Below are 40,837 nucleotides of genomic sequence, written 5' to 3'. Positions count from 1 at the left end.
GTGGGTCCCCCCCCGCGCGGGGGGGGACAGGGGGGCGGGCGGGGGGGGGGGGGCCCCGCCCCCCCCCCCCCCCCCGGGGGGCGCGCCCCGGGGGGGCGCCCCCCCCCCGGGGCCCCCGCGACGGGCCGGCGGCCGGCGGCGCTCAGATCTCGTCGTCCAGGCCCTGCTCGATCGCGTACCTGACCAGTTCCACCCGGTTGTGCAACTGGAGCTTGCCCAGGGTGTTCTGCACGTGGTTCTGCACCGTCCGGTGCGACAGCACCAGCCGGTCGGCTATCTGCCGGTAGGACAGCCCCTTGGCCACCAGCCGCAGCACCTCGGTCTCCCTGGCGGTCAGCCGCGGGGCGGCCGGCGCCGAGGCCGGGGCCGGCTCGGCGGCCAGCCGGCGGAACTCGCCGAGCACCAGGCCGGCCAGGCCCGGGGTGAACACCGCGTCGCCGACGGCCGTACGGCGCACCGCGTCCAGCAGCTCCTCCCGCCCGGCCGACTTCACCAGGTACCCGGTCGCGCCGGACTTCACCGCCTCCAGCACGTCCTGGTGCTCGCCGCTGGCGGACAGCACCAGCACCCGGACCGCCGGGTCCTGCGCGACCACCTGACGGCACGCCTCGGCTCCGGACAGGCCGGGCAGGTTGAGGTCCATCACGACCACCTGCGGCGAGCAGGCGCGGGCCCGGCGGACGGCCTCCTCGCCGTCGCCCGCGGTGGCCACCACGTCCAGCCCGGCCTCGGCGAGGTCACGCGAGACGGCGTCCCGCCACATCGGGTGGTCGTCCACCACCATCACCCGCACCGGCCGGTCGGTGGTCGGCTGATCGGTCATCGGCTGGCTGGTCATGGAGTGGCCTTCCTCGGGACGCGCAGTTCGACCTCGACGCCCTCCCCGGGCACCGAGTACAGCTCGGCCGTGCCGCCGAGGTCCAGCAGCCGGCCGCGGATGGACTGGGAGACACCGAGCCGCCCGGCCCGCTCCGCCTCGCCGAGCCGCCCGGGGGCGAAGCCCGGGCCGTCGTCGCGGATGCTGACCGTGACGGCCTCCGGCTCGTCCTCGACCAGGATCCAGGCCCCGGCCCGCTCCCCCGCGTGCCTGCGCACGTTGTCGACGGCGGCGCCGACCGCCGCCGCGAGCTCGCCGGCCGCCGGCCCCGGCAGCAGCACCGGGGTGCCGGGGGCGGAGAGCGTGATCCGCTCGTCCGCGTACGGGCGCAGCAGCGCGGTGAGGTCGCACGGCTCGTCCGGGTCCCGCGGGTCGGCCGCGTCGGGCCGCGCCGCGCGTTGCCCGGGCAGCGGACCGGCCGTCATCAGGGCCCGCAGCGCGCGTTCCTGCTCGCCGGCCAGCCGTCCCAGCTCGGCGAAGTCCGCGCCGCCTGCCGTCCCCCCGCCCAGCTCGGCGCCGCGCCGCTGGACCAGGGCGAGCACCTGGAGCACGCCGTCGTGGATGTCCCGGGAGAGCCGCTCGCGCTCCCGGGTGGCCGCCTCGACCTGGAGCGCCCGGGTGAGCGTGGCCTCGCTGGCCCTGGCCAGTTCGATCACGTAGCCGATCGCGCAGCCCGCCACCATCAGCAGCACGATGTTGTGGATGTTGTCACCGGTCGGCCCGCCGTGGCCGAGGATGTTGGCGACGCCGATCAGCGAGCCCGAGGCCGCCGCCGGGCGCCAGCCGCCCTTCGCCGCGAAGCCGAGCACCGTCCCGGCCGCCCAGATGGTCGGCAGGGTGGGCGCGCCGTGGCTGATCCGGGCCGGGGAGTCGGTCAGGCCGCTCATCACGATGCCGGTGACGGCGAGGGTGAGGTCGGTGCCCAGGACGTACCAGGTGCAGCGCTGCGGATTGGCGAAGGCCCGGGTGCTGGCCAGGGTCCAGAGGGTCAGCGCGCCGAGGAAGATCCAGCCGGCCACCGGGTGCAGGAAGTGCAGGTACGAGTTGAAGTACCGCAGCAGGGCGTAGCACAGGGCCAGCACCCGGAAGTAGGAGATCGCCTTCCACAGCGGCAGCTCGACGGACATGCCGCCGACCGCCACCGTGCCGCCGACCGCGCCGGCTCTGCCACCGTCGTCCGTCATCCGCCCCGCCCCTCCCCGGGCCCGTCGGGACCGCCGGAGCGGCCCCGGCGCCTACTCCGGCTTGCCCGGCTCGGCGGCCTTCTCCGCCTCCGCCGCCTTCTCCGCCCGCTCGGCCTCGGCAGCCTTCTCGGCCTTCTCCGCCTCGGCGGCCTCCGCCTTCTCGGCCTTGGCGGCGGCCCGGCGCTCGGCGTCGGCCTTCTTCTTGTCGTCGGCGATCTGCCGCTTGGCGGCGGTCGCGTAGATGTCCACGTACTCCTGGCCGGAGAGCCGCATGATCTCGTACATCACCTCGTCCGTCACCGAACGGAGGATGAAGCGGTCGTTCTCCATGCCGTGGTAGCGGGAGAAGTCCAGCGGGCGGCCGATCCGGATGCCGGGGCGGATGCCGAAGTTCGGGACCACCTGGCCGGGCGGCTGCACCTTCTCGGTGTCGATCATGGCGACCGGGATCACCGGGGCACCGGTGGCCAGCGCGACGCGGGCCAGGCCGCCGACCTTGCCGCGGTACAGCTTTCCGTCGGGCGACCGGGTGCCCTCGGGGTAGACGCCGAACAGCTCGCCCTGGTCCAGCACCGCGATGGCGCTGCGGATCGCGGCCTCACCGGCCCCGCGCACGCCCGAGCGGTCCACCGGCAGCTGGCCGACGCCCTTGAAGAACGCCGCGGTCAGCCGGCCCTTGAGCCCCGGGGTGTTGAAGTACTCGGCCTTCGCGATGAAGGTGACCCGGCGCCTGATCAGCGCGGGGAAGAAGAACGAGTCCGAGAAGGACAGGTGGTTGCTCGCGATGATCGCCGCACCCTCGGCGGGAATGTTCTCCTCGCCCTCGATCCACGGCCGGAAGAAGAGCCGAAGCAGTGGCGCGACGATCATCTTCATCAGTCGGTAGAACAACCCGGGCCTCCTGTTATGCGGACCGGTCGATCCTAATGCCCCGCGACCGCCCGCTGCGCCCGCCCCCGCCGAAGGGAGGCCGCCCGAGCCCCTCGGAGGGGGTGTACGGCCCGGCGCGGAGCGTGGGACGATGCGGATTCGCAGCACTCCCCCTCCAGCGTCCCCTCCCCCAGCGCCGTCCGCCCGCGAAGGAGTCCGCCATGCCGTTGCTGCCCGGTGCCGAGCCGTACCGCCACCGCGGCGGGCCGGTGGGGGTGCTGTTCTGCCACGGTTTCACCGGCTCGCCGCAGTCGCTGCGGCCGTGGGCCGGGGAACTGGCGGCGGCCGGGTTCACCGTCTCGCTGCCGCTGCTGCCCGGGCACGGCACCCGCTGGCAGGACATGCAGCTCACCCGCTGGGAGGACTGGTACGCCGAGGTGGAGCGCGAGCTGCTGGCGCTCGCCGAGGAGTGCGAGCAGGTCTTCGTCTGCGCGCTGTCGATGGGCGGCGCGCTGGCCCTGCGGCTCGCCGCGCTGCACGGGCCGACGGTGTCCGGGCTGGTGCTGGTCAACCCGTCGGTGCGGCCGGACACCCCCGCGAGTGTGCTGCTGCCGGTGCTGCGCCACCTGGTCCCCAGCGTGCCCGGGGTCGCCGGCGACATCGCCAGGGCCGGTGCCACCGAGGTCGGCTACGACCGGACCCCGCTGCACGCCGCCTGGTCGCTGAGCCGGCTCTGGCGGGAGGTCGGGCGGCTGCTGCCGGAGGTGACCCAGCCGGTGCTGCTCTTCCACAGCCCGCGGGACCACGTCGTCTCGCCGGCCAACTCGGAACTGGTACTGGCCCGGATATCCTCGACGGACGTGACGGAGCGGCTGTGCCGGCGCAGTTTCCACGTCGCGACGCTGGACCACGACGCGGCGGAAATATTCGCGGCGAGCCAGGACTTCATCCGACGGCTGGCTCCCGCGCACGCGGCGGGCGTCACCCGGGTCGAATCCGACGATCACCATGGCTGAAGGGCCGGAAGTGCACGAGAGCAGCACGGCGGGCGGGGACGAGGCTCCCCGCGAGGACGGCGCGACGAAGGACGGCGGAGCGAAGGACCGCGGGACGGACGCCGCCGTCCCGGGCGGTGCGCCGACGGACCGTACCGGCCAGGACGGCGCCGCGACGCCCCCGCCCCTCAGGGACCCGGTCAAGGGGTCGGTCAAGGAGCCCGCCGGGGAGGCCGCCGAGCCGCAGGCCCCCGTCGACCGCCGGGCGCGCCGCACGCCCGAGCGCAGCCAGGCCGAGCAGGACGAGATCTTCGCCGCCCTGGTCGCCCAGTTCGACGACCCCGTCGACCTCAACAACCCCAACTGGCCCGAGGTCGAGAACCTCCGGGCGCAGAACGAGCTCAAGGGTGGCCACAAGAGCGGCCCCGACGGCCGCGGCGAGCAGGACGACCTCTCCGACCTCGCCCCGCAGCCCCGCCCCCGCTCCGGCCGGCCGGTGATGCCGGCCGGCGGCTCGGGCCCGCGCGACTTCGAGCTGGCCGAGGAGACCGACGAGGGCCACTTCGTCCCGCCGGAGCCCCCGCCGCTGCCCGCTGCCGACGTGACCGCCAAGTTCGCCTGGCTGGCGGTGCTCGGCGGCCCGGCCCTGCTGCTGGTCGACGCGGTGGTCTGGCGGGAGGTCTCCGGCTGGCCCGCCTGGGTCGGGATCACCGCCTTCCTCGGTGGCTTCGTCACCCTGGTCGCGCGGATGAAGGACCGCGACGAGGACGAACCGGAGGACCCGGACAACGGCGCGGTGGTCTAGTCCCTAGGGCCTCGGGATCTCCAGGACGGCGAGCACCGGCAGGTGGTCGGTGGCGGCCCGCAGGTCGGCCTCGGTGACGCCGGGCAGCCCGTGCGGCACCCCGCAGCCGAGGACGGTGATCCCGGGCGTGGCGAACACGGCGTCGATCCGCTGGTAGGGGCGCTCGGGTACCGAGGTGAACTCGCCGCCCCAGGGCGCGGTCGAGTGCCCGTCCTGGAGCCGGGAAGCCAGCAGCTGCCAGCCGGGCCCGTCCGGGTGCTCGTTGAAGTCCCCCGCCACGACGCCGAGTTCGGCGATCGCCAGCTGGTCGAGCAGCAGCTCGAACTGCCCGTACCGCTCCTCCTGGTCCAGACTGAGGTGGCAGCTGGTGACGGTGAACGGCGCCGAGCCCGGCAACCGCAGCAGCGCGGTGGCGAAGCCCCTGGCGTGCAGGCCGCGGGTCTTGGGTAGCAGCCGGTCGTGCACCCCGAGCAGTTCCACCGCGCCGGGCCGGCCGAGCAGCAGCGGACCGGCGGCGGTCCGGCCGCCGCCGGCCAGCACGGTGGTGCCGGTGTTCCCGGCCAGCCAGGCGGCCTGGCCCTCGGGCCGCCAGTAGCGCGGGGACTCCTGGACGCAGACCAGGTCCGGCTCGCAGGCCCTGATCACCCGGGCCAGTGCCCGCCGGTCGTCGCGCAGCGAGCGGATGTTGTAGCTGAGCAGGCGCAGCCGGCCGGGGCCGGACGGTGGCAGCGGTCCGACGGCCACGGCGGTCCCGGCCTCGGTCTCGCTCTCGGTCACAGCGGCGGTCTCGGTCACGGCAGCGGTCGTCTTCGCGGCGCTCAATGGTCCTCCCCTGGGCATCGTCACCGGATCGCTCCGACCGTACGCGGCCGGCCCCGGACGTGCGACGGCGGCGGCGCGTCCGGGATCGGTCGGGACCCGGTCGCACCGCCGCCGGCGGGCTGGAGAGGGTGTCAGGCGGTGCGGGCGAGGTCCGCCGCGCCGACGATGCCGGCCGCGGAGCCCATCGAGGCCAGCACGATGTCGGCACGCGGGCGGTGCACCCCGCCGGTCAGGTAGTGCTCGAACGCCTTGGCGACCGGGTCGAGCAGCAGGCGGCCGGAGTCGGAGACGCCACCGCCGAGCACGAAGACGCCCGGGTCGAACAGCGAGGCGAGGTCGACCATGCCGCGGCCCAGCCAGTCGGAGAGTTCGGCGTAGCACTCCAGGGCGAGCGGGTCGCCCTCCTCGGCGGCCTGGGTGATGTGGATGCCGCGGATGGTCTCGGCGACGCCGTCGTTGAGTTCCAGCATCCGGCGGCCGCGCACCTGGTCGGCCGCCGCCTTCTCCCGGCCGTAGCGGCGCAGCGCGCGCCCGGAGCCGTACTGCTCCCAGCAGCCCTTGCCGCCGCAGCCGCAGGGCAGGCCGTCGGGGATCATGTTGAGGTGGCCGATCTCGCCGGCCACGCCGAAGCGGCCGCGGTGCAGCCGGCTGTCCAGGACGATGCCGCCGCCGATGCCGGTACCGACGGTGATCAGCACCATGTCGCGGTGGTCGGCGGCCGCACCGAAACGGAACTCGGCCCAGGCGGCGCAGTTGGCGTCGTTCTCGACGACGACGGACAGGCCGGTGAGCTCCTCGATCCGCCCGCGCAGCGGCTCGTTCTCCCAGTCGATGTTGGGGGCGAAGATCACCGTGGAGCGGTTGCTGTCGACGAATCCGGGGGCTCCGACACCCACCGCCGCCACGTCGGGGTGCTGCTCCTTGAGCTCGCGCACGACCTGCGCGATGGCGTCCACCGCCCACTGCGGGTCGGCCGGGGTGGGCACCCTGGTCCGGGCCAGGATGGCGCCCGCCTCGTCGACCACGCCTGCCGCGATCTTGGTCCCGCCGACATCGACGCCGATGGTCAGAGCCATGTGTCCCTCAGCTATTCACTCGTTCCCGCTGGACGGAACGCTACCGCCCAACCCTGCCTCCGTACACAACCTCGCATACATTATCCGAAGACAATCTTGGGAGAACCGAGCCGCGACGCTTCAAAAGTCGTATCTAATCTCCATCTTCGTGACGCAAGTGAGCAGCGTGATCACGCTCCGAAATTAACGGTTTCACTGCTTGGCGGACGGCTCGTCACTCTCGTCAAGATCGGCTTCGGCGTCCGCGTCGAGGTCGAGGTCGAGGTCGATCTTCTCGGCCGACGCGCCCTGCCCCGCGGTCCAGCGGCTCTCGTGCCCGGCCACGGCGGCGCGGTAGGCGGCCAGCAGTTCGGTGCCCGCGGCGGCGAGCCCGGTACCGGCGGCGGAGAGGTGGGAGTAGACCTCCGGCTGCTGGTCGCGCAGCTTGTCGGCCAGCCCGGACAGGGTGATCAGGGTGGTGGCGCCGGCCTCCTGGGCCTTCTCGCCCAGCGCGCCGGCGAACCGGCGCACCTCGTCCACCAGCGGGCCCAGCTCCGGCCCGAACGGGTGGGACTGCCCGCCGTCCTGCCCGCCGTCCTGCCCGGCGCGATCGCCGGAGCCGCCCGAGGACTCGGCACGATCGCCGGAGGGCTCCGTACGGTCGTCGCCGGGCTCGGTACGGTCGTCGGTGCTGGTCATCGCGGGCGCCTCCTCAGCCGTGGCCGCACCCCGCGGCCCTCCGGCCCGACGCTACCCGACCGGCCGCGCGGCCAGGAAAGGCCCGAGTGCCCGTCAGCCCCGCGGCCAGAGCGCCGGGTCCGGCGCGAACCGCACCGAGAGCACCCCGTCGTGCAGCCCCGCCCCGGCCACCGTGCAGCGGCGCAGCGCGGAGGGCAGGACGAGCACCCGGCGGTGGGTGCCGAGCCCGAGCACCAGTTCGTCGCCCCGGCGGACCAGGTCCAGCTCGGTGCGGTCGGCGCCGGGCAGGTCGAGGTGCCAGACCAGCAGGCCCTCCTCGGCGAGCCGGTCCTCGACCGGCCAGGGCGCGGGGGCGAGCCGCTCCGGCCCCCCGCCGTCCCCGTAGAGCCGGTCGGCGACCGCTTCCAGGGTGGCGTCGGCCAGGCCCGCGACCAGCACGGGGGCGTCGGTCTCGGCGGCGAGCCCGGTCAGCTCCTCCTGCCGGCGGCGGGCCAGCGCGGCCAGCCACGGGTCGGGAGAGGAGACGGCCGCCTCCGGGAGCGCGCCGTGCACCACCACGGCGTCCGGCCGGTGCCCGTGCAGCGCGAGCCCCGCCCTGATCCGGCGCAGCTCCCGGTACGGGTGGCCGTCGGCACGGACGACCAGCCGGACGCTGGTGCCGGGTCCGGTGATCGCGTCGCGGGACTCGGCGAGCGCCGCGGTGGCCTTGGTGCGCCCCTCGTACAGCCAGTCGGCGGGCATCGGGACGCCGGCCAGCCCGGCGAGCAGCGGGCGCAGCGCCCGGGCGGCCTGCCGCTGCTCGGGGACGAGGCGGTCCAGGTAGCGGGCGAGCTGCTCGGGCAGGGCGAGGGTGGCGATCAGTTCGGCGGGCGCCGGGGCGAGCACGACCAGGACGTCGTGGTCGGCGGCGGGCAGGGCGCGCAGCAGGGCGAGCCGGGCGATACCGGGGAGGGCGGTGAGTTCCTCGGGGTCGAGCTGTTCGGCGCCGAGCAGGTCGAGGGCGGGCTTGAGCCGGCCGGCGAGCTCGCCGACGGCGTAGCGGAAGGCCGCCTGCTCGTCGATCCGGGAGACGGTCAGGCCCGGTGCGTACAGGAGCGGTTCGGGCTCCAGCCGGGTGCCGAGGACGGAGTCCAGGGTGTGGTGCGGATCGTCGGCGGCCAGCAGCCAGGTGCGGTGTCCGCGCCGGGCGGCGTGCAGCGCGGTGGCGGCGGCCACCGTGGGCGCGCCCGCGTCGCCGCTGACCAGGATGGTGCGTGTCGCCGTCATGCCGTCAGCCCCCGTTCGGTGTGTCAGCCCTGGGCGGGCTTCTTGCCGCCGGCGTCCTCGACGCGCTTCTTCAGGCCGGCCAGGGCGCGGTCGATGATGACCTTCTCGGCCTTGCGCTTGATCATGCCGAGCATCGGGATCTTGACGTCCACGGCGAGCTGGTAGGTCACCTCGGTGCGGCCGCCGGCCAGCGGGGCGAGGGTGTAGGAGCCGTCCAGCGAGCGGAGCATCTGGCTGCGGACGAGGGTCCAGGAGACCTCGCGGTCGCCGTCCCAGGTGTAGGCGAGGACGTGCTCGTCCCGGATGGCGCCGGCGTCGAGCAGCAGCCGGACCCGGGCGGCGCGGCCGTCCCCTCCGGTCTCCAGGACCTCGACCTCCTTGACCTCTCCGGTCCAGGCCGGGTAGGCGGCGAAGTCGGCGATCACGGCCATGACCGTGGCCGGGGTCGCGTCGATGGTGATGCTCGACCTGGTGTGCTCCGCCATGGAATGGCCCTCCGCGTCGTCCCGCTGCTGACGGCCGGGGCGCGCTCGGCCCGGTCCGCCCGGAGCAGGCTATCGCGACCGGAGATCGGCTCGGCGGCGCGGGCCGCGGCGGACCGGCGGGCGCGGCCCGCCGCGGAGACGAACGGGCGGGTCAGAGCCGTCGGAGGGCCCGGCATGTTACCGGCCGGTCGCTCTCCGCTGCCGTAGGGTGCCATTCGAACGACCCGGTCACGTCCAGGTCGGACCCGGCCGGGTGTGACACTTCGAACACCGGAGCCGACCCCTCTGGTCGAAGCTGCCTACCGGGCAGTAACGTCCTGCCGTCCCGCAGCGTCGCGAACGAGGAGCAGTCTTGCTCGACTTCAGCCTTCCGGCCCTCTACCAGGTACCCAGCGGTGGCAACCTCGCCGACCCGGTGCACCGGAACGCCGAGGAGCACCCGGACGTCGCCGTGCTCAGCCGGAAGGTGAACGGCCGGTGGCGGGAACTGACGTCGGTCCAGTTCCTGGCCGAGGTGCACGCCGCCGCCAAGGGCCTGATCGCCACGGGCATCCGGCCGGGCGACCGGGTGGGCGTCATGTCCCGCACCCGGTACGAGTGGACGCTGCTGGACTTCGCGATCTGGACGGCCGGCGCGATCACCGTGCCGGTGTACGAGACCTCCTCCGCCGAGCAGGTCGAGTGGATCCTCGGCGACTCGGGCGCGGTCGCCGTGATCACCGAGACCGAGCAGCACGTCCGGGTGGTCGGCGAGGTCCGCGACCGGCTGCCGGAGCTGGCGCACACCTGGCAGATCGACGGCGGGGCGATCGCCGCGCTGGCCGAGGCCGGGAAGGACGTCCCGGACGCGACGGTCCACGAGCGCCGCGGGATCGCCGGCCCCGACTCGATCGCCACCATCGTCTACACCTCGGGCACCACCGGCCGCCCGAAGGGCTGTCAGCTGACGCACGGCAACTTCCTGGCCGAGTGCGGCAACGTCGTCGAGCGCCTGGCCCCGCTGTTCCGCACCGGCGACAGCTCGGTCCTGCTGTTCCTGCCGCTGGCCCACGTGCTCGGCCGGATCGCCGAGATCGCCCCGGCGATGGCCCCGATCAAGCTCGGCCACGTCTCCGACGTCAAGGACGTCACCGCCGAGCTGGCCGCCTTCCGGCCGACCCTGATCCTGGGCGTGCCCAGGGTGTTCGAGAAGGTCTACAACACCGCCCGCGCCAAGGCCCAGGCCGACGGCAAGGGCAAGATCTTCGACAAGGCCGCCGACACCGCGATCGCGTACAGCCGCGCGCTGGACGCCGGTGGCGCGGGCCTGGTGCTGCGGCTCAAGCACGCGGTCTTCGACAAGCTCGTCTACAGCAAGCTGCGCGCCGCCCTCGGCGGCCGGGCCACCCACGCCATCTCCGGCGGCGCCCCGCTCGGCGAGCGCCTCGGCCACTTCTACCGCGGCATCGGCTTCACCGTCCTGGAGGGCTACGGCCTGACCGAGACCTGCGCGGCCACCGCCTTCAACCCGTGCGACAAGCCGAAGATCGGGACGGTCGGCCAGCCGGTGCCCGGCTCCTCCGTCCGGATCGCCGAGGACGGCGAGGTCCTCCTCAAGGGCCCGCACGTCTTCACCGGCTACTGGAACAACCCGAAGGCCACCGCCGAGACCCTCAGGGACGGCTGGATCGCCACCGGCGACCTCGGCTCGCTGGACTCCGAGGGCTACCTGACCATCACCGGCCGCAAGAAGGAGATCATCGTCACCGCCGGCGGCAAGAACGTCGCCCCGGCCGTGATCGAGGACCGGATCCGGGCCCACGCCCTGGTCGGCGAGGTCATGGTGGTCGGCGACCGCAAGCCCTTCGTCGCCTGCCTGATCACCGTCGACCCGGAGTTCTTCCCGAAGTGGAAGGAGCTCAACGGCAAGCCCGCCGACGCCACCGTCGCCGACCTCGCCGCCGACCCGGACCTGCTGGCCGCCCTCCAGACCGCGGTGGACGACGGCAACGCCGCCGTCTCGCACGCCGAGGCGGTCAAGAAGTTCCGGCTGCTGGACACCGAGTTCTCCGAGGAGGCCGGCTACCTGACGCCCTCGCTCAAGCTCAAGCGCAACGTCGTGCTGAAGGACTTCTCCGCCGACATCGAGGCGATCTACCGGAAGTAGCCGCCGCCGGCACGCGGGCCGGGCCCCGCCTCCGCGAAGGAGGCGGGGCCCAAGGCCCGTGCGTCACCCGGCCAGCAGCGAGGTCAGCCGCCCGGCCAGCAGGTCCCAGCGCCAGGAGCGCTCCACCCAGCGCCGCCCGGCCTCGCCCATTCGCCGCCGCAGCTCCTCGTCGCGCAGCAGCCGGACGATCCGCTCGGCCGCCGCCGGGGCCGAACCGCCGGGCACCACGTACCCGGTCTCGCCCTCCAGCACCGCGTCCGGCGCGCCGCCGGAGTCCCCCGCGACCACCGGCAGTCCGGTCGCCGAGGCCTCCAGGTAGACGATGCCCAGGCCCTCCACGTCCAGCCCCCCGCGCCGGGTGCGGCAGGGCATCGCGAAGACGTCCCCGGCCCCGTAGTGGGCGGGCAGCTCCTCCCACGGCACCGAGCCGGTGAACCGCACCGAGGCCCGTACGCCCCTGGCGTCCGCGAGCTTCTCCAGGTCCGCCCGGTAGGGGCCGCCGCCGACGATCAGCAGCACCGCGTCCGGCACGTCGGCGAGAATCTGCGGCATCGCCTCGATCAGGGTGTCCTGGCCCTTGCGCGGCACCAGCCGGGAGACGCAGACCACCACGGGACGGTCCGCCAGCCCGAGCCGGCGGCGCACCTCGGCGCCCCCGGAGTCCGGGTGGAAGGCCGACTCGTCCACGCCCGGCGGCAGCTGCGCCATCCGGGCCGCGGCCTGCGGCCCGACCGCGGCGGCGATCCGGGAGCGGGTGTACTCGCCCAGGTAGGTCAGCACGTCGGTGCCCGCGCCGATCCGCCGCAGCAGCTGCCGGGAGCCCGGCAGCTGGGCCCAGGCGGCCTCGTGCCCGTGCGTCATGCCGAGCAGCCGCCCGGCCCCGGCCCCGCGCAGCGTGGGCGCCATCAGCCCGAGCGGGGCGGCGGCGCCGAACCAGACCGAGTCGCACTTCTCCGCGCGCAGGATCTCGGCGGCCCGCCGGGTGACCCGGGGTGTGGGAACCATCACCTTCGTCCGGTCCCGGATGACCGGGAACGGCTGTTCGGCGTCGAAGCGGGCCACCTCGCTGCCGTCCCGCCAGGTCGAGGCGTACACCACGATGCCGCCTGCGGGCTGACGGACGGCCATGTTGTGGACGAAGGCCTGGATGCCACCGGGGCGGGGCGGGAAGTCATTGGTGACGATCAAGGTTCTGTGCATCAGGCCACGGCTCGCTCGGTCGGGGGGTGCGCGGTGTACCGCTGGGTGATCCGTACGATAGGTCAACACCATGACCCGCCGGGAACGGAACCGCACACGGCAACCGTTTGACCCCCGGGTCAGTCCTAGTACCTAGGCCGCGCTACGGCGGCCCGGGCGTCCGTCGGTACGACGCCTCCGGTGAGGACGTACGAGACGAACGAGGGAGCGCAGTGGAATTGGCCCCGGCCACCGAGTCCGTGTCGTCGCGCGGCCGCCTCGGCCGCCCGCTCGGGGCGCTCGCCGCGCTCGGTGCCACCTGGACGGCCACCCGCGCCCTGCTGGTGCTGATGGTGACGGGCGTGCTGAAGGCGGGTGGCGACGTCACCGCCGACGTCTGGATGATCTACCACGCCTGGTACGGCGTGCTCCAGACCGGCACCTTCCCGTTCGACGACGTGACCTGGCAGTACCCGCCGGGCGCCGCCCTGGTGATCCTGCTGCCGGGCCTGCTGCCCTGGTCGTACCTGGTCTCGTTCTGGGTGATCTGCGGGATCGCCGACGCCGCCGCGACCGCGCTGCTGGTCCGCACCGGCCTGCGCCGGGGCCGGGCGCTGACCGGTGCCTGGATGTGGGTGGTGGGCGTCCCGCTGCTCGGCCCGATGATCTACAACCGCTTCGACGTCATCGTCACCGCGGTCGCCCTGGCCGGCCTGCTGGCGCTGATCCGCCGCCCGGCGGTCGGCGGGGTGCTGCTGGGCCTGGGCGGCATCGTCAAGATCTGGCCGCTGATCGGCCTGATCGGCACCCCCTCCGGCCGCCGCACCCGCCGCTCCTGGACGCTGGCCGGCGCCACCGCCGTCTCCATCGGCTTCCTGCTGACGGCCGGGATGAACGGCGCCTTCGACTTCCTGGCCTTCCAGAAGGACCGCGGCATCGAGGTCGAGTCGCTCGGCGCGCTGCCGCTGCACCTCGCCAGGATCGCCGGGACCTGGGACGGCCGGGTCACCATGAACTACGGCTCCCCCGAGATGCTCGGGCCGTGGGTCGCCGTGATCAGCAAGGTGATGATGGCCGGCACCCTGCTGGGCTTCGCCTGGCTGCTGCTGTGGCGCTTCACCTCCAAGCGCCGCAACGCGGCCACCATGTACGACGCGGCGCTGTGCGCGCTGCTGATCTTCGTGGTGACCAGCCGGGTGATCAGCCCGCAGTACCTGGTCTGGCTGATCGGCGTCGCGGCGGTCTGCCTGACCGTGCGCAGCACCAGCCAGCGGCCGGTGGCGGTGCTGATCCTGCTCGCCTGCCCGCTGACCCTGCTCGAATTCCCGATCATGTTCTCCCAGGTGCTGGCCAGCGGCCCGGCGGCGGTCGCCGTGCTGGCCCTGCGCAACCTGCTGCTGCTGGCCGCGGCCCTGCTCTCCTGCGTCCGGCTCTGGCGCTCCACCCGTGGCGGGGCGGCGCTGCCGCCGACCGTGGTGCTGGACCGCGAGCCCGCCGAGCTGTCGGCCGCCGGCTACCCGGTGCGCCCCGGCATCGCCTACGAGCAGGACCTGCTGGACGGCATCGACCACCCGGGCGCCCCGGTCGAGCGGCGCCGCCCCGGCACCCCGGCCCAGCAGCGCCGCTGACCGGCCCTTCAACGGCGCCGATCAGCCCGGCGGCGCCGCCGACCGGCACAGCGGCACCGCGGACCAACACAGCGGGGCCGCTGTTCAGCCCTTCAGCGCCGCCACCTGCTCCAGCCAGAGCCGGGTGAAGTCGTCCAGGCCGACACCCAGTTCGCGGCGCAGCAGCCGGTCGGTGCGGCGCTCCCGGTCCTCGCCCTGCCCGTCCGCCGCGCCGACCGCCCGGTAGAGGGCGACCAGCCGGCCCGGCCCGTGCTCGCGGGCGATCAGCTCGCAGGCCAGCCAGGCCTGTTCGTAGGCCTGGGAGATGCCGGTCGCGCCGGCGGTGAAGTCCTGGTCGGCGGGCAGCGCGGTGGGCAGCTTCCCGTCGGCGACGTCCCTGGCCAGCTCGGGGGCGATCTGCCGCGGGCTGCGGCCCGAGTCGCGGTAGGCGGTCCAGTCGGCGATGCCCTCGGACAGCCACAGCGGGGTCCAGGCCCGGGTGTCGGCCCTGGTCGCGACGTGGGTGGCCTCGTGGGTGACCACCACCTGGCGGCCGAAGTCGCTGAGCCGCCGGTACGCCTCCGGGTTGACCAGCACCCGGTCCGCCGGGGTGTGCCAGGGCGCGCCGGCGGCGGCCACGGTGACCGCCGCCATGCCCGTCCAGCCGGCCGGGTCGCCCTCCAGCAGCCGGGCGAACTGCTCTCCGGTGGCGGGCCGTTCCAGCAGCAGCCGCCCGGGCCAGTCGCCGCCCCAGACCTCGGTGACGGCGGGCACCGCCCGGTCCCCCACCGCGACCAGTTCGGCCGGGTCGGGGCCGGCGGCCGGCCCGAGCACCAGGCAGTGCGCGCCCGGCGCCGACCGGAGCGGCCCGAAGTCCCACGGCGCGGGCGGCCCGCTCGCGGCCTCCTCGCGCTCGACCCGCCAGTCGGCCCCGGCCCGTACCAGCTCGATCCGGCGCGGGTACACCATCGGGTACTCGTCGTACCCGGCGATCCGCACCGCCAGGTCGGCGGCGGCGGTGAGCCGCTCCGGCCCGCCGGCCCCGGCGAGCACCAGGTTGCGGTACTCCGCCCCGGCCACCGGCAGCCCGGACCAGGGCGGCGCCGAGCGCACCCGCTCCGCGAGCACGGCGGCCACCTGCCCGCGGCGGTCCGCCGTCCGCGCCGCGGGCGCCGCGGGGGCGGCCGGCGGCAGCGACAGCTGGGTCAGCCCGCCGGCCGCGAGCAGCAGCGCGCCGCGCCTGGACAGCGTGCGTCGGGGGCCGGAGCCGGGTATGTCGGCGGGGTCGGTCGGCGGGGTGCTCAGAGCCGGACCACCCCGGAGACCGGCATGGCGCCGACGCTCTCGTAGCGGACCCTGGCGCCCGGGCGGGGGGCGTGCACGATCACGCCGCCGCCGGCGTACATGCCGACGTGGTGCATGTCCCGGTAGAAGATCACCAGGTCTCCCGGTCGCGCTTCGGACAGGCTGATCCGCTGCCCGGCGTACGCCTGGGCCTGCGAGGTGCGCGGCAGGGTCACTCCGGCCTGCCGCCAGCTGTAGTACATCAGACCCGAGCAGTCGAACGCGTGCGGGCCGGCGGCCCCGTAGACGTACGGGGAGCCGATCATCCGCACCGCGGCGGCCAGCGCGGCCGCACCGCGCTCGGAGGCGGGCGGGGCGGTGCCGAGGTCCAGCCGGTCGGTGCCCCGGGTGGCGCGGCGCTCGGCGTCCCTGGCGTCCTGGGCGGCCAGCCGGGCCCGCTCGGCGCCGCCCAGGCCGTTCAGCAGCTTCTGCGCCTTGGCCAGCCGCTGCTGGATCTGCTGCTTGCCGTCGGCGAGCGACCGGCGGGCCTGGTCCAGCTCGGCGAGCTTGTCGGCCGCCTCGGTGCGGCGCTGGTCGAGCCGGCGCTGCCGGGTGATCAGCTCGTGCAGGCTCTCCTGCTGGCGGGCGGCGGCCTGGCCCATGGCGCGGGCGCGGGCCAGGTAGCCCTCCGGGTCGGTCGAGAGGATCAGCTGGGCCGTCTGGGTCATGCCGCCGCCGCGGTACTCCGCCCCGGCCACCGTCGCCAGGTCGCCGCGCAGCTGGTTGAGCTGGTCCTGGGCGCCGGCGATCTCGCCCTGGAGGATGGTGGTCTCGCCCTGGAGGCGCCGCTGGGCCTCCTGCGCCGCGTTGAACTTCTCGGACGCCTGCTCGGCCTCGTCGTACAGCTGCTCCACCTGCGCCTTGACGTCCTGTCGGTCGGCCGGGTCCGGGCTGCCGGGGGCGGCCTGGGCGCTGCCTCCGGTGGCCACGCCCAGCGCGGTGGCGGCGGCCGCGGTCAGCACCAGCGCCCGGGCGAGCAGTTGGGAACGACGGTGCACGGGCATGGCGGCAGCGGCTCCAATCCTGCGGCGCGGTCCCCGCCGCCGCGCCATGGTGGGCGGCCGTCGAGCGGGAGTCCGGTGGCAGACGTTAGCGAGTCCGGGCAACCGAGTCCAAACCCCTCCTAACCCGAATATTCGCCCACTAATCGGACATCAGCTCGACCTTCCGGAAAAGCCGCAGGCCCGGCCTTCCCCGAGGAAGGCCGGGCCCGGAAGCGTCCGAGCGGGGATCAGACCCGCACGATGCCGGTCAGCGGCATGTTGGTGACCGCCTCGTAGCGCACGTTCGTGCCCGTCCTGGGCGCGTGCAGCACCTGGCCGTTGCCGGCGTAGATGCCGACGTGGTGGGCGTCGGTGTAGAAGATCAGCAGGTCGCCGGGCTGGGCCTGGGAGATGTCCGTGCCGATCCGGGTGCCGGCCGAGGCCTGCGCCTGCGAGGTGCGCGGCAGCGACACGCCGGCCTGGTTGTACGCCCAGACCATCAGACCGGAGCAGTCGAAGGAACCCGGGCCGGTGGCGCCCCAGACGTACGGGCTGCCGACCTTGGAGGCGGCGTACGAGAGGGCGGCGGCACCGCGGGAGCTGCCGGCCGCGACCTTCACCGGCGCGGCGGCGGCCGAACCGGTCGAGATGTCGCTGCGGCTGTTGTCGCGCGAGGCGCGGTCGGCCTGCTGCTGCGCCTTGGCCGCTTCGGCCTTGGCGGCGTCGGCCTTGACCTTGGCCTCGGCCGCGGCCTTCTCCTCGGCCTGGCGCAGCGCCTGGCGCTCCTGCTCGGTCAGGGTGTTCAGCAGGTCCTGGGCGGCCTTCAGCTTGCCCTGGACGTCCTGCTTGGCGGTCTTCAGCTGCTGGGTGGTGGACTCCAGCTCGGCGAGCTTGCCCTGGGCCTCGTTGCGGTCCTGGTCGAGCTTGCGCTGCTGCTCCTGGAGCTCCTTCAGCTGACCCTTCTGGGTCGCACCGGCCTGGTTCAGCGCACCGGCCTGGGTGAGGAAGCCCTCCGGGCTGGAGGAGAACATCAGCTGGACGGTCGGCGAGATGCCGCCGTTGCGGTACTGCTCGCCGGCGATCTCGGCCAGGCCGCCCTGGAGCTCGGTCACCTGGGACTGCTGACGGGCCACCTGGTCCTGGAGGCCGGAGACCTGCTTCTCCAGCTCCTGCTGCTTGGCCTGGGCGGCGTTGTAGTTCTCGGTCGCGACCTCGGCCTGCTCGTTGAGCTGGTCGACCTGCTCCTTGACCTGTTCCTTGGTCGGCTGCGGGTCGGCGTGGGCGCCGGACTGCGCGGAGAGGGCGACGGCTGCGGCGGCGACTCCGGTCAGGATCGAGACGCGGGCGCGGCCGGCGGGCTTGGGACGACGATGGGACGCCACGAAGGCGGACTCCTTCTTCCTACGGCCGCCTACCGGGTGAGCTGACGGGTTCGGGCCGGAAGCATGCCCTACGACGCCTCACGGCCGTTCCACCGGCCGACCTGGCGCCGATTCACCCCGGAGGAACGTGGTTCCCCGGCTCCGCTCCGCAGCGCCCCCACGAACTGGGCTCCCCTGTCGGGCAGTCGCTTCGACCTGCCCCGCTGCCTTGCGAACTCGACGGAAACCACCGCCGCCACCCTGGCTGGGCGATCGAGAGTGCGGTGGTTCAGGGCACGACCCTAGTAACTGAACCGTGATCGGTTCAAATCCTTGTCAGAAAAAAGACAGAAGATTGCCAAAGTTCTTTTGTGAAAATGACCGATGGTGACCACTGCCACACGTAAGGCTGATCAGTTCTCACCATGCGGTCACGAAACGCCGAAAACCCGAACGCCACCCCCACAAGGGGGTGGCGCTGATCACAGGTCCGGGAAAGGGGCCCCTCCGGCGTGTCGGGCCGTCAGACCCGGCGGATGGTGTTGATCGACATCGCGTCGGCCTTCATCACCTTCACCACGTCGCCGGTGTGCGGCGCGTGGACCACCATGCCGTTGCCGATGTACATCCCGACGTGGTGCATGTCGTTGCCGTAGACCACCAGGTCGCCCGGCTGGGCCTGGTCCAGCGAGGGCACCTTGGTCCCGTAGTGGCCCTGCTCCTGCGAGGTGCGCGGCAGCGAGACGCCGGCCTGGCCGTACGCCCAGACCATCAGGCCCGAGCAGTCGAAGGTGGTCGATCCGGTGGCGCCCCACACGTACGGCGAGCCCTGCTTGCCCATCGCCTTGGACACCGCCACCGCCGCGAGGCCGCCGGCCGGCGGCAGGCTGCCGAGGTCGACCCGGTCGCTGCCGCGCGAGGCGCGGTCCTCCTGCGTCTGCTGGGCCCGCAGCGCGGCTCGGTCGGCGGCGCTGAGCGAGTTCAGCAGGTCCTGGGCGGCCTTCAGCTTGGTGTTGACGTCCGTCTTGGCCTGGTTCAGGTCCTTGGTGGTGCTCTCCAGCGAGGCGAGCACGGTGGCCGCCTCGGTCTTCTGCTGGTCCAGCCGGCGCTGCTGGTCCAGCAGCCCCTTGAGCGCCTCGGCCTGGCTGGTGCCGGCCTGCTGGATGGTGGAGGCCTTGTCCAGGTAGCCGGACGGGTCGGAGGAGAGCATCAGCTGGACGGACGGGTCGATGCCGCCGGTGCGGTACTGCTCGCCCGCCACCTCGGCGAGGCCGCCCTGCAGCTGCGTCATCTGCTCCTGGCCGCGGGCCACCTGGTCCTGGAGCTGGCCGGACTGCTTGCGCAGCTGGTCGGCCCGCTCCTTGGCGCCGTTGTACTTCTCCGCCGCCTGCTCCTGCTCCTCCTGGAGCTGGTCGATCTGCGCCTTGACGTCCGACTTGTTCGGCTGCGGCGCGGCGTGCGCGGCCACCTGGGCGGAGAGGGCGACCGCGGTCGCAGCGGCGGCGGTGAGCACGGAGATCCGTGCGCGGCTCGGCTGCTTGGGACGGCGGTGGGATGCCAAGGGTCCGGCTCCTTCTTCCATCGGACTCACCTGATGGGGTGAGATTCCGGAAAATAGGTTTGACGCCAGACCCTAGTGAACATCTACCCGTTCTGCTACTCCCCCGTAGGCGTGAAATCCGGTTCCCACGCTGACGTCACAAGACCCGCACACCCGCTCGGAACCACCCCTGACCAGGCATCATTCCATCCGGTCCGGACTCAGGGCCGGGCCAGTCTGTTCAGCAGCAACACCGAGGCCACGGGGCGCGCGCCGGCCTTCCGCACGCCCTCCGCGACCTCCCGGTCGGTGGAGACCACCACCACCGGACGGCCCTGCGGCTCGGCCCGCACCAGACGGCGGATCAGCTCGTCCGCGGTCTCCCCGGTCCGGCTGAACCGCACCCGGACCCCGCGCGGTGGCGCCATGATCACCGGGACGTCCAGGTCCTGCCCGTCGAACACACAGGTGACCTCCGCCTGCGTGCGCTGGGCCAGCATCGCCAGCCCGCCCAGCAGCCGGATCCGCTGCTGCTCCAGCGGCAGCGCCGGATAGCCGGTCTTGGTCACGTTGTAGCCGTCCACCAGCAGGTGCACCTGGGGGATCGCCAGCAGCTGGTCCAGCAGCGCCGGATCGTCCTCGGCGAGGCCGCGCCGCGCCACGTCGTGCGGCGAGGCCGCCCCCGGCACCACCGCCTCCACCAGGTCCGCCGGACGGATCTGGGAGACCGGCAGCGCCAGCTCCCGCTGGAGCCCCTGGGCCGACTGCAGCACGGTGTCCAGCAGCAGCCGCAGCCGCATGTCCTCGACGCTGCGCCCCTCACGGGCCGACCGGCGGCCCTGCTCGGCCGCGTTCTCCAGCTCGGAGACCCGGTGCCTGAGCCGGCGCGCCTCGGTCTCCACCGCGCCGCGCTCGGTCGCGGCCTGCGCCTTCGCGGCCTCCAGCTCGCCGGCCAGCCTGCGGGTCTCGGCCTGCGCCCTTCGGGTGTCGCTCTCCAGCGACCGCACCTTCTTGCGCAGCGACTCGGCCTCCTTGCGGACGCCGTCCGACTCGGTCCGCTGCCGGTCCAGGTCAGCCCGCGCGGAGGCCCGCACCTCGGCCAGCTCCGCCTGTAGCTTCTCCACCAGCCGGGTCGCCTCCGCGGCCGCGTCCTCGGCGCCGGCCCGCTCGACCTCCTCGCCGGCCTCGGCCACCAGCCGGCTCCAGCCGGCCGACCGCACCAGGTAGGCGGCGGCCGCGACGTCCATCGGGTCGGCGGCGCTCGGAACGGTGCCCGACTCCAGCGCCTTCACCAGGTCCGGCTGCCCCAGTCTCAGCCGCTCCGCTATCCGCACCCGGAAGGCCGGCTCCGACTCCAGCGCCGCCGCCAGCGCGGTGGCCGCGTACTTGGCCCGCCGCGCCGGGGTGAACTTGACGTACTGGCGCAGGCTCTGCGGCAGCTCGGCCGGCGGCAGCCCGCCGAGCGCGTCCGAGGCCAGCCCGACCACGCGCCGGCGCACGCCCTCCGGCAGCGGCCGGTCGAGCTTCTCGGCCGCGCGCTCCACCGCGGGCTCGGAGGAACCGTCCTCCACCCGGGCCGGCTCGGCCGGGGCCTCGGCCGCAGCGGGCTGAAGCCCCCGCTCTTCGCCGGGCTCCTTCGCTGCGTCCACCACGTCCTCGGCTCCGATCCTGGTCCAGCGGGGTACGGCCGCGGCCGCCCCTGTCGTCACGCTCCGTGCGTCTTGTTCTGTATTGTCCCGTGCGGCGGACGGGCATGCCGCGCACCCGCCCGCCGCACCGACGGGGTCAGCCCTGCTCGGCGGCGGCCTCCGTGCCCTCGGCGCCAGGCCTGGCCACCAGCTCGACCTGGTCGACCGCGTTGCACCAGCGGCAGCGCACCGACTCGATGGTCTCGCTCAGTACCTCGGTCTCCTCGACCTTGGACCCGCCGGCCAGGTCGAAGTGCAGGAACTCGGTCACCCGCGCGGTGCGGGTGACGTCGAAGCGGGTGAGGTTGCCGCACAGGGTGCAGCGCCAGCGCGTCTCGGCGGTCAGAGCGGGGACGGTCATCGGGGGTCCTCTCGGGTGATCCCTGCGTGGGCCAGGCGCTCCCCCCGGAGCCCCGGCATCGGCGGCGGGAGGCGGGAATGCCCGCCCCAAGCCTATTGCCTGGGGCTGCCGTCGCGACCACCGGTTGCCTGAACACCCGGGCTAGTCCACCTGCCGTAAACCACGGTGTCACCTGCGGCGCCCGGAGGGATGCTTGGCCGCATGGCGCTCGCGGCCCCCGACCACACCGCTGCCCGGGGCGACCGCCCGGCGGTGCCCGTCCCCGTGGTCAGCTACGCCCTGATCGCGCTCAACACCCTGGTCTTCCTGTTCGCCCCGGCGGCCGGCCTCAACCCGCTGTACGGCACCGGCCAGGCCAGGGTCTGCGCGGAGCAGCGGTACGAGCAGCGCTGGGGCGCCGTCCCCGCCGAGCTGCTGGCCGGACGGCCGCTGACCGCCGAGCAGCTGGCCGAGGCCCCCGACCCGGTCCCCGGCTGCCCGGCCGCCCCGACCCCGGGCAAGCACCCGTCCCTGTCCGTCCTCACCGGGCTCTTCCTCCACGCGGGCTGGCTGCACCTGCTGGGCAACCTGCTCTTCCTCCACGTCTTCGGCCCCACCGTCGAACGGCGGCTGGGCCGGGTCAGGTACGCCCTCTTCTACCTCGCCGCCGGAAGCGTGAGCACGTACGGCTTCGCGCTCGCCGAGGCGCACTCGCCGGGTTCCACCCGGGTGCTCATCGGGGCGTCCGGGGCGATCTCCGCCGTCCTCGGGGCCTATCTGCGCTTCCACCCTCGGGCCCGGGTCACCACCCTCGTCCCGCTGCTGTTCTTCCTGCCGCTGCGCTTCCCCGCCTGGCTGGTGCTCGGCCTCTGGTTCGCCCTGCAGTGGTGGTCGGTGCACTCGGCCGGCCCCGGGGTCGCCTACCTGGTGCACGTGATCGGCTTCTCGGCTGGGTTCCTCTACGCCTGTACCGCGGTCCGCCACCCCCCGCGACGGCCCGGCTGACGCCCGATACGCTGGCGGCACCTCACAAAGGAGCCCGAACCGTGATCACCGCCATCGTCCTGATCAAGACCAGTGTCGACCGCATCCCGGAGATCGCCGAGTCCATCGCCGCCATCGAGGGCGTCAGCGAGGTCTACTCGGTGACCGGTGGCTACAACCTGGTGGCGATGGTGCGGGTCCGCCACCACGACGACCTGGCCGAGGTCATCCCCGGCCGGCTGAACAAGGTCCCGGGCGTGGCCGACACCGAGACCCAGATCGCCTTCCGCACCTACTCCCAGCACGACCTGGAAGCCGCCTTCGCCCTCGGCCTGGACGAGTAGCGGGGCGCGGGGTCTCTCCTTCGGGGCTCAGCCCTCCCGACGCGCCCTGTCGATCTGCACGGTCGCGACGCAACGCCCGCCCTCGTTGCGGTAGTTCCAGCTCGCGCCGTCCGTGACCAGCTCCCGGACGGCCGTCAGGAAGCGGTCGACGTGCTCGTCCGGCGTCCCGGCGCCGAAGCTCACCCGGATCGCGTTCAGGCTGCGCTCGCCCGGCAACGAGGGCTCCGGCGCACCGCACTCCGACGGGGCCACGTCCTCGTCCCCGAGCAGGGTGCGCACCAGCGGGTGGGCGCAGAACAGGCCGTCGCGCACCCCGATGCCGTACTCGGCGGACAGCGCGGCCGAGAAGTGCGAGCTGTTCCAGCCCTGGACGACGAAGGACAGCACGCCCACCCGGGCCGAGCCCTCGCCGAACAGGTTGAGCACCTTGACCTGCGGGATCTCCGCCAGCCCCGCCGTGAGCCGGGCGACCAGCCGCTCCTCGCGGGCCTCCAGCGCGTCGAAGCCGGCCTCGGTCAGCGCCCGGCAGGCCGAGGCGATCGCGTAGGCGCCGATGACGTTCGGCGAGCCGGCCTCGTGCCGGGCCGGACCGGTGTGCCACTGCACGGCCACCGAGCCGTCGGTCTCCCTGGCCACCGTCCTGGTCGCCCCGCCGCCGGCCAGGTACGGCTCGGCCGCGTCCAGCCAGTCCGCCCGGCCGGCCAGCACGCCGGCGCCGAACGGCGCGTAGATCTTGTGGCCGGAGAAGGCGATCCAGTCGACGTCCAGCTCGCGCACCGAGACCCGGTGGTGCGGTGCCAGCTGGGCGGCGTCCAGCACCACCCGGGCGCCGTGCCGGTGGGCGGTCGCGGTCAGCTCGGCGACCGGCCACAGCTCGCCGGTCACGTTGGAGGCGCCGGTGACGCAGAGCAGCTTGGGGCCCTCGGGCGCCTCGGCGAGCGCGGCGTCCAGCGCGGCCACCGCCTCGGCCCGCGAACGCGGCGCGCGCAGGTAGGTGACGCCCAGTCCGGCGTGCGCCCAGGGCAGCAGCGAGGCGTGGTGCTCGGTCTCGAAGGCGAACACCCGGGTGCCGGCCGGAACGGCGGTGGCCAGCAGGTTGAGCGAGTCGGTGGTGGCCCGGGTGAAGACCACCTGGTCGCCCTCGCGCAGGTCGAGGAACTCGCCGACGGTGCGGCGGCTCTGCTCGAACAGGTCGGTGGACAGCTGCGAGAGGTACCCGGCCCCGCGGTGCACGCTGCCGTAGTACGGCGCGTAGGCGGCGACGTCGTCCCACACCCGCTGGAGGGCCGGCGAGCTGGCCGCGTAGTCGAGCGCCGCGTAGCCGACCTTCTCACCACTGGCGAGCGGGACCTGGACGTCGGAGCCGAGGACGGCGAGCGGGGCGCAGATTTCGGTGGCCAGGGACATGAGAACGCACTCCTTGGGGGGTATGGGACCCCCGGGAGTGCTAGTCGTCGGGTGTCCGCGCTTGCCGCACGGACGGTTTGCCGTGACGACCCGGTCCTCACCCAGGGCACCCCGCCACGGACGGAGGGTTGCCGGACAGCAAGCTGGGGCTTCGCGCTGTCACTCATGACCTGGCGAAGACTCTAGGCCGCGTCCAGCGGTCGGTCAAACGGACATCCAGCATCCGGACAGCACCGGAGCCCGGGCCGGTGCGCCGGCCCGGGCTCCCCAACTGCCGTCTCAGATCCGGCTGGTGGCCTCCGACCAGCGCCGCAGCAGGTCCTGCGCGGCACCGGAGTCGATCGCCTTCGCCGCCCGCGCCATGCCCGCCGCCAGCTGCTCGGGGAGCGGCGCGTCGCCCAGGTCGACCGCGACCAGCGCCGCCGCCGTGTTCAGCAGGACGGCGTCCCGCACCGGCCCGTGCTCCCCCGCCAGCACCCGCCGCGCGACCTCGGCGTTGTACGAGGCGTCCGCCCCGCGCAGCGCCTCGATGCCGACCAGCTCGATGCCGACGTCCCGCGGGTCGAAGGAGGTCTCGGTGACCACCCCGTCGCGCACCACCCACACCTGCGAGGTGGTGGTGATGGTCAGCTCGTCCAGCCCGTCGTCGCCGCGGAAGACCAGTGCCGTCGCGCCCCGCCCGGCCAGCACCCCGGCGATCAGCCCGGCCAGCCGGGTGTCGAAGCAGCCGATGGCGTGGGCCTTGACCTTGGCCGGATTGGTCAGCGGACCGAGGATGTTGAAGGCGGTCGGCACCCCGAGGTCGCGCCGGGCGGTGGCGGCGTGCCGCATCGAGGGGTGGAACTTCGCCGCGAAACAGAAGGTGAGCCCGACCTCCTCGGCCACCTCGGCCACCCGCCGGGCGGACAGGTCCAGCGCCACCCCGAGCTTCTCCAGCACGTCCGAGGAGCCGCTGGTGGACGAGGCCGACCGGTTGCCGTGCTTGACCACCTTGGCGCCGGCGGCCGCCGCGACGATCGCCGACATGGTGGAGATGTTGACGGTCTTCGCCCGGTCGCCACCGGTGCCGACGATGTCCACCGCGGGACCGGGGATCTCCAGCGGCTCGGCGTGCTCGTACATCGCGTCGACCAGGCCGGCGATCTCGTCGACCGACTCGCCCTTGGCCCGCAGCGCGATCATGAACCCGGCCACCTGGACGGGGGACGCCTCGCCGCTCATGATCCGGTCCATCGCCCACGCGGTGGACGAACGGTCGAGGTCCTCCCCCTGCAACAGCGCCGCCAGGAGGTCCGGCCAGGTGCGGACCACCTGCACGGGGTCGCTACCGCCGTTCGCAGGGTTCACGTTCACCATGGCTGACTCCACTGTTGTCGGTTCCCCGCGCGGGGGGACGTCCGTACGGATGGAGCCAGCCTATCGAGCGGAGCCGCCGCGACGGCCGCTCTTCTCGCCCACCGGACGTCGGTCAGCGGACGGCCGGAGTCCGCTTCGCCAGCCGCGCCCGCAGCAGGGTGGCGGCCGCCCCGGCCAGCGCCACCGGGTCCACCGGGTGGGAGATGGCGGCGTCGGCCCGGCTCCAGGCGGCGAGCCAGGAGTCCTGCGGCCGGCCGATCAGCACCAGCACCGGCGGGCAGCCGTAGATCTCGTCCTTCAGCTGCCGCCCGAGGCCCAGCCCGCCGGCCGGCACCGCCTCGCCGTCCAGCACGCAGAGGTCGACGCCCCCCTTCTCCAGTGCCTTGAGCACCGCGGGGGTGGTCGCGCACTCCAGGTAGGACAGTTCCGGAAGATCCTCGGCGGGCCGGCGGCCGAGCGCCGTCAGCACCTGCTCACGGGTGTTGCGGTCGTCGCTGTAGACGAGGACGGTGAGCGTCTCATCGGTCGTGTACGCCATGGACCCTGCTCCCTCAAGTGTGATCCGGACCACGTTCGCCTGATCCGGATGCTACTCCCGATCACCCTCCGCCGAGTCCCCCTCGCGCACGTTCCTCGCCAACCCGCCGCGCCCCCGGCTCACCCGCCCGGAGGACGGCCCGTCACCCGACCCCGGCCAGTCCACCCGTACGGCCGACCCGGAGCCCCTCCCCCCTACCTCCTGCGGCTACTCCGACCGTGCAACGGCGCGCCGGGCAAGGGGGTCTCGGGCTCCTCCGAGGAACCATCAGAAAAGGGACACGCCGCTGCTCAGTCCCCGTCCGGGCCCCCCACCGGCCTCCAAGCGGGCATACCGCACGCACCGGACACTCCGAGGGACACCCCCCGGCGTGAAGACGGAATAAGGGACCGACATAATGTCCGTCGTGGCGACAGCAACAGCAGTAGAAACCGGGCACGCGCACGGATCGGTCAACCGGCCGAACATGGTCAGCGTCGGAACGATCGTCTGGCTCAGTTCCGAGTTGATGTTCTTCGCGGCCCTCTTCGCGATGTACTTCACGCTCCGCTCCGTCAAGGGGCCGGAGTTCTGGACCGAGAAGGCCCACGCCCTCAACGTGCCCTTCTCCTCGGTCAACACCACGATCCTGGTGCTCTCCTCGCTCACCTGTCAGCTCGGCGTGTTCGCGGCCGAGCGTGGTGACGTGAAGAAGCTCCGTGCGTGGTTCATCCTCACGTTCGCCATGGGCGCGGTCTTCATCGGCGGTCAGGTCTTCGAGTACACCGAGCTGGTCAAGAAGGACGGCCTCTCGCTGTCCTCCGACCCGTACGGCACGGTGTTCTACCTGACCACCGGCTTCCACGGGCTGCACGTGACGGGTGGTCTGATCGCCTTCCTGCTGGTCCTGGGACGGACGTACGCAGCCAAGCGCTTCACGCACGAGCAGGCCACCGCCGCGATCGTCGTGTCGTACTACTGGCACTTCGTCGACGTCGTGTGGATCGGCCTGTTCGCGACCATCTACCTGATCAAGTAACCAGCTGATCAGGTCGCTGGCCACCGGCTGCGGCCCCCGCCCTCACCGGCGACGGGCCGCTTCTGCCGGTGCCGACGCTCCCACCGACCGACCGCGCGCGCAGCCCTAGACAGGCAGCCTCGTGCCGGCCAGACCGGCCGCCGGGTGCACCCACCAGTCGACCAGATCCTGACACCGGGGTTATTCCGTGAAAAAGCTCTCCGCACGACGGCGCCACCCATTGGCGGCGCTGGTCGTCCTACTTCTCGCCCTGGCGGCAACCGGGGGGCTGTACGCCGCGTTCGCGCCCGCCGACAAGGCGCAGGCCGACGTCGCCGCGCAGTCGCTCGCGATCGATGAGGGCAAGAAGCTCTTCGCCGTGGGCTGCTCCTCCTGCCACGGCCTGGACGGCCAGGGCAGCAGTGACGGTCCGAACCTGGTCGGCGTCGGCTCCGCCGCTGTCGACTTCCAGGTCGGCACCGGCCGCATGCCGGCCCAGCAGCCCGGCGCCCAGGTCCCGCGCAAGAAGAACATCTACTCGCAGGCCGAGATCGACCAGCTCGCCGCCTACGTCGCCTCCCTCGGTCCCGGCCCGGTGACCCCCAAGGAGGAGCAGTACACCTCGACCAACCCCGAGGACCTCGCCAAGGGTGGCGAGCTGTTCCGCACCAACTGTGCCCAGTGCCACAACTTCGCCGGCCAGGGTGGTGCCCTGACCAAGGGCAAGTACGCCCCGTCGCTCGAGGGCGTGGACGCCAAGCACATCTACGAGGCCATGCAGACCGGCCCGCAGAACATGCCGTCGTTCCCGGACACCACCATGCCCGAGGAGCAGAAGAAGCAGATCGTGGCCTTCGTCCGACACACCACCAACGATGAGCCCAACCCCGGTGGTCTCACCCTGGGCAGCCTCGGTCCGGTGACCGAGGGCCTGTTCGGCTGGATCTTCGGGCTCGGCACGCTCATCGCGGTCGCGATCTGGGTCGCCGCCCACACCACCAAGGCCAAGAAGTCATGAGCCACGACATGTCAGAAGAGAAGCTTCCGGAGCCGCACGGCTCCGCCGGCGAGGTGGCCGACCACGGCCACCCGTTCGCCGACCCGGGCCTGCCGGCCCACGAGCCGCGTCGCACCGACATCGACGAGCGGGCCGCCAAGCGGGCCGAGCGTCAGGTCTCGCTGATGTTCGTGATCTCGATGCTCGCCACCGTCGCGTTCATCGCCTCGTTCGTGGCCATCGACGCGGACCGGATCGTCTACATCTTCCCGCTCGGTCATGTCAGCGCGCTGAACTTCGCGCTCGGCCTGACCCTGGGCGTCGCGCTGTTCATGATCGGCGCGGGTGCGGTCCACTGGGCCCGCACCCTGATGTCGGACGTCGAGCTGCCGGCCGAGCGTCACCCGATCGAGGCCTCCGAGGAGGTCCGCGCCGACGTCATCGAGCAGTTCAAGACCGGTGCCGCCGAGTCCGGCTTCGGTCGCCGCAAGATGATCCGCAACACCCTGATCGGCTCCATGGCGCTGGTCCCGCTCTCCGGCGTGGTCCTGCTCCGTGACCTCGGCCCGCTTCCCGAGAAGAAGCTCATGGAGACCGGCTGGAAGGAGGCGACCGAGAGCAAGCCGCTGCCGCTCGTCAACATGAACACCATGCAGCCGATGAAGCCCGAGGACATCATCGTCGGCTCGCTCACGTTCGCCATGCCGGAGGGCCTGTCCACGCACAGCGAGGACTTCCAGCAGCGGATCGCCAAGGACGCCCTGATGCTGGTCCGCATCGCGCCCGACGACATCAAGGACGAGAAGTCCAAGGACCTGGGCTTCGAGGGCATCCTCGCCTACTCCAAGATCTGCACCCACGTCGGCTGCCCGATCAGCCTGTACGAGCAGCAGACCCACCACGCGCTCTGCCCCTGCCACCAGTCGACCTTCGACCTGGCGGACGGCGCTCGCGTCATCTTCGGCCCGGCCGGCCACCCCCTGCCGCAGCTGAAGATCACCACTGACGAGAAGGGCAACCTGGTCGCCACCGGCGACTTCGCTGAGCCCGTCGGCCCGAGCTACTGGGAGCGTGCTCGATGAGTAGCGCGAGCAGCACCACGACCGGTGCCGCCAAGCCCTCCAGCACGCGTGACAAGCCCGCCAACAAGTGGGAAGCCGCCGCTGACTGGACGGACGGCCGGCTGGGGATCTACTCCCTCGCCAAGGCCAACCTGCGGAAGATCTTCCCGGACCACTGGTCCTTCATGCTGGGCGAGATCTGCCTCTACACGTTCGTCATCATCATCCTGACCGGTGTCTACCTGACGCTGTTCTTCAAGCCCTCGATGGCCGAGGTCATCTACGACGGCTCGTACGTGCCGCTCAAGGGCCTGCCGATGTCGGAGGCCTACGCCTCCACGGTGAACATCAGCTTCGAGGTCCGCGGCGGTCTGCTGATCCGCCAGATCCACCACTGGGCCGCCCTGGTCTTCGTGGCCGCGATGCTCGTGCACATGATGCGCGTGTTCTTCACCGGCGCGTTCCGCAAGCCCCGCGAGATCAACTGGGTCTTCGGCTTCCTGCTGCTGGTCCTGGGCATGTTCGACGGCTTCTTCGGCTACTCGCTGCCGGACGACCTGCTGTCGGGTACCGGTATCCGCTTCATGGAAGGCGCGATCCTCGCCGTCCCGCTGATCGGCACCTACGTCCAGATGTTCCTGTTCGGGGGCGAGTTCCCCGGCCACGACATCGTGCCGCGGTTCTTCACCATCCACGTGCTGCTGATCCCGGGCATCATGCTCGGCCTGCTGGTGGCGCACCTGATCCTGGTCTTCTACCACAAGCACACCCAGTGGGCGGGCCCGGGCAAGACCGAGAAGAACGTCGTCGGCATGCCGCTGATGCCGGTCTACATGGCCAAGGCCGGTGGCTTCTTCTTCCTGGTCTTCGGCATCATCGCCATCATCTCGGCGATCGCCACGATCAACCCGATCTGGTCGGTCGGCCCGTACCGCCCCGACCAGGTCTCCACGGACGCCCAGCCCGACTGGTACATGGGCTTCTCCGAGGGTCTGATCCGGATCATGCCCGGCTGGGAGATCAGCGTCTGGGGCGGCCACACCCTCAACCTGGGTGTCATGGTCCCGCTGGCGATCTTCCCGCTGGTCCTGGTCTCGATCGCGGTCTACCCGTTCATCGAGGGCTGGATCACCGGCGACAAGCGCGAGCACCACATCCTGGACCGCCCGCGCAACGCCCCGGTCCGCACCGCCCTGGGCGCCGCCTGGATCAGCCTCTACCTGCTCCTGCTGGTGGCCGGCGGCAACGACCTGTTCGCCACCCACCTGCACCTGTCGATCAACTCGGTCACCTACTTCGTCCGCGTCGGCTTCTTCGTCGTCCCGGTCGTCGTCTTCATCATCACCAAGCGCTGGTGCCTCGGCCTCCAGCGCCGTGACAAGGAGAAGGTGCTGCACGGCCGCGAGACGGGCGTCATCAAGCGCCTGCCGCACGGCGAGTTCGTCGAGGTGCACGCCCAGCTGCCGCAGCAGGACCTGCACAAGCTCACGGCGCACGAGCAGAACCAGCCGGTCGAGCTGCCGGCCCAGACGGACGAGAACGGCGTGGCCCGCAAGGCCGGCGTCGTCACCCGCACCCGGGCCAAGCTCTCCCGCGGCTTCTACGGCGAGGGCAGCCAGATCCCCAAGCCCACCGCCGAGGAGCACCACGAGATCACCAGCGGCCACGGCCACCACTGATCCCGCAGGCACCACCGCGTCACCCCGAGGGCCGCTGACCAGAGTTCGTCTGGTCAGCGGCCCTCGGCCCTTCCCGAACCCGCCGGCCCCGTACCCGCCCGCGCCCCCAGGAGCCCCCGTGCAGCTCTCCGTCGACCCCGCCAGCGCCACTCCCCCGTACGAGCAGATCCGCGCCCGGATCGCCGACCTGGCCCGCTCCGGGGAGCTGCCGACCGGGCTGCGACTGCCCACCGTCCGGGCCCTGGCCGAGGAGCTGGGACTGGCCGCCGGCACCGTCGCCCGGGCCTACCGCGAGCTGGAGGCGGACGGCGTGGTGGAGACCCACGGCAGGCGCGGCACGCTGATCGCCGCCACCGGCGACGCCGCCCACCGGCTGGCCGCCGAGGCCGCCGCCGAGTACGCCGCCAGGGCGAGCCGGCTGGGCCTCTCCCCCGCGGACGCCCTGGCCGCCGTGGACACCGCCCTGCGGCTGGCCTACCTGAAGGGCTAGCGGGCCCGAGGAGGGCCTTCAGAGCTCGGGGCGGATCATTCCCGCGGCCTGGGCCTGGGAGGCCGGTGCGGTGGTGCTGACGGCCTGTCCCGAGGCGCTGTGCCGGACCCAGTCCGCCCAGTCGATGTTCCAGTCCCCGAAGCCGTTGCCGAAGGGCTCCATCTCGCCGCCGCGGCTGTTCACCACCGTCACCGGGTCCCCCACCCTGGTGTGCTCGTAGAACCACTCGGCGTTGCCGGTGCTCATGCCGGTACAGCCGTGACTGACGTTCTCCAGGCCCTGCGAGCCGACCGACCAGGGCGCCGCGTGGACGTACTCGCCGCTCCAGGTCACCCGGGTGGCCCACAGCACGTCGAGGTCGTACGCCTCCGTGCTGCCCGCCGCTATGCCGATGGTCTCGCCGTTCATCCGGACCGACCGCTCCTGGCCGAGCACCACCTTGACGCCGTTGCGGGTGTCGAAGCCGGGCTTGCCGGTGGTGACCGGGATGCTCCGCAGGACCTCTCCGTCGCGCTTGAGGGTGAGCTCGTGGGCGGCCGCGTCGATCACCGACTCCACCCGTTCGCCGATCCGCAGCTTCAGCGCGCTGCGGTCACCGCCGTAGAGCCCGTCCTCGATCCGGCTGCCGGTGCCGTCGAAGGCCAGTGAGACGGTCGTCCCGGCCGGCCAGTAGTCCTCCGGACGGAAGTGCAGGTTCCTGTCGTCCACCCAGTACCAGGCGCCGGTGACGGTGGGCTGGGAGGCGACGGTCAGGACGCGCTCGACCTCCTGGCGGGCCTGGGGGTCCTTCACCGCCTCGGAGAGCTGCACGGTGAGCGGCTGGCCCACGCCGTAGACGCCGCTGCCGGAGGAGTCCGGGCCGAGCTTGGCGGTGAGCAGGCGCTGGGCCGCGAGGGTGCCGAAGTTCGCGGTGGTGTCGCCGCGGCCGCCCTTGCCGTCGTCGGCGGAGATCCGCACCGAGTACGCGGTGGCGGCCTTCAGCCGGCCGGTGGTCTGCCAGCTGCGCTGGTCCTCGGCGAGCTTCCCGGCGACCACCCGGCCGTCCGGGCCGACCACGGTGACGTCGGTGAGCCGGCTGCCCTGGAGGGCGGTCACGGTGACCGGCTGGGAGGGGTCGGCGTTGCCGTCCGCCGAGAGGTGGACCAGCGGGGCCGCGTCGACCCGGTGCGGCCCCTTGGGGGCGTCCTCCCCGGCCGTGCAGGCGGCCAGCGGGGCCAGCACGGCGAGGGCCAGCGAGATGCCGCCGAGAGCTGCGATTCCGCGCCTGTCGGCCATGACCGCCTCCGAGGGTTCGCACGATTGATCAGATCGTAGGAACGCCCCTGCCGAAGCGACATCCGAGGGACTCCCGGTTCACCCACCGGAGTGAAGCCGTCATTCCGGGGACGCAGCACGCCGGGAACGCCACAGGGCCGGCCCTCCCCTGCGGGAGGACCGGCCCTGGTGCCGGAAGCGGGAACCCTACTGGTTCTGGTTCTCGCCCCGGTAGAACTCGAAGACCCATCCGAAGATGCCGATCAGGATGATCGGGGCGGCCCAGAACATCAGCCACCAGCCGAAGATCACGCCCAGGAAGGCGAGCGCGCCACCGAGCGCCAGCGAGAGCGGCTGCCAGCTGTGCGGGGCGAAGAAGCCCAGCTCGCCGGAGTCGTCCGCGACCTCGGCCTCGGGGTTGTCACCCGCGCCGCTGTCCACCCGGCGGGCGGTGAAGGCGAGGTAGTACCCGATGAAGGCGCAGAGCCCGAAGGCCAGGAACAGCGCCGTGGTGCCGGCGGCCTCGATGCCGAGGTCCGAGTGGTTGGTCCACAGGCCGTAGGTCAGAGCCATGGCCAGTACGAAGACCGACAGGCCCAGGAAGATCTTTCCCTGTTCCTTCATCAGGCGTCGCCCTCCTTGTTGCCCTTGCCCAGCTTCGGGGCGTCGTACTTCGCCGGGGTCACGCCGGCGAGGTGCTTGGCCGGCTCGCCGTGGTTCTCCAGGTAGTCCAGCGCGGCGATCTCCGGGTGGTGGAGGTCGAAGGCCGGGGATTCGGAGCGGATCCGCGGAAGGGTGAGGAAGTTGTGCCGCGGCGGCGGGCAGGAGGTCGCCCACTCCAGCGAGCGGCCGAAGCCCCACGGGTCGTCCACGGTGACCTTCTCGCCGTACTTGGCGGTCTTCCAGACGTTGTAGAGGAACGGCAGGAGCGACAGGCCGAGCACGAAGGAGCCGATGGTCGAGACGGTGTTCAGGGTGGTGAACCCGTCCGACGCCAGGTAGTCGGCGTAGCGGCGGGGCATGCCCTCCGCGCCGAGCCAGTGCTGCACCAGGAAGGTGGTGTGGAAGCCGATGAACAGCGTCCAGAAGGTGATCTTGCCGAGGCGCTCGTCCAGCATCTTGCCGGTCATCTTCGGCCACCAGAAGTGGAAGCCGGCGAACATCGCGAACACGACGGTGCCGAAGACCACGTAGTGGAAGTGGGCGACGACGAAGTACGAGTCCGAGACGTGGAAGTCGATCGGCGGGGAGGCCAGCAGGACACCCGTCAGACCACCGAAGAGGAAGGTGACCAGGAAGCCGACCGTCCAGAGCATCGGGGTCTCGAAGCTCAGCGAGCCCTTCCACATGGTGCCGACCCAGTTGAAGAACTTCACACCGGTCGGGACCGCGATCAGGAAGGTCATGAACGAGAAGAACGGCAGCAGGACTTGTCCCGTGACGTACATGTGGTGCGCCCACACCGTGACGGACAGACCGGCGATCGCGATGGTGGCCGCGATCAGGCCGGAGTAGCCGAACATCGGCTTGCGGCTGAAGACCGGGATGATCTCCGACACGATGCCGAAGAACGGCAGCGCGATGATGTACACCTCGGGATGCCCGAAGAACCAGAACAGGTGCTGCCAGAGCATCGCCCCGCCGTTGGCAGGGTCGAAGACGTGGGCACCGAACTTGCGGTCCGCCTCCAGGGCGAACAGCGCGGCGGCCAGCACCGGGAAGGCCAGCAGGACCAGCACCGAGGTCAGCAGGACGTTCCAGACGAAGATCGACATCCGGAACATCGTCATGCCGGGCGCGCGCATGCAGATGATCGTGGTGATGAAGTTGACCGCACCGAGGATCGTGCCGAAGCCGGAGAAGGCCAGACCCATGATCCACATGTCGCCGCCGATGCCGGGCGAGTGAACCGCGTCCGACAGCGGGGAGTAGGCGAACCAGCCGAAGTTGGCGGCGCCGTTCGGGGTCAGGAAGCCCGCCACCGCGATGGTCGAACCGAAGAGGTACAGCCAGTACGCGAACATGTTCAGACGCGGGAACGCCACGTCGGGGGCGCCGATCTGGAGCGGCATGATCCAGTTCGCGAAGCCGGCGAAGAGCGGCGTCGCGAACATCAGCAGCATGATCGTGCCGTGCATCGTGAAGGCCTGGTTGAACTGCTCGTTCGACAGGATCTGGGTCCCGGGACGAGCCAGCTCGGCACGCATGACCAGGGCGAGGATGCCACCGATCAGGAAGAAGGCGAACGACGTCGCCAGGTACAGCGTGCCGATCGTCTTGTGGTCAGTGGTGGTCATCCACTTGATGATGGTCGAACCCGGCTTCCGGGTCCGCTGCGCCCCGACCGTGACGGCCTCGGCGCCCCCGCCGGCCGCGGCGGGCTCGTTGAGGATTGTCACTTCTCTTCACTTCCCATGGTGATCAGGCCGGAGGGCACCGCACCGTTCTGGCCCTTGGCGCGAAGATCGGCCAGGTGCTTGTCGTAGTCGGCGCGGTCGACGACCTTGACGTTGAACAGCATGCGCGAGTGGTCGACGCCGCAGAGCTCGGCGCACTTGCCCATGTACTCGCCCTTGACGGTCGGCGTGACCTCGAACTTGTTCACCACGCCCGGCACGACGTCCATCTTCATCATGAAGTTGACGGGCCAGAAGTCGTGGATGACGTCACGCGAGGTGAGGCGGAACTGCGTCGACTCGTTGACCGGCATCCAGAGCGTCGGAACGTCCTTGGGGGTACCGACGTCGTACGCGGCGTCCTTGTTTGCCGCGTCGGGGGTCTCGGTGTTCTCGTAGTTGAACGCCCAGCTCCACTGGAAACCGACCACGTTGACGTAGTGCTGCGGCTTCTCGGAGGTGGCGATCAGCTTGCTCTCGTCGCGGGCGACGAAGTAGAAGAGCACCGAGACGATGATGATGGGGACCGCGGTGTAGAGCGCCTCGATGGGCACGTTGTACCGGGTCTGCGGAGGGACCTCCACGCCGGTGCGCTTGCGCCGGTGGAAGATCACGCTCCAGATGATCAGACCCCACATCAGTACGCCGACCACCAGCGCCGCGATCCAGGACCCCTGCCACATCTGGAGGACCATCGGCCCTTCCTTGGTGACGGGGCTCGGGAGGCCAAGCCTGGGGAGGTCGTTGGCCGAGCAGCCGGTAGCGGTCGCGATGACGAGGCCCAGTGCCAGCGCCTGAGGCAGCTTCCGCCGCATCGTGCGCCGCGGCGAGCGGTCGGAGCCGTTGGGACTCACGTAGCGCCTTCCCGAAGTCTCGCCCGCCTTCGCGTCGCCCCGGAGAGGAGTGTGAGCCTCCCCGGCGACCCGTCCACGGGCACGGTTTGAATGCTTATGCGGGCCAAACCCTACTCCAGCCTTATGCGCTCCTGACGGGCAGCCCCCGGTAACGCGCCGCCCGCTAGCCCGATCAGGCCCGGTGGGGGCTGCGTCGCAGGTCATCGTAGGCATTCGAGGTCCGTACGCCCGATCGGGGGATGACCTCGGATGACATCCGTGACGATCCGTCGGACGCGGACGAAGCGGACATTCGGGGTGATCGACTGACGGTGGGTGAGCCGCGTGACCCGGCCGGGTCGCGCACCGGGTGTGTCGTTAAATGTGACCGTGTACTTCGACGCGGCCTCGACGGCCCCCCTGCACCCCGTCGCGCGGCAGGCACTGACCGCCGCCCTGGACGAGGGCTGGGCCGATCCGGCCCGGCTGTACCGCTCCGGCCGGCAGGCCCGGATGCTGCTGGACGCCGCCCGCGAGACGGTGGCCGCGGTGCTGGGCGCGCGGGCGGACGAGATCTCCTTCACCGCCAGCGGGACGCAGTCCGTCCAGCTCGGTCTGCTCGGCGCCCTGGCCGGCAACCGGCGGCGCGGCGGCCACTTCGTGCACTCCGCGGTGGAGCACTCCAGCGTGCTGCACGTCGGCGAGCGCCACGAGGCGGGCGGGGGCGAGGTGTCGGTGGCCCCGGTGGACCGGGGCGGCCGGGCCGACACGGAGGCCTTCGCCGCGCTGCTGCGCCCGGACACCGCGCTGGCCGCGCTGCAGAGCGCCAACCACGAGGTGGGGACGGTGCAGCCGGTCGGCGAGGTCGCCGCGCGGTGCGCCGAGGCGGGCGTCCCGCTGCTGGTGGACGCGGCACAGAGCGCCGGACGGACGGACGTCCCCGCGGGCTGGTCGCTGCTGACGGCGAGCGCCCACAAGTGGGGCGGCCCGGCCGGGGTCGGGGTGCTGGCGGTGCGCAAGGGCGTCAGGTACGCCTCGCCGCTGCCTGCCGACGAGCGCGAGGGCGGCCGGGTGCCCGGCTACGTCAACGTCCCGGCGATCGTGGCCGCGGCCGCCTCGCTGCGCGCCGTACGGGCCGAGGCCGAGCGGGAGAACGCCCGGCTGCACGCGCTGGTGGAGCGGATCCGCACCCGGGTGCCGCAGCTGGTGCCCGAGGTCGAGGTGGTCGGCGACCCGGTGCGGCGGCTGCCCCACATCGTCACCTTCTCCTGCCTGTACGTGGACGGGGAGGTGCTGCTGACCGAGCTGGACCGGGCGGGCTTCGCGGTCTCCTCCGGCTCCTCCTGCACCTCGTCCACGCTGACGCCCAGCCATGTGCTGGCGGCGATGGGGGTGCTCACCGAGGGGAACGTCCGGGTCTCGCTGCCGTACGGGACGGCCGAGGCGGACGTGGAGCGCTTCCTCGCGGTGCTGCCCGGCCTGGTGGCCGGCGTCCGGGCGCCGCTCGGGCTGGACCTGCCGGCGCCGGAGGCCCCCGCCGGGGAACTGCTGCTGGTCGTCGACGCCCTCGGCAAGCGCTGCCCGCTGCCGGTGATCGAGCTGGCGAAGCGGATCGGCGAGGTGCCGCCGGGCGGCACGGTCGCCGTGCTGTCCGACGACGAGGCGGCCCGGCTGGACATCCCGGCCTGGTGCGGGATGCGCGGGCAGGAGTACCTGGGCGAGGCCCCGGCCACCGAGTACGGCGGTGACCGGGGCTCGGCCTACCTCGTGCTGCGCCGCTCCTGAGCGGGGCCCGCTACTTGACCAGGTACGCGCGGATCTCGGCGGTCGCCTCGGCGCCGTAGGCCTCCTCGAAACGGCCCAGGAAGGCGGCCGGGCGCAGCTCGTACTCCTGGGTGCCGACGGTCTCGATCACCAGGGTGGCGAGCATGCAGCCGAGCTGGGCGGAGCGCTCCAGGTCGAGGTCCCAGGACAGGCCGGCCAGGAAGCCCGCCCGGAAGGCGTCGCCGACGCCGGTCGGGTCGACCTTGGCCTCCTCCTTGGCGCAGCCGACCAGGATCGGGGCCTCGCCCTTGCGCTCGATCCGGACGCCCTTGCTGCCCAGGGTGGTGATCCGGGTGCCGACGCGGGTGAGCAGCTCCTCGGCGTCCCAGCCGGTCTTGCTCTCGATCAGCGCGGCCTCGTACTCGTTGGTGAAGAGGTACGCGGCGCCGTCCACGATCTCGCGGATGTCGTCGCCCTCCAGGCGGGCCAGCTGCTGGGAGGGGTCGGCGGCGAAGGCGTAGCCGCGGGTGCGGCACTCCTGGGTGTGGCGGACCATGCCCTGCGGGTCGTCGGCGCCGACCAGGACGAGGTCCAGGCCGCCGACGCGGTCGGCGATCGGCTTCAGCTCGATGTTGCGGGCCTCGGCCATGGCGCCGGTGTAGAACGAGGCGATCTGGTTGTGGTCCTCGTCCGTGGTGCACATGAAGCGCGCGGTGTGCCGGGTCTCGGAGATGTGGACGGAGTCGCAGTCCACGTTGTTGCGCTCCAGCCAGCTGCGGTACTCGGCGAAGTCCGCGCCGGCGGCGCCGACCAGGATCGGGCGCAGGCCGAGCACGCCCATCCCGAAGGCGATGTTCGGCGCGACGCCGCCGCGACGGATGTCCAGGGTGTCGACCAGGAAGGACAGCGACACGGTGTGCAGCTGCTCGGCGACCAGCTGGTCGGCGAACCGGCCGGGGAATGTCATCAGGTGGTCGGTGGCGATCGAGCCGGCGACGGCGATACGCACGGGAGGTCTCCTCAGGATGGCTGCGGGGCCAGCGGGCAAGCGGGGGTGAACCCGCCCACGGTACCCGGCCCCGGCGAGCGCGCCGCAAGAGTGCCTCGGGTTGACGCCCGCACGGCCATGGTGGCACTCGTTGCGCTCGAACGTGTACTACCTGCCGGTAGCACTGGTGGGCGGCCCGAGCCCTGCCTAGGGTCGGCCTGGGGGCGCCTCCGTCGACTCCGGAGCCGCCTCCCGGAGGCCCGCCGTGCAGGCGGGCCCCGTCGTCGACTGCGGCAGCGTGGCCGCGGCCCCGGATCGGAGCGCTACCCGATGACCGACCACTCCCCCGTGCCCGCCCTGCGGACCGAGGACGGCGAGACCCTCGACGCCCTGGTGGACTCCTCCCGGCGGCTGCGCCGGTTCTGGCCACAGCTCACCGTCGGCCCGGAGCCCGCCGCCCCGTCGCCGGCCGGCTTCCTGGTGCCCTCCGGGGCGCAGCGGGTGGTCGCGGGGATGGCCGAGTACGGCTTCTGAACCCCGGCCGGCCGGTACGGAACCGGATCCGTCCGGAGCACGTCACATCCGCGCGGAGCGGCCGCGGAGGCGGCACCGCTGAACCCTCGGGAGGATGTGCAGATGGATCCGGAGACGATGCCCCGGCGCGGTCGGCGGACGGTGGCCCTGGCGGGCCTGGCCCTGGCGGCGGTGGTGACGGCGGCCGGCTGCGACGGGGGCGGCGGGACCGCCTCGGACGCGGCGGCGGCCGGCGCGACCGCCTCGGCCCCGGCCCCGGCGAGTGCCTCCGCGCGGACCCCGGCGGATTCCGGGAGTCCGGCCCCGACGGCTCCGACCGGGAGTGCCTCCGGTACCGCGCAGCCGGCCTCGCCACCGCCGACCGGCTTCACGCCCGCCCCGGCCTCCCCGCCGCCCGGTCGGCCGGAACCGGCCACTCCCCCGGGCAACGGGATCGCGGTGGGCGAGCCGAACCCGAACGGTTCGGGCTCGCCCGTCCGCCCACCGGTCGGGTACCGGGTGGACGGCACCACCAAGCTGACCGTCTACTTCTTCGGCGGGGTCTGCACCACGTACGCGCTGAAGGCCGACGAGTCGCAGCCGGGCCGGGTGGACGTGCAGGTCGTGCCGGGCCCGCCCACGGTCCAGCCGGGGCAGGTGTGCAACGCGCTGGCCAAGCGGCAGTCGGTGTCGGCCGACCTGCGCTCGCCGCTGGCCGGGCGGACGGTGGTCGACAGGTCGAGTGGCCAGGAGGTGCCGCTGGAGGGCGACCCGCGCATCGGGCCGGATCCGGTCACCCCGGACGTCGCCGGGCAGTAGCAGCCGGAGCGGTAGCGGCCCGGGCGGCAGGAGCCCGGGCGCGGAAACGGAAAGGCGGCCCCGGGGATGATCCCCGGGGCCGCCTTCCGCAGCGGGCCTGGCTGAGGCCTAGCTGAACGAGTCGCCGCAGGCGCAGGAGCCGGTGGCGTTCGGGTTGTCGATGGTGAAGCCCTGCTTCTCGATGGTGTCGACGAAGTCGACGGTGGCGCCGCCCAGGTACGGGGCGCTCATCCGGTCGGTGACGACCTTGACACCGTCGAAGTCCTTGATCACGTCACCGTCGAGCGAGCGCTCGTCGAAGAACAGCTGGTAACGCAGGCCGGAGCAGCCACCGGGCTGGACGGCGACGCGCAGCGCGAGGTCCTCGCGGCCTTCCTGCTCCAGCAGGGCCTTGACCTTGCCCGCGGCGGCATCGGTAAGGAGGATGCCACTGTCGACAGTGGTCTCGTCCTGGACGGTCATCTGCTTTCTCCCGGTCTTGGCGACGGTCTGCCGCAAGTGCCAACCAACAGCCGTCCGGTTTCATTTCCCGGTCGGCGGTGGATTTCTGTGGCCTGGTCGCGGCTGGATATCCGTGGGCCGGGTGTGCCACCCGCGTCCCCTACGCTCCCCATGCTCGCACACCCCGCGGGGCCGGTCACCGCCCGAGGCACGGATCCGGGTGAACCGGCCCCGGCGCGGCCCGCGGGACGCCAGGATGGTCCGCATGATCCTTCGCCCGGTCAGGGACACCGCCGCGGACGCGGAGGCCGTCCGGGAGCTCACCGCCGCCGCGTTCGCCGACGACGCCCCGGCCGGGTCCGCACCGGACCCGACGCCGCTGCGGCTGGCCGGGACCAGGCACCTGGCGCGCACCGATCCCGGGGGCTGCTGGCTGGCGGAGAGCGGTGGCGAGCCGGTCGGGGTGGTGCTGTCGATCCGCCGGGAGGGCCTGTGGGCGCCCTCGCTGCTCGCGGTCCGGCCGTCGGCGCGGGGCAAGGGCGTCGGCCGGCTGCTGCTGGAACGGGCGGCTGCGCACTCCAAGGGCTGTCTGCGCGGGATGGTGTGCGCCGCGGACTCCCCGGCGGCGGCCCGCCGCTACCGGCTGGCCGGGTTCACCCTGCATCCGGCGATGGGGCTGGCCGGACGGGTGGACCGGAGCGGGCTGCTCGACCCCGGGGACATCCCGGTG

Annotated in this window: 39 protein-coding genes and 2 riboswitches (1 of these 41 cut by a window edge); of the genes, 15 read left to right on the top strand and 24 right to left on the bottom strand. The window is 72.7% G+C overall.

Going from position 1 to position 40,837, the window contains the following annotated elements:
* Window positions 1-142: 142 nt before the first annotated feature.
* Genes ACIQOW_RS02505 through ACIQOW_RS02495 form a run of 3 tightly spaced genes read right to left on the bottom strand, consistent with a single transcriptional unit; the run spans window position 143 to window position 2,952 of the window.
* The gene (locus tag ACIQOW_RS02505; RefSeq protein ID WP_401078912.1) at window positions 143-838 is read right to left on the bottom strand and encodes a response regulator; all 696 of its coding nucleotides are present in this window, start codon (window positions 836-838) and stop codon (window positions 143-145) included.
* Entirely contained in the window at window positions 835-2,061 is a 1,227-nt protein-coding gene (macS, locus tag ACIQOW_RS02500) for a MacS family sensor histidine kinase (protein ID WP_401078909.1), read from the bottom strand. The genes ACIQOW_RS02505 and macS overlap by 4 nt, the downstream gene beginning before the upstream one ends.
* A 51-nt stretch (window positions 2,062-2,112) precedes the next feature.
* Entirely contained in the window at window positions 2,113-2,952 is an 840-nt protein-coding gene (locus ACIQOW_RS02495; RefSeq protein ID WP_401078907.1) for a lysophospholipid acyltransferase family protein, read from the bottom strand.
* Between the two features lie 200 nt (window positions 2,953-3,152).
* Here ACIQOW_RS02495 and ACIQOW_RS02490 point away from each other — a divergent pair, with 200 nt between their 5' ends.
* Window positions 3,153-3,947, top strand: a complete 795-nt coding sequence (locus ACIQOW_RS02490; RefSeq protein ID WP_401078904.1) for an alpha/beta hydrolase — start codon at window positions 3,153-3,155, stop codon at window positions 3,945-3,947.
* Window positions 3,940-4,731 (top strand): hypothetical protein, encoded by a 792-nt coding sequence (locus ACIQOW_RS02485; RefSeq protein ID WP_401078901.1) that lies wholly within the window; start codon window positions 3,940-3,942, stop codon window positions 4,729-4,731. The genes ACIQOW_RS02490 and ACIQOW_RS02485 overlap by 8 nt, the downstream gene beginning before the upstream one ends.
* Before the next feature lie 3 nt (window positions 4,732-4,734).
* On the opposite strand, the gene ACIQOW_RS02480 is transcribed toward ACIQOW_RS02485, so the two are convergent.
* The 5 genes from ACIQOW_RS02480 to ACIQOW_RS02460 all read right to left on the bottom strand — a co-directional run bounded on the left by ACIQOW_RS02480 (window position 4,735) and on the right by ACIQOW_RS02460 (window position 9,058).
* Window positions 4,735-5,475: an endonuclease/exonuclease/phosphatase family protein gene (locus ACIQOW_RS02480; protein ID WP_401079777.1), complete on the bottom strand. Its 741-nt coding sequence runs from the start codon at window positions 5,473-5,475 to the stop codon at window positions 4,735-4,737.
* 209 nt (window positions 5,476-5,684) lie between these two features.
* A complete protein-coding gene (locus tag ACIQOW_RS02475) occupies window positions 5,685-6,629 on the bottom strand; it encodes an ROK family glucokinase (RefSeq protein ID WP_401078898.1) in 945 nt (314 codons plus the stop codon).
* Window positions 6,630-6,821: 192 nt separating this feature from the next.
* Entirely contained in the window at window positions 6,822-7,307 is a 486-nt protein-coding gene (locus ACIQOW_RS02470; protein ID WP_401078895.1) for a DUF5304 family protein, read from the bottom strand.
* Between the two features lie 93 nt (window positions 7,308-7,400).
* Complete coding sequence (locus ACIQOW_RS02465) at window positions 7,401-8,573, bottom strand: ArsA family ATPase (RefSeq protein ID WP_401078892.1); 1,173 nt, start codon at window positions 8,571-8,573, stop codon at window positions 7,401-7,403.
* Between the two features lie 23 nt (window positions 8,574-8,596).
* Window positions 8,597-9,058 (bottom strand): SRPBCC family protein, encoded by a 462-nt coding sequence (locus ACIQOW_RS02460; protein WP_401078889.1) that lies wholly within the window; start codon window positions 9,056-9,058, stop codon window positions 8,597-8,599.
* Window positions 9,059-9,410: 352 nt separating this feature from the next.
* Here ACIQOW_RS02460 and ACIQOW_RS02455 point away from each other — a divergent pair, with 352 nt between their 5' ends.
* A complete protein-coding gene (locus tag ACIQOW_RS02455) occupies window positions 9,411-11,204 on the top strand; it encodes an AMP-dependent synthetase/ligase (RefSeq protein ID WP_401078882.1) in 1,794 nt (597 codons plus the stop codon).
* Window positions 11,205-11,267: 63 nt separating this feature from the next.
* On the opposite strand, the gene ACIQOW_RS02450 is transcribed toward ACIQOW_RS02455, so the two are convergent.
* Window positions 11,268-12,404, bottom strand: a complete 1,137-nt coding sequence (locus tag ACIQOW_RS02450; protein WP_401078879.1) for a glycosyltransferase family 4 protein — start codon at window positions 12,402-12,404, stop codon at window positions 11,268-11,270.
* 212 nt (window positions 12,405-12,616) lie between these two features.
* Here ACIQOW_RS02450 and ACIQOW_RS02445 point away from each other — a divergent pair, with 212 nt between their 5' ends.
* Window positions 12,617-14,011 carry a glycosyltransferase 87 family protein gene (locus ACIQOW_RS02445; protein ID WP_401078876.1) on the top strand — a complete coding sequence of 465 codons (1,395 nt, stop codon included), beginning with the start codon at window positions 12,617-12,619 and terminating at the stop codon, window positions 14,009-14,011.
* Window positions 14,012-14,095: 84 nt separating this feature from the next.
* Here ACIQOW_RS02445 and ACIQOW_RS02440 read toward each other — a convergent pair whose 3' ends face one another.
* The 6 genes from ACIQOW_RS02440 to ACIQOW_RS02415 all read right to left on the bottom strand — a co-directional run bounded on the left by ACIQOW_RS02440 (window position 14,096) and on the right by ACIQOW_RS02415 (window position 21,267).
* Complete coding sequence (locus tag ACIQOW_RS02440) at window positions 14,096-15,118, bottom strand: hypothetical protein (RefSeq protein ID WP_401078873.1); 1,023 nt, start codon at window positions 15,116-15,118, stop codon at window positions 14,096-14,098.
* Between the two features lie 173 nt (window positions 15,119-15,291).
* On the bottom strand, window positions 15,292-16,338 hold the full coding sequence (locus ACIQOW_RS02435; RefSeq protein ID WP_401078870.1) for an NlpC/P60 family protein: 1,047 nt from the start codon (window positions 16,336-16,338) through the stop codon (window positions 15,292-15,294).
* A 227-nt stretch (window positions 16,339-16,565) separates the two neighbouring features.
* Window positions 16,566-17,699, bottom strand: a complete 1,134-nt coding sequence (locus tag ACIQOW_RS02430; RefSeq protein WP_401078867.1) for an NlpC/P60 family protein — start codon at window positions 17,697-17,699, stop codon at window positions 16,566-16,568.
* A 10-nt stretch (window positions 17,700-17,709) separates the two neighbouring features.
* Window positions 17,710-17,863, bottom strand: a riboswitch (cyclic di-AMP (ydaO/yuaA leader).
* Window positions 17,864-18,201: 338 nt separating this feature from the next.
* Window positions 18,202-19,239, bottom strand: coding sequence for an NlpC/P60 family protein (locus ACIQOW_RS02425; RefSeq protein ID WP_401078864.1), 1,038 nt, complete (start codon window positions 19,237-19,239; stop codon window positions 18,202-18,204).
* A gap of 200 nt (window positions 19,240-19,439) precedes the next feature.
* Window positions 19,440-20,789 (bottom strand): NYN domain-containing protein, encoded by a 1,350-nt coding sequence (locus ACIQOW_RS02420; protein WP_401079775.1) that lies wholly within the window; start codon window positions 20,787-20,789, stop codon window positions 19,440-19,442.
* Between the two features lie 214 nt (window positions 20,790-21,003).
* On the bottom strand, window positions 21,004-21,267 hold the full coding sequence (locus ACIQOW_RS02415) for a hypothetical protein (RefSeq protein ID WP_401078861.1): 264 nt from the start codon (window positions 21,265-21,267) through the stop codon (window positions 21,004-21,006).
* Between the two features lie 201 nt (window positions 21,268-21,468).
* Here ACIQOW_RS02415 and ACIQOW_RS02410 point away from each other — a divergent pair, with 201 nt between their 5' ends.
* Both ACIQOW_RS02410 and ACIQOW_RS02405 read left to right on the top strand, forming a co-directional pair.
* Window positions 21,469-22,251 carry a rhomboid family intramembrane serine protease gene (locus tag ACIQOW_RS02410; RefSeq protein ID WP_401078858.1) on the top strand — a complete coding sequence of 261 codons (783 nt, stop codon included), beginning with the start codon at window positions 21,469-21,471 and terminating at the stop codon, window positions 22,249-22,251.
* 41 nt (window positions 22,252-22,292) lie between these two features.
* Window positions 22,293-22,574 (top strand): Lrp/AsnC family transcriptional regulator, encoded by a 282-nt coding sequence (locus tag ACIQOW_RS02405; protein ID WP_188297367.1) that lies wholly within the window; start codon window positions 22,293-22,295, stop codon window positions 22,572-22,574.
* Between the two features lie 27 nt (window positions 22,575-22,601).
* Here ACIQOW_RS02405 and ACIQOW_RS02400 read toward each other — a convergent pair whose 3' ends face one another.
* From ACIQOW_RS02400 to ACIQOW_RS02390, 3 genes are all read right to left on the bottom strand, one after another.
* On the bottom strand, window positions 22,602-23,981 hold the full coding sequence (locus tag ACIQOW_RS02400; protein WP_401078854.1) for an aminotransferase class V-fold PLP-dependent enzyme: 1,380 nt from the start codon (window positions 23,979-23,981) through the stop codon (window positions 22,602-22,604).
* Window positions 23,982-24,033: 52 nt separating this feature from the next.
* Window positions 24,034-24,152: riboswitch (SAM riboswitch) on the bottom strand.
* A 108-nt stretch (window positions 24,153-24,260) separates the two neighbouring features.
* Window positions 24,261-25,337 (bottom strand): anthranilate phosphoribosyltransferase, encoded by a 1,077-nt coding sequence (trpD, locus tag ACIQOW_RS02395; RefSeq protein ID WP_401078851.1) that lies wholly within the window; start codon window positions 25,335-25,337, stop codon window positions 24,261-24,263.
* Window positions 25,338-25,449: 112 nt separating this feature from the next.
* Window positions 25,450-25,875, bottom strand: a complete 426-nt coding sequence (locus tag ACIQOW_RS02390) for a hypothetical protein (RefSeq protein WP_188297370.1) — start codon at window positions 25,873-25,875, stop codon at window positions 25,450-25,452.
* A gap of 397 nt (window positions 25,876-26,272) precedes the next feature.
* On the opposite strand from ACIQOW_RS02390, the gene ACIQOW_RS02385 reads away from it, so the two are divergent.
* From ACIQOW_RS02385 to ACIQOW_RS02365, 5 genes are all read left to right on the top strand, one after another.
* Window positions 26,273-26,893 (top strand): heme-copper oxidase subunit III, encoded by a 621-nt coding sequence (locus tag ACIQOW_RS02385; protein ID WP_049651835.1) that lies wholly within the window; start codon window positions 26,273-26,275, stop codon window positions 26,891-26,893.
* A 187-nt stretch (window positions 26,894-27,080) separates the two neighbouring features.
* Entirely contained in the window at window positions 27,081-27,890 is an 810-nt protein-coding gene (locus ACIQOW_RS02380; RefSeq protein WP_401078847.1) for a c-type cytochrome, read from the top strand.
* 8 nt (window positions 27,891-27,898) lie between these two features.
* Entirely contained in the window at window positions 27,899-28,951 is a 1,053-nt protein-coding gene (locus ACIQOW_RS02375; RefSeq protein ID WP_401078844.1) for a Rieske 2Fe-2S domain-containing protein, read from the top strand.
* Window positions 28,948-30,609 carry a cytochrome bc complex cytochrome b subunit gene (locus ACIQOW_RS02370; protein WP_188297373.1) on the top strand — a complete coding sequence of 554 codons (1,662 nt, stop codon included), beginning with the start codon at window positions 28,948-28,950 and terminating at the stop codon, window positions 30,607-30,609. Before ACIQOW_RS02375 ends, ACIQOW_RS02370 begins: the two co-directional genes overlap by 4 nt.
* 118 nt (window positions 30,610-30,727) lie before the next feature.
* Window positions 30,728-31,099 carry a GntR family transcriptional regulator gene (locus ACIQOW_RS02365; protein WP_401078840.1) on the top strand — a complete coding sequence of 124 codons (372 nt, stop codon included), beginning with the start codon at window positions 30,728-30,730 and terminating at the stop codon, window positions 31,097-31,099.
* 18 nt (window positions 31,100-31,117) lie between these two features.
* On the opposite strand, the gene ACIQOW_RS02360 is transcribed toward ACIQOW_RS02365, so the two are convergent.
* The 4 genes from ACIQOW_RS02360 to coxB form a co-directional block, all read right to left on the bottom strand.
* On the bottom strand, window positions 31,118-32,374 hold the full coding sequence (locus ACIQOW_RS02360) for an Ig-like domain-containing protein (protein ID WP_401078838.1): 1,257 nt from the start codon (window positions 32,372-32,374) through the stop codon (window positions 31,118-31,120).
* A 186-nt stretch (window positions 32,375-32,560) separates the two neighbouring features.
* Complete coding sequence (locus ACIQOW_RS02355; RefSeq protein WP_188297376.1) at window positions 32,561-32,977, bottom strand: cytochrome c oxidase subunit 4; 417 nt, start codon at window positions 32,975-32,977, stop codon at window positions 32,561-32,563.
* Window positions 32,977-34,752 carry a cytochrome c oxidase subunit I gene (ctaD, locus tag ACIQOW_RS02350; protein ID WP_188297377.1) on the bottom strand — a complete coding sequence of 592 codons (1,776 nt, stop codon included), beginning with the start codon at window positions 34,750-34,752 and terminating at the stop codon, window positions 32,977-32,979. The genes ACIQOW_RS02355 and ctaD overlap by 1 nt, the downstream gene beginning before the upstream one ends.
* The gene (coxB, locus tag ACIQOW_RS02345) at window positions 34,749-35,603 is read right to left on the bottom strand and encodes a cytochrome c oxidase subunit II (protein ID WP_401078835.1); all 855 of its coding nucleotides are present in this window, start codon (window positions 35,601-35,603) and stop codon (window positions 34,749-34,751) included. The genes ctaD and coxB overlap by 4 nt, the downstream gene beginning before the upstream one ends.
* Before the next feature lie 369 nt (window positions 35,604-35,972).
* Here coxB and ACIQOW_RS02340 point away from each other — a divergent pair, with 369 nt between their 5' ends.
* A complete protein-coding gene (locus ACIQOW_RS02340) occupies window positions 35,973-37,367 on the top strand; it encodes a cysteine desulfurase/sulfurtransferase TusA family protein (RefSeq protein ID WP_401078833.1) in 1,395 nt (464 codons plus the stop codon).
* 10 nt (window positions 37,368-37,377) lie between these two features.
* On the opposite strand, the gene ACIQOW_RS02335 is transcribed toward ACIQOW_RS02340, so the two are convergent.
* Window positions 37,378-38,355, bottom strand: a complete 978-nt coding sequence (locus tag ACIQOW_RS02335; protein WP_188297380.1) for a carbohydrate kinase family protein — start codon at window positions 38,353-38,355, stop codon at window positions 37,378-37,380.
* A gap of 309 nt (window positions 38,356-38,664) precedes the next feature.
* Between ACIQOW_RS02335 and ACIQOW_RS02330 the strand changes: the two genes are divergently transcribed.
* Both ACIQOW_RS02330 and ACIQOW_RS02325 read left to right on the top strand, forming a co-directional pair.
* A complete protein-coding gene (locus ACIQOW_RS02330; protein ID WP_401078829.1) occupies window positions 38,665-38,868 on the top strand; it encodes a hypothetical protein in 204 nt (67 codons plus the stop codon).
* Window positions 38,869-38,970: 102 nt separating this feature from the next.
* A complete protein-coding gene (locus ACIQOW_RS02325; protein ID WP_401078826.1) occupies window positions 38,971-39,666 on the top strand; it encodes a hypothetical protein in 696 nt (231 codons plus the stop codon).
* Between the two features lie 108 nt (window positions 39,667-39,774).
* Here the strand turns inward: ACIQOW_RS02325 and erpA are convergent, their stop codons facing one another.
* Window positions 39,775-40,128, bottom strand: coding sequence for an iron-sulfur cluster insertion protein ErpA (erpA, locus tag ACIQOW_RS02320; protein WP_188297383.1), 354 nt, complete (start codon window positions 40,126-40,128; stop codon window positions 39,775-39,777).
* A 244-nt stretch (window positions 40,129-40,372) separates the two neighbouring features.
* Here erpA and ACIQOW_RS02315 point away from each other — a divergent pair, with 244 nt between their 5' ends.
* A protein-coding gene (locus ACIQOW_RS02315) for a GNAT family N-acetyltransferase (RefSeq protein ID WP_401078823.1) crosses the window boundary here: on the top strand, window positions 40,373-40,837 show its 5' portion. Its footprint extends 396 nt past the window's final position; only the first 465 of its 861 coding nucleotides appear in the window; its start codon is at window positions 40,373-40,375; its stop codon lies off the right edge, out of view.

This window comes from Kitasatospora sp. NPDC091335 (assembly GCF_044757205.1).
Classification (GTDB): domain Bacteria; phylum Actinomycetota; class Actinomycetes; order Streptomycetales; family Streptomycetaceae; genus Kitasatospora.
Note: the sequence above shows the minus strand (reverse complement) of the source record. Positions and strands in the feature narration are given on the sequence as shown.

Excerpts from the sequence above, each read along its gene's own strand:
- ACIQOW_RS02505 (WP_401078912.1), bottom strand. The coding sequence starts at position 838 with ATGACCAGCCAGCCGATGACCGATCAGCCGACCACCGACCGGCCGGTG.
- macS (WP_401078909.1), bottom strand. The coding sequence starts at position 2,061 with ATGACGGACGACGGTGGCAGAGCCGGCGCGGTCGGCGGCACGGTGGCG.
- ACIQOW_RS02490 (WP_401078904.1), top strand. The coding sequence starts at position 3,153 with ATGCCGTTGCTGCCCGGTGCCGAGCCGTACCGCCACCGCGGCGGGCCG.
- ACIQOW_RS02485 (WP_401078901.1), top strand. The coding sequence starts at position 3,940 with ATGGCTGAAGGGCCGGAAGTGCACGAGAGCAGCACGGCGGGCGGGGAC.
- ACIQOW_RS02475 (WP_401078898.1), bottom strand. The coding sequence starts at position 6,629 with ATGGCTCTGACCATCGGCGTCGATGTCGGCGGGACCAAGATCGCGGCA.
- ACIQOW_RS02470 (WP_401078895.1), bottom strand. The coding sequence starts at position 7,307 with ATGACCAGCACCGACGACCGTACCGAGCCCGGCGACGACCGTACGGAG.
- ACIQOW_RS02465 (WP_401078892.1), bottom strand. The coding sequence starts at position 8,573 with ATGACGGCGACACGCACCATCCTGGTCAGCGGCGACGCGGGCGCGCCC.
- ACIQOW_RS02460 (WP_401078889.1), bottom strand. The coding sequence starts at position 9,058 with ATGGCGGAGCACACCAGGTCGAGCATCACCATCGACGCGACCCCGGCC.
- ACIQOW_RS02450 (WP_401078879.1), bottom strand. The coding sequence starts at position 12,404 with ATGCACAGAACCTTGATCGTCACCAATGACTTCCCGCCCCGCCCCGGT.
- ACIQOW_RS02435 (WP_401078870.1), bottom strand. The coding sequence starts at position 16,338 with ATGCCCGTGCACCGTCGTTCCCAACTGCTCGCCCGGGCGCTGGTGCTG.
- ACIQOW_RS02415 (WP_401078861.1), bottom strand. The coding sequence starts at position 21,267 with ATGACCGTCCCCGCTCTGACCGCCGAGACGCGCTGGCGCTGCACCCTG.
- ACIQOW_RS02410 (WP_401078858.1), top strand. The coding sequence starts at position 21,469 with ATGGCGCTCGCGGCCCCCGACCACACCGCTGCCCGGGGCGACCGCCCG.
- ACIQOW_RS02400 (WP_401078854.1), bottom strand. The coding sequence starts at position 23,981 with ATGTCCCTGGCCACCGAAATCTGCGCCCCGCTCGCCGTCCTCGGCTCC.
- trpD (WP_401078851.1), bottom strand. The coding sequence starts at position 25,337 with ATGGTGAACGTGAACCCTGCGAACGGCGGTAGCGACCCCGTGCAGGTG.
- ACIQOW_RS02390 (WP_188297370.1), bottom strand. The coding sequence starts at position 25,875 with ATGGCGTACACGACCGATGAGACGCTCACCGTCCTCGTCTACAGCGAC.
- ACIQOW_RS02385 (WP_049651835.1), top strand. The coding sequence starts at position 26,273 with ATGTCCGTCGTGGCGACAGCAACAGCAGTAGAAACCGGGCACGCGCAC.
- ACIQOW_RS02375 (WP_401078844.1), top strand. The coding sequence starts at position 27,899 with ATGTCAGAAGAGAAGCTTCCGGAGCCGCACGGCTCCGCCGGCGAGGTG.
- ACIQOW_RS02370 (WP_188297373.1), top strand. The coding sequence starts at position 28,948 with ATGAGTAGCGCGAGCAGCACCACGACCGGTGCCGCCAAGCCCTCCAGC.
- ACIQOW_RS02360 (WP_401078838.1), bottom strand. The coding sequence starts at position 32,374 with ATGGCCGACAGGCGCGGAATCGCAGCTCTCGGCGGCATCTCGCTGGCC.
- ACIQOW_RS02355 (WP_188297376.1), bottom strand. The coding sequence starts at position 32,977 with ATGAAGGAACAGGGAAAGATCTTCCTGGGCCTGTCGGTCTTCGTACTG.
- ACIQOW_RS02330 (WP_401078829.1), top strand. The coding sequence starts at position 38,665 with ATGACCGACCACTCCCCCGTGCCCGCCCTGCGGACCGAGGACGGCGAG.
- ACIQOW_RS02325 (WP_401078826.1), top strand. The coding sequence starts at position 38,971 with ATGGATCCGGAGACGATGCCCCGGCGCGGTCGGCGGACGGTGGCCCTG.
- erpA (WP_188297383.1), bottom strand. The coding sequence starts at position 40,128 with ATGACCGTCCAGGACGAGACCACTGTCGACAGTGGCATCCTCCTTACC.